This is a genomic window from Salinigranum marinum (assembly GCF_024228675.1).
Classification (GTDB): Archaea; Halobacteriota; Halobacteria; order Halobacteriales; family Haloferacaceae; genus Salinigranum; species Salinigranum marinum.
The window spans coordinates 682334-735736 of sequence record NZ_CP100461.1 but is presented as its reverse complement, the minus strand read 5'-3'; the positions used below and the strand labels follow the sequence as shown (position 1 = coordinate 735736).

61 protein-coding genes and 1 tRNA gene (2 of these 62 only partly in view) are annotated in these 53403 nt (G+C 68.8%); 32 read left to right on the top strand and 30 right to left on the bottom strand.

Features of this window, described 5'->3' with window-relative positions:
- Both NKJ07_RS03535 and NKJ07_RS03530 read right to left on the bottom strand, forming a co-directional pair.
- Positions 1 to 1838, bottom strand: the 5' portion of a protein-coding gene (locus tag NKJ07_RS03535; RefSeq protein ID WP_318569216.1) for an ATP-dependent helicase. It extends 913 nt beyond the left edge of the window; only the first 1838 of its 2751 coding nucleotides appear in the window; its start codon is at positions 1836 to 1838; the stop codon falls past the left edge of the window.
- A 54-nt stretch (positions 1839 to 1892) separates the two neighbouring features.
- The gene (locus NKJ07_RS03530; RefSeq protein ID WP_318569215.1) at positions 1893 to 2774 is read right to left on the bottom strand and encodes a hypothetical protein; all 882 of its coding nucleotides are present in this window, start codon (positions 2772 to 2774) and stop codon (positions 1893 to 1895) included.
- A 108-nt stretch (positions 2775 to 2882) separates the two neighbouring features.
- Here NKJ07_RS03530 and NKJ07_RS03525 point away from each other — a divergent pair, with 108 nt between their 5' ends.
- Positions 2883 to 3659, top strand: a complete 777-nt coding sequence (locus NKJ07_RS03525) for an MBL fold metallo-hydrolase (protein ID WP_318569214.1) — start codon at positions 2883 to 2885, stop codon at positions 3657 to 3659.
- Positions 3660 to 3870: 211 nt separating this feature from the next.
- Here the strand turns inward: NKJ07_RS03525 and NKJ07_RS03520 are convergent, their stop codons facing one another.
- The 4 genes from NKJ07_RS03520 to NKJ07_RS03505 form a co-directional block, all read right to left on the bottom strand.
- Positions 3871 to 4617, bottom strand: coding sequence for an isopentenyl phosphate kinase (locus NKJ07_RS03520; protein WP_318569213.1), 747 nt, complete (start codon positions 4615 to 4617; stop codon positions 3871 to 3873).
- Positions 4614 to 5669: a mevalonate kinase gene (gene mvk / locus NKJ07_RS03515; RefSeq protein ID WP_318569212.1), complete on the bottom strand. Its 1056-nt coding sequence runs from the start codon at positions 5667 to 5669 to the stop codon at positions 4614 to 4616. Before mvk ends, NKJ07_RS03520 begins: the two co-directional genes overlap by 4 nt.
- Before the next feature lie 98 nt (positions 5670 to 5767).
- A complete protein-coding gene (locus tag NKJ07_RS03510) occupies positions 5768 to 6490 on the bottom strand; it encodes an acetoacetate decarboxylase family protein (RefSeq protein ID WP_318569211.1) in 723 nt (240 codons plus the stop codon).
- Positions 6491 to 6835: a hypothetical protein gene (locus tag NKJ07_RS03505; protein WP_318569210.1), complete on the bottom strand. Its 345-nt coding sequence runs from the start codon at positions 6833 to 6835 to the stop codon at positions 6491 to 6493. It abuts the gene before it with no gap.
- A 104-nt stretch (positions 6836 to 6939) separates the two neighbouring features.
- Between NKJ07_RS03505 and NKJ07_RS03500 the strand changes: the two genes are divergently transcribed.
- The 3 genes from NKJ07_RS03500 (at position 6940) to NKJ07_RS03490 (ending at position 9181) form a co-directional block, all read left to right on the top strand.
- Positions 6940 to 8004 carry a M20/M25/M40 family metallo-hydrolase gene (locus NKJ07_RS03500; RefSeq protein ID WP_318569209.1) on the top strand — a complete coding sequence of 355 codons (1065 nt, stop codon included), beginning with the start codon at positions 6940 to 6942 and terminating at the stop codon, positions 8002 to 8004.
- A 294-nt stretch (positions 8005 to 8298) separates the two neighbouring features.
- Positions 8299 to 8604: a PadR family transcriptional regulator gene (locus tag NKJ07_RS03495; protein WP_318569208.1), complete on the top strand. Its 306-nt coding sequence runs from the start codon at positions 8299 to 8301 to the stop codon at positions 8602 to 8604.
- 88 nt (positions 8605 to 8692) lie between these two features.
- Positions 8693 to 9181, top strand: a complete 489-nt coding sequence (locus tag NKJ07_RS03490) for a 50S ribosomal protein L11 (RefSeq protein ID WP_318569207.1) — start codon at positions 8693 to 8695, stop codon at positions 9179 to 9181.
- A 69-nt stretch (positions 9182 to 9250) separates the two neighbouring features.
- Here NKJ07_RS03490 and NKJ07_RS03485 read toward each other — a convergent pair whose 3' ends face one another.
- Positions 9251 to 10039: an inositol monophosphatase family protein gene (locus NKJ07_RS03485; RefSeq protein WP_318569206.1), complete on the bottom strand. Its 789-nt coding sequence runs from the start codon at positions 10037 to 10039 to the stop codon at positions 9251 to 9253.
- A 58-nt stretch (positions 10040 to 10097) separates the two neighbouring features.
- Positions 10098 to 10403, bottom strand: a complete 306-nt coding sequence (locus NKJ07_RS03480) for a MazG-like family protein (protein ID WP_318569205.1) — start codon at positions 10401 to 10403, stop codon at positions 10098 to 10100.
- A gap of 237 nt (positions 10404 to 10640) precedes the next feature.
- Here NKJ07_RS03480 and NKJ07_RS03475 point away from each other — a divergent pair, with 237 nt between their 5' ends.
- The 6 genes from NKJ07_RS03475 to NKJ07_RS03450 all read left to right on the top strand — a co-directional run bounded on the left by NKJ07_RS03475 (position 10641) and on the right by NKJ07_RS03450 (position 14581).
- A complete protein-coding gene (locus NKJ07_RS03475; protein WP_318569204.1) occupies positions 10641 to 11279 on the top strand; it encodes a 50S ribosomal protein L1 in 639 nt (212 codons plus the stop codon).
- Position 11280: 1 nt separating this feature from the next.
- Entirely contained in the window at positions 11281 to 12324 is a 1044-nt protein-coding gene (locus tag NKJ07_RS03470) for a 50S ribosomal protein L10 (protein WP_318569203.1), read from the top strand.
- Between the two features lie 18 nt (positions 12325 to 12342).
- The gene (gene rpl12p, locus NKJ07_RS03465; protein WP_318569202.1) at positions 12343 to 12678 is read left to right on the top strand and encodes a 50S ribosomal protein P1; all 336 of its coding nucleotides are present in this window, start codon (positions 12343 to 12345) and stop codon (positions 12676 to 12678) included.
- Positions 12679 to 12842: 164 nt separating this feature from the next.
- Entirely contained in the window at positions 12843 to 14063 is a 1221-nt protein-coding gene (locus tag NKJ07_RS03460; RefSeq protein WP_318569201.1) for a tripartite tricarboxylate transporter permease, read from the top strand.
- A 58-nt stretch (positions 14064 to 14121) separates the two neighbouring features.
- Complete coding sequence (locus NKJ07_RS03455) at positions 14122 to 14307, top strand: HVO_2753 family zinc finger protein (RefSeq protein WP_318569200.1); 186 nt, start codon at positions 14122 to 14124, stop codon at positions 14305 to 14307.
- A 7-nt stretch (positions 14308 to 14314) separates the two neighbouring features.
- A complete protein-coding gene (locus NKJ07_RS03450; protein WP_318569199.1) occupies positions 14315 to 14581 on the top strand; it encodes an elongation factor 1-beta in 267 nt (88 codons plus the stop codon).
- Between the two features lie 82 nt (positions 14582 to 14663).
- On the opposite strand, the gene NKJ07_RS03445 is transcribed toward NKJ07_RS03450, so the two are convergent.
- Positions 14664 to 14954, bottom strand: a complete 291-nt coding sequence (locus NKJ07_RS03445; protein ID WP_318569198.1) for a hypothetical protein — start codon at positions 14952 to 14954, stop codon at positions 14664 to 14666.
- Between the two features lie 205 nt (positions 14955 to 15159).
- Here NKJ07_RS03445 and NKJ07_RS03440 point away from each other — a divergent pair, with 205 nt between their 5' ends.
- The 10 genes from NKJ07_RS03440 to NKJ07_RS03395 all read left to right on the top strand — a co-directional run bounded on the left by NKJ07_RS03440 (position 15160) and on the right by NKJ07_RS03395 (position 22223).
- On the top strand, positions 15160 to 15450 hold the full coding sequence (locus tag NKJ07_RS03440) for a 50S ribosomal protein L21e (protein WP_318569197.1): 291 nt from the start codon (positions 15160 to 15162) through the stop codon (positions 15448 to 15450).
- A complete protein-coding gene (locus NKJ07_RS03435; RefSeq protein ID WP_318569196.1) occupies positions 15451 to 15807 on the top strand; it encodes an RNA polymerase Rpb4 family protein in 357 nt (118 codons plus the stop codon).
- A gap of 169 nt (positions 15808 to 15976) precedes the next feature.
- Positions 15977 to 16585: a DUF655 domain-containing protein gene (locus NKJ07_RS03430; protein ID WP_318569195.1), complete on the top strand. Its 609-nt coding sequence runs from the start codon at positions 15977 to 15979 to the stop codon at positions 16583 to 16585.
- Between the two features lie 49 nt (positions 16586 to 16634).
- A complete protein-coding gene (locus NKJ07_RS03425; RefSeq protein ID WP_318569194.1) occupies positions 16635 to 17477 on the top strand; it encodes a 16S ribosomal RNA methyltransferase A in 843 nt (280 codons plus the stop codon).
- Positions 17477 to 18646 (top strand): mechanosensitive ion channel family protein, encoded by a 1170-nt coding sequence (locus NKJ07_RS03420; RefSeq protein WP_318569193.1) that lies wholly within the window; start codon positions 17477 to 17479, stop codon positions 18644 to 18646. Before NKJ07_RS03425 ends, NKJ07_RS03420 begins: the two co-directional genes overlap by 1 nt.
- On the top strand, positions 18643 to 19263 hold the full coding sequence (locus tag NKJ07_RS03415; RefSeq protein WP_318569192.1) for a HemK2/MTQ2 family protein methyltransferase: 621 nt from the start codon (positions 18643 to 18645) through the stop codon (positions 19261 to 19263). The genes NKJ07_RS03420 and NKJ07_RS03415 overlap by 4 nt, the downstream gene beginning before the upstream one ends.
- 61 nt (positions 19264 to 19324) lie before the next feature.
- Positions 19325 to 20326: a 5-methyltetrahydropteroyltriglutamate--homocysteine methyltransferase gene (locus tag NKJ07_RS03410; protein ID WP_318569191.1), complete on the top strand. Its 1002-nt coding sequence runs from the start codon at positions 19325 to 19327 to the stop codon at positions 20324 to 20326.
- Complete coding sequence (locus NKJ07_RS03405) at positions 20323 to 21405, top strand: methionine synthase (protein WP_318569190.1); 1083 nt, start codon at positions 20323 to 20325, stop codon at positions 21403 to 21405. Before NKJ07_RS03410 ends, NKJ07_RS03405 begins: the two co-directional genes overlap by 4 nt.
- Positions 21406 to 21412: 7 nt before the next feature.
- Positions 21413 to 21751, top strand: a complete 339-nt coding sequence (locus tag NKJ07_RS03400; protein WP_318569189.1) for a hypothetical protein — start codon at positions 21413 to 21415, stop codon at positions 21749 to 21751.
- Positions 21752 to 21797: 46 nt separating this feature from the next.
- Positions 21798 to 22223 carry a dCTP deaminase/dUTPase family protein gene (locus NKJ07_RS03395; protein WP_318569188.1) on the top strand — a complete coding sequence of 142 codons (426 nt, stop codon included), beginning with the start codon at positions 21798 to 21800 and terminating at the stop codon, positions 22221 to 22223.
- Positions 22224 to 22246: 23 nt separating this feature from the next.
- Here NKJ07_RS03395 and NKJ07_RS03390 read toward each other — a convergent pair whose 3' ends face one another.
- Positions 22247 to 23281: a CapA family protein gene (locus NKJ07_RS03390; RefSeq protein ID WP_318569187.1), complete on the bottom strand. Its 1035-nt coding sequence runs from the start codon at positions 23279 to 23281 to the stop codon at positions 22247 to 22249.
- A complete protein-coding gene (gene tuf, locus NKJ07_RS03385; RefSeq protein WP_318569186.1) occupies positions 23278 to 24543 on the bottom strand; it encodes a translation elongation factor EF-1 subunit alpha in 1266 nt (421 codons plus the stop codon). Before tuf ends, NKJ07_RS03390 begins: the two co-directional genes overlap by 4 nt.
- 140 nt (positions 24544 to 24683) lie before the next feature.
- Here tuf and NKJ07_RS03380 point away from each other — a divergent pair, with 140 nt between their 5' ends.
- Positions 24684 to 25187: an ester cyclase gene (locus tag NKJ07_RS03380; protein WP_318569185.1), complete on the top strand. Its 504-nt coding sequence runs from the start codon at positions 24684 to 24686 to the stop codon at positions 25185 to 25187.
- Positions 25188 to 25193: 6 nt separating this feature from the next.
- Here the strand turns inward: NKJ07_RS03380 and NKJ07_RS03375 are convergent, their stop codons facing one another.
- The 6 genes from NKJ07_RS03375 to rpl7ae all read right to left on the bottom strand — a co-directional run bounded on the left by NKJ07_RS03375 (position 25194) and on the right by rpl7ae (position 28701).
- Positions 25194 to 25535 carry a 2Fe-2S iron-sulfur cluster-binding protein gene (locus NKJ07_RS03375; protein WP_318569184.1) on the bottom strand — a complete coding sequence of 114 codons (342 nt, stop codon included), beginning with the start codon at positions 25533 to 25535 and terminating at the stop codon, positions 25194 to 25196.
- On the bottom strand, positions 25536 to 26948 hold the full coding sequence (locus NKJ07_RS03370) for a selenium-binding protein SBP56-related protein (RefSeq protein ID WP_318569183.1): 1413 nt from the start codon (positions 26946 to 26948) through the stop codon (positions 25536 to 25538).
- Positions 26949 to 27184: 236 nt separating this feature from the next.
- Complete coding sequence (ndk, locus tag NKJ07_RS03365) at positions 27185 to 27664, bottom strand: nucleoside-diphosphate kinase (protein WP_318569182.1); 480 nt, start codon at positions 27662 to 27664, stop codon at positions 27185 to 27187.
- A gap of 3 nt (positions 27665 to 27667) precedes the next feature.
- Complete coding sequence (locus NKJ07_RS24375) at positions 27668 to 28108, bottom strand: 50S ribosomal protein L24e (RefSeq protein ID WP_425504716.1); 441 nt, start codon at positions 28106 to 28108, stop codon at positions 27668 to 27670.
- Positions 28108 to 28332 carry a 30S ribosomal protein S28e gene (locus NKJ07_RS03355; protein ID WP_318569181.1) on the bottom strand — a complete coding sequence of 75 codons (225 nt, stop codon included), beginning with the start codon at positions 28330 to 28332 and terminating at the stop codon, positions 28108 to 28110. Before NKJ07_RS03355 ends, NKJ07_RS24375 begins: the two co-directional genes overlap by 1 nt.
- Positions 28333 to 28338: 6 nt before the next feature.
- Positions 28339 to 28701: a 50S ribosomal protein L7Ae gene (rpl7ae, locus tag NKJ07_RS03350; protein WP_318569180.1), complete on the bottom strand. Its 363-nt coding sequence runs from the start codon at positions 28699 to 28701 to the stop codon at positions 28339 to 28341.
- 270 nt (positions 28702 to 28971) lie between these two features.
- On the opposite strand from rpl7ae, the gene NKJ07_RS03345 reads away from it, so the two are divergent.
- The 3 genes from NKJ07_RS03345 (at position 28972) to NKJ07_RS03335 (ending at position 33932) form a co-directional block, all read left to right on the top strand.
- Positions 28972 to 31284 carry a PAS domain-containing protein gene (locus tag NKJ07_RS03345; RefSeq protein WP_318569179.1) on the top strand — a complete coding sequence of 771 codons (2313 nt, stop codon included), beginning with the start codon at positions 28972 to 28974 and terminating at the stop codon, positions 31282 to 31284.
- Between the two features lie 39 nt (positions 31285 to 31323).
- Positions 31324 to 33684 carry a tRNA(Met) cytidine acetyltransferase TmcA gene (gene tmcA, locus NKJ07_RS03340; RefSeq protein ID WP_318569178.1) on the top strand — a complete coding sequence of 787 codons (2361 nt, stop codon included), beginning with the start codon at positions 31324 to 31326 and terminating at the stop codon, positions 33682 to 33684.
- Positions 33685 to 33767: 83 nt separating this feature from the next.
- A complete protein-coding gene (locus NKJ07_RS03335; protein ID WP_318569177.1) occupies positions 33768 to 33932 on the top strand; it encodes a DUF8014 family protein in 165 nt (54 codons plus the stop codon).
- On the opposite strand, the gene NKJ07_RS03330 is transcribed toward NKJ07_RS03335, so the two are convergent.
- The 6 genes from NKJ07_RS03330 to NKJ07_RS03305 all read right to left on the bottom strand — a co-directional run bounded on the left by NKJ07_RS03330 (position 33929) and on the right by NKJ07_RS03305 (position 40038).
- Positions 33929 to 34672 (bottom strand): GNAT family N-acetyltransferase, encoded by a 744-nt coding sequence (locus NKJ07_RS03330; protein ID WP_318569176.1) that lies wholly within the window; start codon positions 34670 to 34672, stop codon positions 33929 to 33931. The genes NKJ07_RS03335 and NKJ07_RS03330 overlap by 4 nt on opposite strands.
- 181 nt (positions 34673 to 34853) lie before the next feature.
- Positions 34854 to 35255 (bottom strand): DUF8055 family protein, encoded by a 402-nt coding sequence (locus NKJ07_RS03325; protein WP_318569175.1) that lies wholly within the window; start codon positions 35253 to 35255, stop codon positions 34854 to 34856.
- Between the two features lie 5 nt (positions 35256 to 35260).
- Positions 35261 to 36964 carry an FAD-dependent monooxygenase gene (locus NKJ07_RS03320; RefSeq protein ID WP_318569174.1) on the bottom strand — a complete coding sequence of 568 codons (1704 nt, stop codon included), beginning with the start codon at positions 36962 to 36964 and terminating at the stop codon, positions 35261 to 35263.
- On the bottom strand, positions 36957 to 38666 hold the full coding sequence (locus NKJ07_RS03315) for an electron transfer flavoprotein subunit alpha/FixB family protein (protein ID WP_318569173.1): 1710 nt from the start codon (positions 38664 to 38666) through the stop codon (positions 36957 to 36959). The genes NKJ07_RS03320 and NKJ07_RS03315 overlap by 8 nt, the downstream gene beginning before the upstream one ends.
- Positions 38667 to 38668: 2 nt before the next feature.
- Complete coding sequence (locus tag NKJ07_RS03310; protein ID WP_318569172.1) at positions 38669 to 39553, bottom strand: electron transfer flavoprotein subunit beta/FixA family protein; 885 nt, start codon at positions 39551 to 39553, stop codon at positions 38669 to 38671.
- Between the two features lie 140 nt (positions 39554 to 39693).
- Positions 39694 to 40038: a 4Fe-4S dicluster domain-containing protein gene (locus NKJ07_RS03305; protein ID WP_318569171.1), complete on the bottom strand. Its 345-nt coding sequence runs from the start codon at positions 40036 to 40038 to the stop codon at positions 39694 to 39696.
- A 135-nt stretch (positions 40039 to 40173) separates the two neighbouring features.
- On the opposite strand from NKJ07_RS03305, the gene NKJ07_RS03300 reads away from it, so the two are divergent.
- Positions 40174 to 40656, top strand: coding sequence for a DUF456 domain-containing protein (locus tag NKJ07_RS03300; RefSeq protein WP_318569170.1), 483 nt, complete (start codon positions 40174 to 40176; stop codon positions 40654 to 40656).
- A 77-nt stretch (positions 40657 to 40733) separates the two neighbouring features.
- On the opposite strand, the gene NKJ07_RS03295 is transcribed toward NKJ07_RS03300, so the two are convergent.
- The 5 genes from NKJ07_RS03295 to NKJ07_RS03275 form a co-directional block, all read right to left on the bottom strand.
- On the bottom strand, positions 40734 to 41375 hold the full coding sequence (locus NKJ07_RS03295) for a cyclase family protein (RefSeq protein WP_318569169.1): 642 nt from the start codon (positions 41373 to 41375) through the stop codon (positions 40734 to 40736).
- A gap of 72 nt (positions 41376 to 41447) precedes the next feature.
- Complete coding sequence (locus NKJ07_RS03290) at positions 41448 to 42446, bottom strand: NrpR regulatory domain-containing protein (protein ID WP_318569168.1); 999 nt, start codon at positions 42444 to 42446, stop codon at positions 41448 to 41450.
- Positions 42447 to 42686: 240 nt separating this feature from the next.
- A complete protein-coding gene (locus NKJ07_RS03285) occupies positions 42687 to 44420 on the bottom strand; it encodes a glutamate--tRNA ligase (protein ID WP_318569167.1) in 1734 nt (577 codons plus the stop codon).
- A 470-nt stretch (positions 44421 to 44890) separates the two neighbouring features.
- Positions 44891 to 45943, bottom strand: a complete 1053-nt coding sequence (idsA3, locus tag NKJ07_RS03280) for a geranylfarnesyl diphosphate synthase (protein WP_318569166.1) — start codon at positions 45941 to 45943, stop codon at positions 44891 to 44893.
- Positions 45943 to 47289, bottom strand: coding sequence for an RNase J family beta-CASP ribonuclease (locus NKJ07_RS03275; protein ID WP_318569165.1), 1347 nt, complete (start codon positions 47287 to 47289; stop codon positions 45943 to 45945). Before NKJ07_RS03275 ends, idsA3 begins: the two co-directional genes overlap by 1 nt.
- Positions 47290 to 47582: 293 nt before the next feature.
- Between NKJ07_RS03275 and NKJ07_RS03270 the strand changes: the two genes are divergently transcribed.
- The 4 genes from NKJ07_RS03270 (at position 47583) to NKJ07_RS03255 (ending at position 50787) form a co-directional block, all read left to right on the top strand.
- The gene (locus NKJ07_RS03270) at positions 47583 to 47810 is read left to right on the top strand and encodes an LSM domain-containing protein (RefSeq protein WP_318569164.1); all 228 of its coding nucleotides are present in this window, start codon (positions 47583 to 47585) and stop codon (positions 47808 to 47810) included.
- Entirely contained in the window at positions 47807 to 47983 is a 177-nt protein-coding gene (locus NKJ07_RS03265; RefSeq protein WP_152041963.1) for a 50S ribosomal protein L37e, read from the top strand. The genes NKJ07_RS03270 and NKJ07_RS03265 overlap by 4 nt, the downstream gene beginning before the upstream one ends.
- A 200-nt stretch (positions 47984 to 48183) precedes the next feature.
- A complete protein-coding gene (gene purF / locus NKJ07_RS03260) occupies positions 48184 to 49656 on the top strand; it encodes an amidophosphoribosyltransferase (protein WP_318569163.1) in 1473 nt (490 codons plus the stop codon).
- A 165-nt stretch (positions 49657 to 49821) separates the two neighbouring features.
- On the top strand, positions 49822 to 50787 hold the full coding sequence (locus tag NKJ07_RS03255) for a cupredoxin domain-containing protein (RefSeq protein WP_318569162.1): 966 nt from the start codon (positions 49822 to 49824) through the stop codon (positions 50785 to 50787).
- A gap of 26 nt (positions 50788 to 50813) precedes the next feature.
- Here the strand turns inward: NKJ07_RS03255 and NKJ07_RS03250 are convergent, their stop codons facing one another.
- Both NKJ07_RS03250 and NKJ07_RS03245 read right to left on the bottom strand, forming a co-directional pair.
- Entirely contained in the window at positions 50814 to 51209 is a 396-nt protein-coding gene (locus NKJ07_RS03250; RefSeq protein ID WP_318569161.1) for a DUF7522 family protein, read from the bottom strand.
- Positions 51210 to 51271: 62 nt separating this feature from the next.
- Positions 51272 to 51838, bottom strand: coding sequence for a DUF420 domain-containing protein (locus NKJ07_RS03245; protein ID WP_318569160.1), 567 nt, complete (start codon positions 51836 to 51838; stop codon positions 51272 to 51274).
- Positions 51839 to 52030: 192 nt separating this feature from the next.
- Between NKJ07_RS03245 and NKJ07_RS03240 the strand changes: the two genes are divergently transcribed.
- The 3 genes from NKJ07_RS03240 to NKJ07_RS03230 all read left to right on the top strand — a co-directional run.
- Positions 52031 to 52115, top strand: a tRNA-Leu gene (locus tag NKJ07_RS03240).
- 257 nt (positions 52116 to 52372) lie between these two features.
- Positions 52373 to 52894, top strand: coding sequence for a multiprotein-bridging factor 1 family protein (locus NKJ07_RS03235; RefSeq protein ID WP_318569159.1), 522 nt, complete (start codon positions 52373 to 52375; stop codon positions 52892 to 52894).
- Positions 52895 to 53047: 153 nt separating this feature from the next.
- Positions 53048 to 53403 carry the 5' end (the start) of an alanyl-tRNA editing protein gene (locus NKJ07_RS03230; protein ID WP_318569158.1) on the top strand. Its footprint extends 859 nt past the window's final position, so the window shows 356 of its 1215 coding nt (coding positions 1–356); the start codon lies at positions 53048 to 53050; its stop codon lies beyond the right edge, outside the window.

The window sequence follows — 53403 nt, the reverse complement described above, 5'->3', positions numbered from 1 at the left end:
GGCCGCTTCGACGTCGGATCGACGTACACCTTCGAGCCGCGGCGGTAGCGGTACTCGAAGTTGTCGCCGCCGAGGACGAACACGTCTCCCTTCTCGAGGGTGTCGAGGTAGTTCTCGTCGAGGTTTCCGACCCAGTCGTTCCCGCCGCGCGTGACGACGTCGCAGGTGAACGAGTCGGGGATCGTCCCCAGGTTCGTCATGTAGATGACGCGGGCCATCCGGCCGCGCTTGCCGAGCAGGGGCTCGCCGACGTCGAACGCCTCGTAGTGGTGCTCGCCCGAGGGCGGGTCGTTCGTGTCGCGCCACACTTTCGCGTAGACGTTCTTCTCCTCAAGGCCGTCGTACGCCGCGGTGAGATACCGCATGAGCCGCTCCCACTCCGCGTCCGAGAAGTCCCGGTAAGGGTACGCCCGGCGGAGCGTCTCCTTCACGCTCACTTCCCGTTTGACGCCGTTGATCGCCATGCCGTACACCTGCTGTGCGGCGACGTCCTGGGCGTTCTCGGGGACGAACACGCGGTCGACGAACCCCTCGGTGGCCTTCCGTAACATCACGGCGCACTCGACGAGTTCGTCGCGGTCGAGCGCGAGCACACGACCCTCGACCGTCTGGCCGAGCCGGTGGCCTGCCCGGCCGACGCGCTGGAGCAGGCTCGCGACGGACTTCGGCGAGCCCACCTGCACGACGAGGTCGATGTGGGGCATGTCGATGCCGAGTTCCAGCGAGGTGGAGGTGGTGACGACGTCCAACTCCCCGCGCTTGAGCCGCTCTTCGATCGTCTGGCGTCGCTCTTTCGAGAGCGAGCCGTGGTGACAGCCCGAGTTCTCCTCGTCGTAGCCGGTAAAGCGCTCACGGAGGGTATGTAACACCCGCTCGGCCCCCGACCGGGTGTTGGTGAACACCAGCGTGTTCGTGTGCGACGAGACGAGTTCGTGCAGGCGATCGTAGAAGCGCTCGTGGACGACGCCGGCGGGCGTGTCGATGAGGTCGTCCGTCGGACACTCCAGCCGGATGTCGAACTCCCGGACGAACCGGGTGTCGACGAGCTCGTACTCGCGCGGCTCGCCCCCCTCGCGGCCGACGAGGAACTCCGCCATCGTCGTGAGCGGTTCGACGGTGGCCGAACAGCCGATGCGGGTCGGCGACTCCTCGACGAGCCCCTCCAGCCGTTCGAGCGACACCGACAGGTGCGTCCCGCGTTTGTTCTCCGCGAGCGAGTGGATCTCGTCGACGACGACGTACTCGACCGTTCGCAGTTTCTCCTTGAACTTCGGGGAGTTCAAGAGGATCGCCAGCGTCTCCGGCGTGGTGTTGAGGACGTGCGGCGTCACCTCCAGCATCTTTTGACGCTCGGCGGAGGGGGTGTCGCCGTGGCGGATCGCGTGACGGATCTCACACTCGTCCGTCTCCATCCGCTCCGAGATCCCCGAAAGCGGCTCGGTGAGGTTGCGGTGGATGTCGTTCGCGAGCGACTTCAGCGGCGAGACGTAGAGGCAGTACACCGAGTTGTCGAGACCGTCGGCGGACTCGCGCTCCCGCCGGAACAGTTCGTTGATGATCGCGGTGAACGACGCGAGTGTCTTTCCCGACCCCGTCGGGGCGCAGATGAGCGCGTTCTCGCCGGCGTGAATGAGGGGGATCGCCTCGCGCTGTGGCGGCGTGAAGAAGCCGCCGTTCTGCGGAACGAACGCCCCGAACTGGTCGACCCACCACTCGCGGACCGCGGGGTCGAGCAGCGAGAGCACGTCTTCGTCGGCGATGTCCACGGCATCGGGGTCGAAGTCCGTGTCGCTGTCGCGGAGCAGTGCCCGGCCGTGACTCTCGCCGCCCTCGCTCATTGTGAGTGCGTGGGACCGGGTGTGTAAGTGGGTTGCGGGCGGCGCACCCCCCGATCAGAACTGGACGATGTCGAACGAGAGCCGGACGTACGTCCCCCGGTCGTCCATGTCGATGCGGAACCACGACTCCCCCGTGTCCCGAGAGTAGTCCGCCCGCGTGGGCTCTTGATCGAGGAACCACCGCGTGTTCGCCCCCCAGTTCTCCAGCGTATCGTCGCCGTTGGCCCCCTTGTCGGCCTCGAAGAACTTCGGCGTGATCTCGATGTACGCCGCCCCGCGGTCGACGCTCGCGGGGAACTCGAAGACGGGATCGAACACCGTCGTGAGCGCCGTACCGCTTCCTTCCGCGAGTTCGATCGCATCGGCGCGGTCGCGCTCCCACACCTCTTCGAGCCCCGCCGTCGTCGCGACGTCGGCGTCGCCGTCGTTGCCTCGCACCGTGATCGAGCCGTACAGTTCCTCCGTGTCCGGCGAGTTGAGCAGCGCGTCGTCGGCGTCGACGACGTACAGGTAGAAGTTCTCCAGCCGATACCGGAGCGGCCCCGGCGTCGGCGTCACCGTCTCGAACACGACGAACCGCGGTTCGGGCTGTGCGGTCAGTACGACGTACTCCGGTTCGGGCGTCGCCGTCGCGGTCGGCGTGGGTGTGGGCGTCTCCGTCGGCGTGGCTGTCGGCGTTGCCGTCGGGGTCGGTGTCGTCGTCGGCGTCCGCGTCGCCGTCGACGGGGCCGCTGTCGGCGAGGACGAGTCCCCTCCACCGACGTTGACGTTGAACGTACAGCCCGACAGCGCGGTGAGCGCCGCGCCAGCGCCCGCGAGAAACGCCCGCCTGCCCCGGCGTCGCGCCGGCGGCCCGTCTGCCGTCCGTTTCGACACCGCCGGCCCCCCACGTGACTCACGCGACCCACTCGACTCCCCGCTCGTTTCAGAACGCATGAAAGTCGTCTGTGACGACTGGTAATCAACGTTGCTCCCGCGTTCTCGGAATCGAGAGTCCCCCCGCCATCCAGAACGACTTTCGGCCCCGCCGACGGAGCAGTCCGCATGCGCGTCACCTTTCTCGGCACCGGGAGCGCCATGCCGACGCCGGACCGTGTCCAGACCGGTATCCTCGTCGAACCGGCCGCGGCCGCGACCGACGATGACGGCGACGGGGGCGGTGACGGACGGGCGCGGCGACTCCTCATCGACTGCGGGAGCGGCGTGCTCGGCCGACTGTCGGCGACCGACGCCGGCTACGAAGCGGTGTCGACCGTTCTCCTGACGCACCACCACCTCGACCACGTCTCCGACCTGATGGCGCTTTTGAAGGCGCGGTGGCTCGCGGGCGAAGAACACCTCGAAGTCGTCGGCCCCGCCGGGACCAAGGCGCTCGTCGACGGTCTCCTCGAGGTCCACGACTACCTGCAGGGGCGGATGGACCTCCGTGTTCGTGAGGTCGGCGCGGAGTCGTTCGAAGTGGCGGGCTTCGCGGTCGAGGGGTTCGAGACGCGGCACTCGATGCCGTGTCTCGCCTACCGCTTCGGCGACGAGTTCGTCTTCAGCGGGGACAGCGAGGCGTTCCGCGGGCTGGCGAACTTCGCGTCCGGTGTGAGCGTCCTCGCCCACGACTGTTCGTTCCCCGACGAGGTCGACGTCTCGAACCACCCCACGCCGACGCAGCTCGGCGAGGCGCTATCGGGGACGGACGTCGACCGCGTCTACCTCACCCACCTGTACCCGCACACGCGCGGCAAACACTCGGAGATGATCCGCTCGGTGGAGCGGTCGTTCGACGGCGACGTGCGGATGGCGAAAGACGGCCTGCGGCTCGAGATCTAAACGGCGCGTGACGTCGCACGCTTCGTGAGCGGGTCTCCGAGCGAACGAACCGCTCGGGGCGACCGCGGCGCGCCAGTGGCACCGCACCCGCCCGGGCGACTGCTCGGTCCTCTGGGTCGAAGTCCGGATGGCACGATCTCACGCGGAGGAGGGCAACGCCGAGTGGCCCGCCGACGGCGGCGGCCATCCCTCGACCCGATACGCTCGCCCGTCACGACCGGTCGCCCTCGATCCGCGTCCCGGCGTCCGCCCCGGCCAGGAACGCGTCCAACTCGGCGGGGCCGAAGACGAACGCCGGCGCGCCGAGGGCGAGCAGGGCGCGGACCTTCGCCGCCATCCCGCCGGTGACGTCCGTCGAATCGGAGCCGCCGAGCGCGTCGGCGATGTCGTCGAACGCTTCGATTTGTGGAACGACGCTCCCGTCCGAATCGAGCACCCCCGGAACGGTCGAACACATCCCGACGCGGTCGGCGTTCAGACCCGACGCCAGCGCCGTCACGAGTTCGTCGCCCGAGACGACCGTCGTGCCCGCCCCCGCGTGAGCGACGAGGTCGCCGTGGAGGACGGGGATGAACCCCTCGTGTAAGAGGGTCTCGACCGACGTGTGCGGGAGCGAGAGCGCCCCCTCCTCGTCGCGCGCACAGAGCGAGAGCGGGTGGACGGGCACCACGGGGACGTCCCGCGCGAGCAGCGCGTCGACGACGCGGCGGTTGAGCCGCTTCATCGCCCCGTGGATGTCGGCGATGGCCGTCGCGTCGTGGGTTCCGTCGGTCGTGGAGACGCCGTGGGTCGCGGCGTGGTGATGGCCGAACGACCCGCCGCCGTGGACGACGACGAGGTCACCGACGTCGGCGTCGACGACCGCGTCGGCCGTGCGCGCCAGCGCCGCCTCGTCCACGCTCTCGGGTTCGTCCTTCTCGGTGACGACGCTCCCGCCGAGTTTGAGCACCGTCGTCATCGCGCCGCACCCGCGGGGCCGTCGCCCTTCGCGTCCCCGGCGTCTCCGACCCGCACGCCCTCGGTCGCGAGTTCGGCCTGGAAGGCGTCCTCGCAGCCCGGGGTGAACCGCAACGCGGTGCGGGACCCGGGCGTCGAGTCGAGCGCGACGATACAGCCGCCGCCGCCCGCGCCGGTCAGCTTCGCGCCGTGCGCGCCGGCGTCGCGGGCGGCCCAGACCATCGCGTCCAGCGAGCGCGAGGAGACGCCGAGCGCTTCGAGGAGGCCGTGGTCGAAGTCCATGAGCCGGCCGAGTTCCACGAGGAGCTCCTCGGTCGGGGGCGCGTCAGGGTCGGCGGCGCGGAGCAGTTCCTCGCCGCGCCGGACGATGTCGCCGATGCTCTCGACCGTGTCGGCGGCGAACTCGTACTCCTCGCGGAGGCGGCGGACGCCCGCGACGAGTTCGCCGGTGTCGCCCGCACCCCCGTCGAAGCCGACGACGAAGGGAAGCGAGGGCGTCTCGATCGCCCGGCAGTCGTCGCCTTCGACCCGGACGGCACCGCCCATCGCCGAGCAGAACGTGTCCGCCCGGGAGGCCTGGCCGTCTTGGACCTCGTACTCCGCGCGAAAGGCGCGGTCGGCCAGTTCCTCGGGCGCGAGTTCGTGGCCGAGTTCGCGCGTCGCGGCGTCGATCCCGGCGACGACGACCGCCGCCGACGACCCCAGCCCCGCACCCAGCGGGATGTCGCTCTCGACGACGATGTCGAAGCCGGCGTCGGGCGCGTCGGCGGCGTCGCGCGCCTGGTCGACGGCGGCGTCGACGTACCCCATCGCGGCGTCCACCAGCGGCCGGGGGACGTCGACGTCCGGACGGCCGTCGGTCGATCCGGTGTACTCGACGGTGAACCCGTCGAGGCTCAGATCCGCCGCCCGGACGCGTACGTGGTCGTCCGCCCGTGCCTCGACGTCGACCCGCGCCCGGCGCTCGATCGCACAGGGGACGGCCGGTTCGCCGTAGACGACGGCATGCTCCCCGAAGAGATACACCTTCCCGGGGGCGCTCGAAACGGTCATGGCCGGTGATGGACAGCGGTGGACAAAAAGGGTGGCCGATTCCGGGTCGGCGATAGCGCGGTCGATGCCGGTCTCGTCGCTGACTCCGAACGCGCCGGTCAGCCGGCGTCCCGGGGCGGATGGATCTCGGCGGTTGCGTGCGAGGCGACGAACCGGGCGTACACCCGCGGGTCGACACCGAGGTCGCGCAACACCGCGGCGTAGCGGCCGCGCCCGCGCCCGAGCCGGACCCCGCTGCCGCCCCGGGCGTAGCGGACCTCGGCGTCGAGGTCGATCGGGATGCGGACGAGGCGGCCGTCGAGATGCGCGTAGGCCGTGAGTCGCCGACGAAACCGGCGGGCAGGGGCGTCCCCCACGTCGACCGATAGTTCGACGTCCGGCCGGCCGTCGTCCGCGACCGCCACGTCGACGGTCCGCGGCGTGGCCTCGACGTCGACGTCGGTCACCGACTTGGGGAAGCCCCACACGTCGCCGAGCGCGCGGGCGGGTTCTGTCGTCACCGGAAGGTCGACGACGTAGCCGCCGACGCCCGAGAGCGTGGCCGGGACGCCCGCGACGCCGCTGTCGGCGACGGGAACGACGACGGCGAACTCACGGTACGGGTCGAGCGAACCGACCGCGTGGTAGTCGATGCCGACGACCGCGACGGCACCGCGGCGCGGGCCGAGCCGGATCGGCGTCAGGTCGTCGGGCAACGCCGCGCGGAGCGGCGACCAGTCGGCCGCGAAGACACTCCCCCCGAGCCGGGCGCGACAGGACAGCGGCAGCGTGACGTCGTGTCCGGTCGAGAGGCGACGTGCGGCGGGTTCGCCTGTGCCCATTCAGTGTTCGGGCTCGGCTTCCTCTTCGTCCAACCCCTCGGTGGCCTCCGTGAGGTCGTCGAGTTCGGCGACCTCGAGGTCGGTGTCGTCGCCCCGGAACTTCCGGATCGCGAAGGCGAGCGCGGCGAGGACGACGAGCCCCACGAGCAGGCTGACGGGACCGACGCTCCGACCGGCGTCCTCGTCGGCCGACTCGGCGTCGCCCTCCTCGACCGACGCCTCGAGTTCCTCGTACTCCTCCTCGGCCACCTCGTCGTCGGCACCACCGATGGCGGGTGCGGTGTTGGTCGCGCTGAACTCCATGCCGTCGTGAACGTGTAGTTCGAACAGTGTGAACTTGTCCATGCGAACGTAGACGACGAGGACAGGTATCAACGTTGTGACGGCTCTCTCCACGGGTCGCACACCGAGGGCAACGCTTATTCGGGGGCCGTCCACCGGTAGCGTCCATGGACGCCACGCCACGGGGGTTCCTCGACGAACTCCTGACTACCCACAGCCCGTCGGGGTTCGAGAGCCGGGGCCAGCGGGTCTGGCTCGACTACGTCTCGGGGATCGCCGACGACGTGTGGACGGACGCCTACGGCAACGCCGTCGCGGTCGTCGACGGCGACGGCGCCGGTCCCGAGATCGCCTTCAGCGGTCACGTCGACGAGATCGGCTTCATCGTGCGCGACGTTACCGACGACGGCTTCCTCCGGATCGGCCCCATCGGCGGTGCCGACCGGACCGTCTCGAAGGGGCAGCACGTGACGATCCACGCGGACGAGGGCCCGGTTCCGGGCGTCGTCGGGCAGGCGGCGATCCACCTCCGCGAGCGCGACGACGAGACGTACGACGACCTCGAAGCGCAGTTCGTCGACGTGGGCGCGACGGACGCCGAGGAGGCCCGGTCGCTGGTCCGGATCGGCGACCCCGTGACCTTCTCCAGCGGACTGCAGGCCCTCCAGGGCACGCGGCTTTCGGCCCGCGGCATCGACAACCGCGTCGGCGTCTGGGTGGCCGCCGAAGGACTCCGCCTGGCGGCCGATTCGGGCGTCGACGCGACCGTCTACGCCATCTCGACCGTTCAGGAGGAGGTCGGCCTGCAGGGGGCGCGGATGGTCGGCTACGACCTCGACCCCGACGCCGTCGTGGCGCTCGACGTCACCCACGCGACCGACACGCCAGCGGTGTCGGGCGACCGAAGCGGGCCGGTGGAGCTCGGCTGCGGGCCGGTCGTCTCCCGAGGGAGCACTAACCATCCGGTGCTCGTCGACCTGTTGTGCGACGCCGCCGACGCGGCCGGCGTCGACGCCCAGTTGCAGGCGACCGGCGTCCGGACCGGGACAGACGCCGACGCCTTCTACACCTCGCGGTCGGGGATCCCGGCCGTGAACGTGGGGATCCCGAACCGCTACATGCACACGCCCGTCGAGGTGGTCGACACCGACGACCTCGACGCGACGGTCGCGCTGTTGGCCGAGGTGGCCGACGCCGCCGGCGAGTACGACGACTTCTCCGTGAGGATCTGACCGCGCCGCCGCGGCGTGGGCTGTTCGGCACAGACGGCGACCGGTTCCGGGGTGGAGAAGGCGGCGAGACGATCGTCAGGGCGGTGAAGCTACGTCCCCGGAGCGGCGGAGCCGCTTCGAGCCGACGGCTGGCGAGGGGGAGGCCGCTCACCGCGCCCGTGTGCCGTACTCCGTTCCCAGCGTGAGGTGCAAACGAGGCAGAGCCCGCTCACCGACCGGCAGGCCTCGGCGGCTCAGTTCGCCCGACGAACGCGGACAGCCACACCTTTGACTCACGGTGCGGAACCCCCCGGCATGCGGTGGCTCCAGAGCGGACTCCGGCGCGACATCTGCGTCATCGTTGCCGGACTCGACGACCCGACCGGCCAACAGGCGAAGGCGGCGCTCGAACGACACTACGACGACCGAATCAAGCCGAAGACGTTCCACGGTGCGCTGGCGGCACTCGTCGACGGTGGCTTCCTCTCTCGCGCGCAGGACGGCCTCGCGGACCGGTACGCGCTCACCGAGGCGGGACGACGGCGGTTGCTCGATCACCACGCGTGGGTGGAATCACAGATCGAGGGCAGGGGGACGCCGGACGAAGAGAGCGGGGAGTGACGCACCCGTCGCAATCCCCCTGTTTCGGGCTCACACGGGGGCGACGGGAAAGAAAACCGTTAAAGGTCGCTGGCGGGTCCGAGTAGACATGGCCGGAACTATCGAAGTGCTCGTTCCCGGCGGCGAGGCCAATCCTGGCCCGCCGCTCGGTCCCGAGCTGGGGCCGACGCCCGTCAACGTTCAGGACGTCGTGAGCGAGATCAACGACCAGACCGCCGCCTTCGACGGGATGGAGGTCCCCGTCACCGTCGAGTACGACGACGACGGCTCTTTCACCATCGAAGTCGGCGTGCCGCCGACGGCAGCGCTGATCAAGGACGAGGCCGGCTTCGACACGGGCTCCGGCGAGCCCCAGAAGGAGTTCGTCGCCGACCTCTCCGTCGATCAGGTGAAGAAGATCGCGAAGCAGAAGCAGTCTGACCTGCTCTCGTACGACCTCAAGAACGCCGCGAAGGAGGTCGTTGGAACCTGTACCTCCCTCGGCGTCACGATCGAGGGCAACAACCCCCGCGAGTTCAAGGAACGGCTCGACGGCGGCGAGTACGACGAGATGTTCGTCGCCGAAGCAGAAGCGTAGGCGACGAACGCTCGAGCGCGAGCGGAGCGAGTTTTCGGTGTGTTCGCCGCGGAAGCGACGGCTGTCTGACTACCGCGCGGGATCGACCGCGTCCCACAGCGCCGCCAGCGTCTCCTCGTCGCTCGCGGCGACGGAGCGCGGGCCGTCGCGCCGGACGACCGCTCCCGCCTCCCGCGCGAGCAGTTCTGTGACGGCCTGCTCCTCCTCGTCGGGGTGGAACTGGACGACCCCCTGGAGCCGACCCCGGGCGAACAGCCCCGAGTGAACGGTCGGTGCCCAGCTACTGATGACGCGTTTGACGAGGTCATCCACCGCTCCCCGGATGTCGTCGGCCTCCCGAGCGAGGTCGGGATCACGGGGCACGTCGCGGCCGACGATGGTCGCCACCGTCGCGGTCTCGACGTCCCGGTCGGTGTCGGCACTCACGCGTCGACCCTGGTAGCGAACGCCCGAGCCGCGGCGAGCGAGGTAGGTCTCGTCCGTCGCGGGCTGGTGGACGACCGCCAGTGCCGGCGTGCCCTCCCGGAGCACGGCCACCGAGGCGGCGAACGTTGGGAGTCCGGTGGCGAAGTCGTTCGTCCCGTCGAGGGGATCGATGATCCAGCGGTAGGGTCCGGTGCCGGCGAACTCGCCGGCTTCCTCGGCGAACACGGCGTGGTCGGGGAACGCACGTCGGATGACAGGGAGCATCCGCGCCTCGGCAGCCTCGTCGGCGGCGGCTTTCACGTCGTAGGAGCCGTACTCCCCATCTTCGTCGCCGGCACGGAACCGTCGACGGAGCTCCGCACCGCCCGCCAGGACGGCCGCCCGGGCGACGGTCTCGATCTCCCCGATATCGTCGCTGTCGGTCGTGGCCATGGCCAGTCGTTTCCGCGGCCGTGAAAAGAAGGTACGGTCGCTCGCTTCGCTCGCGTCGTCACTCCCCGGAGGCGGGGGTCTCCTTTTCGGACAGCCGGGCGTCGTACTTCGAGAGCGCCTCGTCGAGCGCCTCGCCCGCGTCGACGTCGACCGACTCGGCGAGTGCGAGCAGCGCGAAGAGTGCGTCGCCGACCTCGTCGGATTCGAGCGTCAGTCCGCCGGGATCGTCGCCGTAGCCGGTCGACTCGGTCGCGTTCTTCGCCAGTTCCCCGAGTTCGGACGTGAGATCCAGCAGTCTGAACTCGGGTGGTGTCTCCAGTCCGTGTCGGTCGACGAACGCGGCCACCCGTCGTTGTTCGTCCATGGCTCGGGATCGCCGGACGGATGAAAAAGCGTGGCGGACTTGGACTCACACGCGACCGAAGCGGAGCCACGCTGCCCCTGTGGATCGGTATCACGCCTCGAACCGTCCGAATTCGGCTTTTTCGCACGCTCTCGCTTCGACGGGTTTAAGTCCGGCATCGTCCACTTTCCGATGAGACAGGCATCGCCTGTGTCACTGACCCGTAGGAGCAGATCCTGCGTACTACGGAGGTGAATAATGGCAGATACGATAGTCGAAGCAGTCTCACGCGCACTCGACGAGGCTCCGCCTCGCAACTTCCGCGAGACGGTTGACCTCGCCATCAACCTGCGCGATCTTGACTTAAACGATCCAGCGAACCGCGTCGACGAGAGCGTCGTCCTCCCTGCCGGGACCGGACAGGACACCAAAATTGTGGTGTTCGCGTCCGGCGAGACGGCGCTGCGCGCTGAAGACGTCGCCGACGAGGTGCTCTCGGGGGACGACCTCGAAGACCTCGGTGACGACACTGACGCCGCGAAGGACCTCGCCAACGAAACGGACTTCTTCGTTGCCGAGGCGTCGATGATGCAAGATATCGGGCGCTATCTCGGGACCGTCCTCGGGCCGCGCGGCAAGATGCCGACGCCGCTGCAGCCCGACGACGACGTCGTCGAGACCGTCAACCGGATGAAGAACACGGTCCAACTGCGATCTCGTGACCGCCGGACGTTCCACACCCGCGTGGGTGCACAGGACATGTCCGCCGACGAGATCGCGGAGAACATCGACGTCATCATCCGGCGGCTCGAAGCGAACCTCGAGAAAGGCCCCCTCAACATCGACGGCATCTACGTCAAGACGACGATGGGGCCGTCCGTGGAGGTGCGCGCCTGAGATGAGTTCCGACGCACGAAAGACCGAGACCATCCCGCAGTGGAAGCGCGCGGAGGTCGACGAACTGGTCGACTTCGTCGACACCTACCAGTCGGTGGGTGTCGTCCGCGTGACGGGGATCCCCTCGCGACAGCTCCAGAACATGCGCCGCGACCTGCACGGCAAGGCGGCCGTGCGGATGAGCCGGAACACGCTGATGGAGCGTGCGCTCGACGAAGTCGACGACGGCTTCGAGGAACTCGGCGAGTACGTCGCTGGCGAGGTCGCGCTCATCGGGACGGACGACAACCCGTTCGGGCTGTTCAAGGAGCTGGAGGCGTCGAAGACGCCCGCACCGATCAACGCCGGTGAAGTCGCCCCGAACGACGTCGTCATCCCCGAGGGTGACACGGGCGTCGATCCGGGGCCGTTCGTCGGCGAACTCCAGCAGGTGGGCGCCTCGGCGCGCATCATGGACGGCTCGATCAAGGTGACCGAGGACTCGACCGTCTTGGAGGAAGGAGAGGTCGTCTCCGCGGAGCTGGCGAACGTGCTCTCGGAGCTCGGCATCGAGCCCAAGGAGGTCGGCCTGGACCTGCGCGCCGTCTTCTCGGAGGGCGTGCTGTTCGAGCCAGACGAGCTCGCCATCGACGTCGACGAGTACCGCGCGGACATCGAGTCCGCCGCCGCCGCCGGCCGCAACCTCTCGGTCAACGCCGCGTACCCGACCGCTCGGACGGCAGGGACGCTCTTGGCGAAGGCCGCCGGCGAGGCCAAGTCCGTCGGCCTCCAGGCCGCCATCGAGGACGAGGAACTCATGCCGGACCTGATCCGTCGGGCCGACGCCCAGCTGCGGTCGCTCGCGGCGCTGGTCGACGACGAGGAGGCGCTCCCGGAGGAACTGCGCGGTGTGGCCGACGCCGCACCCGCGTCCACCGACGAATCGACTGAGGAAGAAGCCACGGAAGACACCGACAGCGAGGCAGACGCCGACGCCGACACCGACGTCGACGAGGAAGACGACGACGATGACGGCGCGGACGGCCTCGGTGCGATGTTCGGATAACACAACTGGAGACAACCAATGGAATACGTTTACGCAGCACTCATCCTGAACGAGTCGGGCGAAGAGATCAACGAAGACAACATCACGGCCGTGCTCGAAGCCGCGGGCGTCGACGTCGAGCAGTCCCGCGTCAAGGCGCTCGTCGCCGCGCTGGAGGACGTCGACATCGAGGACGCCATCGAGACGGCCGCCGCCGCGCCCGCCGCGGCCGGTGGTGCCGCCGGCGGTGCCGGTGGCGACGACGACGACGACGACGAGGAAGAGGAGGCCGAAGAGGCCGAGGCCGCCGAGGAAGAAGAAGAGGACGAGGACGACGACGCCGGCGGCGAGGGCCTCGGCGAACTCTTCGGCTGAATCGGACGACGCGTTCCAGCGTCGCCCGCGACCACCTGCGACTTTCTTTCGGGACAACTCCGGAGCGGCGCGTGTCCCGTCGCTCGACCGCGCCAGCGAGGCGACGGACCGGCGAGTCGGCCCGGCTGTGAATTTATATTCGATACCGCGGCCACCTCGGGGGGATGGACCCGACGCTCGTCGCCCCGCACACGCTGACGCTCGTCGCGTTCACCGTCGCCGGCGTGGGACTGGGCACGCTCTCGGGGCTCGTGCCGGGGCTCCACGCGAACAACTTCGCGCTTGTGCTCGTCGCGGTCGCCGCCGGCGTCCCCGGGCCGCCGGTCGCGGTCGCCGTCGCGGTGCTCGCCGCGGGGATCACGCACACGTTCCTCGACGTCGTCCCCGCGCTCGCGCTGGGGGTCCCGGACGCAGCGATGGCCGCGGGGTCGCTTCCGGGGCACCGACTCGTCCTCGGCGGGCGCGGCCGGGAGGCGCTCAGGCTGTCGGCGCTGGGGAGCGGCGGCGCGCTCCTCGTCGCCGTCCCAGTGGCGGTCCCGCTGACGGCGCTCGTCCGTCGCGGCCAGTCCGACCTCTACGCCGCGCTCCCGCTCGTGCTCGTGGTCGTCTTCGCGACGCTCGTCGTCGCCGAGCGGCGACCCGGACGGATCGCCGCGGCCGCCTTTCTCGTCTGTCTCTCGGGGCTCCTCGGCGTCGTCACGCTCGACCGCCCGTTCGGTGGCGTGGTGGCCGTCGGCGGGGTGCTCACCCCGCTGTTCGCCGGGCTGTTCGGGATCCCGGTGCTCGTCGACGCCGCCCGTGGCGGCGGCGTCCCGTCACAGGGCGACACGACGATCGCCACGCCGCCGCGGGACATCGCCCGCGCCGCGCTCGCCGGGGTCGCCGGCGGCGGGATGGTCGGCTACGTGCCGGGCGTCTCCGCCGGCGTCGCCGCGACGCTCTCGCTCCCGATCGCGGGCGGAGGAGACCCCGATCGCGCGTATCTCGTGGCGACGAGCGGGGCCAACACCGCGACGGCGGTGTTTGCGCTGTTCTCGCTGGTCGCGCTCGACGCTCCGCGGACCGGCGTGACGGTCGCGCTCGGCGAGATCGGGACCCCACCGCTCCCGACGTTGCTGGCGGTCACCGTGACCGCCGGGGTCGGGGCCGGGGTGCTCGTCCCGACTCTCGGCGACCGGTACCTCCGGGCGGTGGGACGGCTCGACCCACGGGCGACGAGTCTGGTCGCCTGCGGCCTGCTCGGCCTCCTGTCGGCGTTCTTCGCGGGCCTTGCCGGCGTCGCCGTCCTCGTCGTCGCGGGGCTGGTCGGCCTCCTCCCCGTCAGGCTGGGCGTGCGACGGGTGCATCTCATGGGCGTGCTCGCGGTCCCGCTCGTCGTCGGGTGATCCCCGAGCCATGCGCCGAAAGACAACCGTTAAACGTCACGCCCGGGTTCGTGGAAGTATGAGCGAGAGCGAGACAGACCGGCGACACGTGCGACAGTGCGTGTCCTGTGGCATCAACATCGCCGGCATGAGTGCCGCGACGTTCGACTGCCCGGACTGTGGCCACGAGATCTCCCGCTGTGCGAAGTGCCGCAAGCAGAGCAACCTCTACGAGTGCCCCGACTGCGGGTTCACCGGTCCCTGACACTACCATGGGAAAAGTCGCCGCCAAGATCAAGGTCATGCCGAACAGCCCAGAGATCGACCTCGACGCGCTCCAAGAGCGCCTCGAGGAGTCCCTGCCCGAGGGGGCGCGGATCAACGGCTTCGAGCGCGACGACGTCGCGTTCGGCCTCGTCGCGCTCCTCCCGACGGTCATCGTCCCCGACGACGCCGGCGGGACCGAGGTCGTCGAGGAGTCGTTCAGCGGCGTCGAGGGCGTCGAGAGCGTCTCCGTCGAGAACGTCGGCCGGATCTGACTGTCCGTCCGCTCACCCTTTTGATCGACCGCGAGCGCTCACGAGCGCCCGCGCCGTCCGCCGCTTTTGCCGTCCGTGCCCGTCACGCTCGCGCCGCGAAGACGACGCCGACGAGGCTGCCGAGGATGAACCCGGCGAACATCGCCAGGGCGAGGGAGTTGAGCGCCACCCCGACGAGTCCACCGAGAAGCATCCCGGCCGCGAAGCCGCTCCCGAACCGGACCGCGAAGCCGCCCTCGCTCGCGCCGGGGCCTGCGTCGACGCCCTCCACGGGCGTGTCGGGGGCGAGCGCCTCCGACTCCGCCGCCTCCATTCGTGTCTCCGGCTCCGCCGAACGCGAGACGTCCGTCGCCGCGGTGACCTCCTGGCTCATACGAACGCATTCGCCTTCGCAGGCTGATATGCTTTGCCACGATCCGCACCGAGCGGGAACGACCGCAGTGTTCGGCTCCGAGGGCGATCACCGACGGAGGGGACGGCCCGAGAGCCGTCCACGTCACAGACTATGTGTCGGCGTGACGCGCGCGGACGGGAACGTGCGTTTTATAACCGCGTCCCAAGTACTGAGTCGCACGACTATGCCGAGTTCCAACGGTCCAATGAAGGGGACGCGGAACAAGCTGAAGAACAAACCCCGAGAGCGTGGGACGTCGCCGCCGCAGCGCGCCATTCAGGAGTACGACGTCGGACAGAAGGTCCACCTGAAGATCGACCCCAGCGTGCGGAAGGGCCGTTTCCACCCGCGGTTCAACGGGCACACGGGTGAGGTCGTCGGGAAACAGGGCCGCTCGTTCAAGGTGACGATCACGGACGGCGGGAAAGAGAAGACCCTCATCACCCGCCCTGCACACCTTCGCGCCCAGCAGTAGATGACGATCTTCAAGGAAAAACTCGGGGAGGAGTACCTGACGACCTCGGAGGTGAAGGCGCTCCTCGAGGAGGTCGAGGCCGAACGCGCGGCCGACGAGGAGCGAGAGGTCCGGTACGAACTGGCCCGCGCGATCGAACACGTCAACCGCTTTGCCTTCCTCGACCCCGAGGAGTCGCGCGCGCTCGCCGAGGAACTCGTCGAACTGGAGACGGTCGACGAGAAGACCGCGTTCAAGATCGCCGACCTGCTCCCGCAGTCGCGGGACGAACTCCGGGCGGTGTACGCCCAGCAGCGGTACGCCCTCTCCGGCGACGAACTCGACGAGATCCTCAACGTCGTCGCCAAGTACGCCTGAGCGTGCCGCCGTACCTCCGCACCTCCGCACCGTCGGGTCGGCGTCCCGTCTCACCATCCCCCGTTCCCATCTGAGCCGCCCCCTTCCGTCGCCGAGTCCGCGCCGCCGCGGGGTTCGGCTCCCGGATCGGTGCCTACCTTTTAAATCATCTGTCAGCGTATAACCCAGTATGACCACGAGCGAGAGCGGCGACGCTAGCGGCACCAGCGAGACGGAGGAGACAACCCCGAGCTTCGCCGTCGTTCTCGACGTTCTCCCGCACGGCCGTGCCGATGACGACCGCCCCCGGTACAAGAAGTCACCCCTGGCGTACGGCCTCGGCGAGCAGGACTTCCGGCTGGTCGAACTCCGGCTCGGCGACGACAGCGACGTGAGCATCGGCGACCGCGTCGTCGTCGAGCCGTCCGCTGAGCGCGAGAGCGTCGAAGAGGTCCGTGACATCGACTACGACGCCCTCTCGAACACCGCGCTGTCGGAGCTCGAGTACGTCGTCGACGAGATCCTCACCGAACACGAGTCACGCTTCGTCGACTTCTACAACGACGCCCAGCCGATCACCATCCGCCTCCACCAGCTGAACCTCCTGCCGGGGATCGGCAAGAAGCTCCGGAACAACATCCTCGACCAGCGAAAGCGTGGCCCGTTCGAGAGCTTCGCGGACCTCGAAGACAGGATCTCGGGGCTTCACAACCCGAAGGACATCCTCGCCGAACGGATCATGTCCGAACTCCGCGACGACGACCTCAAGTACAAGGCGTTCGTCCGGCGCGAGGAGTGAGCGGGGTGAACGACAGGGTTTTAGCTCGCTCGGCCGCAAACCGGGGGTAATGGATACGGACGCGACCGGTCACCGCGACCCCGACCGCCTCATGCGTCGGGCGGGCGTCAGCGGCAACCCCGACCGCGACCAGCACTTCCTCGTCGACGACCGGGTGCTCGATCGGATCCCCGGCTACCTGCCCGACTCCGCGGACCGGAGCCACCTGCTGGAGATCGGCGGCGGAACCGGCGCGCTCACCGACCGACTGCTCGCCGTGGCCGAGCGGGTGACGGTCGTCGAACGGGACGCCGGGCTCGCCGCGTTCCTCCGCGAGGAGTTCTCGGCCGACGTCGAGGACGGCCGGCTATCGGTCGTCGAGGGCGACGCGCTCGCGGTCGATCTCCCCGACTTCTCGGCGTGCGTCTCGAACTTACCCTACGGAATCTCCTCGGAGGTCACCTTTCGGCTCCTCCCGACCGAGCGGCCGCTCGTCTTGACCTTCCAGTTGGAGTTCGCCGAACGGATGGCCGCCGAGGCGGGGACGAGCGAGTACGGTCGACTCTCGGTCGGCGCACAGCACTACGCCGACGTCGAGGTCGTCGAACGAGTACCGAAAGAGGCGTTCGACCCCGCACCCGCGGTCGAGAGCGCCGTGGTCCGGACCACCCCCCGAGCGCCGGACTACGCCGTCGACGACGAGGCCTTCTTCCTCGACTTCGTGAAGGCGTTGTTCACCCAGCGACGGAAGACCGTCCGCAACGCGATCCGGAACACGACACACATCTCGGGCGTCGCAGACGGGTCGGCAGTCGTCGAGCGCGCCCCCGAGGAGCTGTTAGCGAAACGCCCCGGCGACCTCCGTCCCGGCGAGTTCGCCGAACTGACCGCGCTCGCCGCCGACCACCGCTGATGCTCCAGCTCGGCGGGCTCGACGCGCTCGTCCCCTCGCTCACTGGGAAGGCGCTCGTGACGCTCGTGACGCTCGCGGTCGTGCTGGCGACGTGGCGCGCGGTCGAGCGGCTCCACGACCACGACACCGACACGGTGCCGCGGACGCTCCGGCACTTCGGGCTCTCGGCGGCGAGCGTCCTCGTGACCGCAGCCGGCGGGCTGGTCGTCATCGCCGTGTGGGGGCTCACGGGCCCGCTCGTCGACGTCATCGAGTCGTACAGTCTCGGCCCGGAGACCGTCGTCAACGGCGTCCTCGCGATGATCATCCTCGCGACCGCGTACGGGACGACCGACCTCGTGGGCCGGGTGACCCGCGAGCTCACGGACAGTCGCCACGCCATCAGCGAACACCAGCGCGAGATCCTCTACCGCCTCTCGCAGGTGTCGATCTACGTCGTCGCCCTCTCGATCATCCTCGGGCTGTGGGGCGTCAACCTCGGCGGCCTGCTCGTCGGCGCGGGCTTTCTCGGGATCGTCGTCGGGCTCGCGGCCCGGCAGACGCTCGGCGCGCTCCTGGCCGGCTTCGTCCTCATGTTCTCCCGCCCGTTCGAAATCGGCGACTGGGTCGAGATCGGCGATCACGAGGGGATCGTCACCGAAATCACCATCGTCACCACCCGGATGCAGACGTTCGACGGCGAGTACGTCATGGTGCCGAACGACGTCGTCTCCGCCGAGAGCGTCGTCAACCGCTCGCGGAAAGGGCGGTTGCGGATCGAGGTGGACGTCGGCATCGACTACGACGCCGATCCCAGGCACGCGGCGGAACTCGCCCGCGACGCCGTGCGGGGACTCGACGCCGTCTTGCGGGTGCCGACGCCGCAGGTCGTCGTCAAGGAGTTCGCCGACTCCGCGATCATGCTCGGGGTCCGCGTGTGGATCGACAACCCCAGCGCCCGGCGGAAGTGGCGCACGCGGACGGCCGTCGTGGGCGCGGTCAAGGAGGCGTTCGAGCGCGAGGGCGTGAAGATCCCCTTCCCCCAGCGCGAGGTCATGGGCCGCGAGGAGACCGGCGGCCTCCTGCTCTCGGAGGGACAGCGGCTCACGGGTGACCCCGAGTCCGCGACGGCCGAACCTGACGGCGGTCGGAGTCGACCCGACGAGGACGGCGGGGGTGACGGCTCGTGAGCCGCGACGACCTCGCGGCGCGCCGCGGCGTCGAGACGTCGGTGTACCAACCCGCCGAGGACTCGGCGTTGCTCGCGCGGGCCGCGGTCGACGCCGTTTCGGCCACGGATCGGACGCTGGAGGTCGGCACTGGCTCGGGGTGGGTCGCCGAACGGATCGCGGCGGAGACGACCGCCGAGGTGGTCGCCGCGGACCTGAACCCCCACGCCTGCCGGCAGGCGCGCTCGCGTGCCCGGGCGCTTGAATCCGAGGGAGAAGGCGGGTTCGACGTCGTCGCGGCCGACCTCGTCTCGCCGTTCGCCGACGCCACGTTCGACGTCGTCCTGTTCAACCCGCCGTACCTCCCGACCGACCCCGACAACGAGTGGGACGACTGGATGGAGCGGGCGCTGTCGGGTGGAGAGTCGGGCCGAGCGGTCATCGATCCGTTTCTCGACACCGTCGGACGCGTCCTGTCGCCCGACGGCTTCGTGTTGTTGCTCGTCAGTAGCCTCGCGGGCTACGAGGCTGTGCTCGACCGCGCCCGCGCCCGCGGCTTCTCGGCGGAGAAAGCGGTCGAGGAGTCGTACCCGTTCGAGACGCTCACCGTCGTCCGGCTCCGCTCCGACCGCGACTAATCACCTCTGGTAATATTTTGGTTTAGCAAATATTAAGCGTCGGCATTTCAAAGGATCGGTGATGACTGAACTCGTAGCGACGACACCAGGGCTGTTCCCACTGCCCGACTGGGCGAAGGAGGGACTGTCCGACCTGAAGGGGCACCAGAAAGGTGACCTCATCGGCGGCGACGAAGGGGAGGAGATCGTAGCGGCGTACGACCGCGCCCGGAGCGAGGCCATCGAGCACCAGCACGAGGCGGGGTTGGACCGCGTCGTCGAGGGACAGCTGCGCTGGGACGACATGCTCGCGCACCCGCTGACCGTCCACGACAGCGTCGAGACGGGCGGGATCGTGCGGTACTACGACAACAACAACTTCTACCGCGACCCCCAGATCAGGGGTGACCTCGACTTCTCCGGTGACGTCGCGGCGGAGCTCGAAGCGGCCGCCGACCTGACCGACGAGCCGCTCCAGGCCGTCCTGCCGGGACCGTACTCGCTGGCCGATCTCGCGACCGACGAGCACTACGGGAGCGACGAAGAGCTCCTCGCCGGCGTCACGGACTTTCTCGCGGGCGAGGTCGAGGCGTTCCCCGACCACGAGACCCTGTTCCTGCTCGAACCCTCGCTCGTCGAGTCGCCGCCCGGTGCGGACCTCGACGAACGCGTGCCGGAGGCCATCTCGCAGGTCGCCGCCGAGACCGACGCCGACGTGGTTGTCCACACCTACTGGGGTGCCGTCGACGAGAAGACGTACGCCCACCTGATGGATTCGAGCGTGGAAGCGCTCGGCTTCGACCTCGTCGCGGGCGACCGCGAGGAGACGATCTACAACGTGACCGAGTACGGCACGACGTCGGACGTGGCGCTCGGGCTGGTCGACGGGCAGAACACGCGGGTCGAATCGCCCGAGACCGTCCGCGAGCGCGTCGACTGGTTCACCGAGCAGGTTCCCGCCCAGGAGTTCGACACGGTGTATCTGACGTCGAACGCCGAGCTGTTCTACCTGCCCGTCTCGAAGTACCGCGAGAAGCTGGGGACGCTGGCCGCGGCGGCCGCCGCCGAGGAGGTCGAAGCATGACCGGACACCGGACGGCCGGCGTCGACACCCGCGAGCAGTTCCGCCCCGAGGGTCACGGGTCCGACCACTTCATTCTCACGTCCGTCGTGGGGTCGTACCCGAAGCCGAAATGGCTCAACCGTGCCGCCGACCTCGCCGAGGACCCCGAATCGAAGTTCACCGACGAACACCTCCACGAGGCCCACGACGACGCCTGCCGCGTCATCGTCGACGAACACGAACGCGCCGGCCTCGACACCGTCGTCGACGGCGAGATGCGCCGCAACGAGATGGTGGAGTTCTTCGCCCACCGCATCGACGGCTACGAGTTCCACGGGCCGGTGAAGGTGTGGGGTCACAACTACTTCGACAAGCCCTCGGTCGTCGAGGAGGTCGAGTACGACGAGCCGTGGCTGGTCGACGAGTTCGAGTTCACACATGACGCCGCCTCCAGGCCGGTGAAGATGCCCATCACGGGGCCGTACACCCTGGCGAGCTGGTCTTTCAACGAGGCGTACCCCTCGGAAGCAGAACTCGCGTACGACCTCGCCGACCTCGTCAACCGCGAGGTCGAGAAACTGGTCGACGCCGGGGCTCGGTACATCCAGATCGACGAGCCCGCGCTGGCGACGACGCCCGACGACCACGCCATCGTCGGCGAGTGCCTGGATCGGATCGTCGCGGATATCGACGAGGAGGTCCGCATCGGCCTCCACGTCTGTTACGGCGACTACTCGCGCATCTACCCCGAGGTCAACGACTTCCCCATCGACGAGTTCGACGTCGAACTCTGCAACGGCGGGTTCGAGCAGATCGACGTGTTCACCGACCCCGCGTTCGAGCCCGACCTCGCGCTCGGCGTCGTCGACGCCCATACCGCCGAGGTCGAACCGGTCGAGGAGATCAAGCGGAACATTCGGCAGGGCCTGAAAGTCGTCCCGCCGGAGAAGCTCACCGTCTCGCCCGACTGCGGGCTGAAGCTCCTCCCGCGTGACGTCGCCTACGGCAAGATGCGGAACATGGTGACCGCGACCCGCGAGATCGAGGCCGAACTCGACGCCGGCGAGATCGACCTCGCGAACCCGCTGCCGACGGCGTAGAGCGGAGATGGACGACGGGCGCTCCCTCGACGACGCCGTCCGGGCGGCGAGCGACGTGACGCTCGCCCCGTCGCTCGAGCGGCTCGCCGACGCGGTCGGTGACGACCGCCTCCGGACGTGGCTCCGCGCCGTCCAGGCCGACCCCACCGTCTGCCTCCGGTGTGCGACCCGTGGGAGCACGGTGTTCGTCCGCTGGGACGAGCGACTCATCGAGATCGAGCGCCGCGGCGAGACGTACACGTCCCGCGAGCGCGTGGTCGACGAGGCGCGCGCGCAGGCGATCGTCCGGAGCGCTCCGGCGGTCGGGCTCGTCTTCGTCACGGAGAGCCCGTTCGGTCGCGTGTAGCCCGCCCCGTCGTGCCCTTTTTGAACTCGCAGTGACACGTCCGCGTATGTCTCCCGACGACCTCGCGGAGCGAATCGAGCACCTCGTCCACCGCGGGACCCAGCTTCACGACGCGGGCGTCGACCTCACGGTCGCGTCCGTCCACGCCGTCGCGGGCCCCGCCCAGGTCGACTTCGGCGGCGGCGAACTCACCGACGCGACGACGAGCGCGCTCGAACCCACGAAGCGCGACCCGGACGACGACTACGGCTGGTGGCGACTCGGCGGCGGGACGTACCTCCTCGGGTACAACGAGTCGCTGTCGGGGAACGCGCTCGCACAGCTCCAGCCGCGGGTCGAACTCGTCGAGCGCGGCGTCTCGCATCCGACGCTCCGCGTCGCCGACCTCCCACGGGTGCCCCTTACCGTGCCGGCTGCGGGCGTCCACCTCAAGGAGAACGCGCGGGTGTCGACGCTCGTCTCCCTGGACTGACCCGGCGTCGACGCCGGCCCGCCTCACCCGTCGAGCGCGAGGACGAGCGCCTCACCCGCGCGCCGAAACGTCGTTCCGTACCGCTCGGACCGCTCGCGCATCGTCCGCCGGCACCACCGCGCGTCCCTCCCCATCGCCTCGTGGACCGCACAGTCGCTGATCCGGACCGGGACCAGGCGGAGTTCGCGCGGGACGCCGGCGTCGACGGTCACCACGAAGAGGAACGAACGGTCGTTCCGGAGCGTCGCGTCGACGGCGTAGTCGTCGACGAAGTCGCCCGTGTCGTACAACAGGACGCTCCCGTCTCGCACCGCGACGCCGTTGAACACGTGGGCGCTGTGGCCGTGGACGACGTCGACGCCCCCGTCGACGAGCCACCGGGCGAACCGCTCTTCGGCCCGCGAGGGCCGCTCGACCATGTTCGGCCCGAGGTGGAGTGACGCGACGAGCAGGTCGGGCTCCGTGGCCCGCGCGGCCGCGAGCACCCGCTCTACGGTCGGCCGGCTCCCGGCGGCGACGCCGGGCACGCCCCCCGTCTCGGTCTCGGTTTCGGGGTCGGCGTCGAGTTCGACGTACGCCGTCCCCGCATTCTCGGTGGTCGCGGCGTACTCGGGCGTGTTGTCGGTGAGCGAGACGACGGTCACGTCGAGCCCGCCCACCTCGAACGTCGCCGGTCGTGCGGCCGCGTCGACGTCGCGGCCGGCCCCCGCGTGTGCGAAGCCGCCGGCGTCGAGCGCGTCGAGCGTGTCGTCGAGGGCGACGTCGCCGTAGTCGAGGACGTGGTTGTTGGCGAGCGTACAGCAGTCGACGCCGGCGCGGTCGAGCGCGGGCACGGCCCAGTCGGGATCGGCACGGAAGTGAAACGGGCGGGATGTCTCGGTCCACTCGCTCCCGCGCGTCGACAGGGCGCACTCGAGGTTGATCACCAGTCCGTCGAGCCGTCGGAGCCGACCGAGCAGATCACCCCACACCGCGTCGACGGGCCGACGGCGCTGGCGGCGGTCCACGTTGCGCCCGAACATCACGTCGCCCGTGAAGCCGACCCTGACGCGCGTCACCGTTCCGTGATCTCGAGGACCCGCCCCGCGGCGACCGTCTGGCCCATGTCACGGACGGCGAAGCTCCCGAGCTCGGGGATCTCCGAGGAGCGCTCGATCGCGAGCGGCTTCTGCGGGCGGATGGTGACGACCGCGGCGTCGCCCGCCTCCAGGTACTCGGGCTCGTCCTGCTGAACCTCGCCGCTCGCTGGGTCGATCTTCCGGTCGAGCGACTCGAAGGTGCCGGCGACCTGCGCGGTGTGGGCGTGGAACACCGGCGTGTAGCCCGCGGTTATCACGGAGGGGTGTTGCATCACGACGATCTGTGCGGTGAACGTCTCGGCGACCGTCGGTGGATCGGCGGCGGGGCCGCAGACGTCGCCGCGGCGGACGTCGTCGCTGCCGACGCCGCGGACGTTGAAGCCGACATTGTCGCCCGGCTTCGCTTCCGGAACCTCCTCGTGGTGCATCTCGATTGTCTTCACCTCACCGCCCACGTCCGAGGGCTGAAAAGAGACGTCGTCACCGGGGCGCATCCGGCCGGTCTCGACCCGGCCGACGGGGACGGTGCCGATGCCGGAGATGGAGTAGACGTCCTGGATCGGGAGTCGGAGCGGCGCGTCCGTCGGCGGCTCCGGCTCCGGCAGTTCGTTCAGCGCTTCGAGGAGCGTCCGACCCTCCCACCAGGGCATCGCGTCGGAGGGCTCGGCGACGTTGTCGCCCTCGAACGCCGAGATTGGGACGAAGCTCGCGTCCTCGGTCGCAAAGCGGACCTGTCCCAGGAGCTTCTTCACCTCGTCGACGACCGCGCGGTAGCGCGACTCGTCGTACGCCACCTTGTCCATCTTGTTGACGCCGATGATGAGCTCGTTGATCCCCAGCGTGCGTGCGAGGAAGACGTGCTCGCGGGTCTGCGGCGCGACGCCGTCGTCGGCGGCGACGACGAGCACGGCGTTGTCGGCCTGCGAGGCACCCGTGATCATGTTCTTCACGAAGTCACGGTGGCCCGGACAGTCGACGATGGTGAAGTAGTACGCGTCGGTGTCGAACTCCTGGTGGGCGATGTCGATCGTCAGCCCCCGCTCGCGCTCCTCGGCGAGGTTGTCCATCACGTAGGCGAACTCGAATCCGCCCTTGCCCTTCTCCTCGGCTTCGTTCCTGTGCTGTTCGATGACGTGGTCCGGCACCGAGCCAGTCTCGAACAGGAGCCGGCCGACGAGCGTGCTCTTCCCGTGGTCGACGTGGCCGATGATGGCCAGGTTCTGGTGCGGTTTGTCGCTCATGTCGTTCCTCTCCCCTATTGTAGTGTTCTTTCGTGATTATCAAATATCTGTCGAGAGTGCCTCGATCGGGCCGAACGTCACGTCCGTTCGACCGTCCGTCCAGGTCAGGCGTTATCACCCTGCGTCGCGTACCGCCCGGTATGGCGGCCGAACCGCATCCCACGGAGTCCGAGAACGCGCGGATCGTCCGGCGATACGTCGAGGAGTTCCTCAGCGGCGGTGACGTGGCGGTCGCCACCGAACTCACCCACGACGACCTCCGGGTCCACCAGTTGGGCGCGGACATCGAACGGAGCGGGCGGACGCTGACCGTCAAGGAGCTGTCCCGGCTCCGCGAGGCAGTTCCGGACTACACGCTCACGATCGAGGAACTGTTCGAGGGCGACGAGGTCGTGACCGTGCACGCGACCGCGAGCGGGACGCCGACGCGGCGTCGAAGGAGCCTCGTCCCGACCGGGCGCTCGTTCTCCATCCCCGCGGTCTACGTGTTCCGGCTCGCCGACGGGCGGATCGCCGAACAGTGGGTGCTCACGGACCGGCTGGGCGTCGGCGAACAACTCGGGCTCGTGCCACCGACGCTGCGGGGGCTCTGGGGCCTGCTTCGGAGCCGGTTCCGGGCGTGGGTCGGCGGGCGGCGGCGCTGAGACGGCTCACTTCCACGGGTTCGGGACGAGGTCGGCCTGGACGCGTGCGCCCACCTCGATCCGGCAGGCCGAACGCGGCTCGGCGAGACAGAGGAGCACGTAGCCGACGTCGCGGTGACGGGGTTTCAGCGCGCGCGGCTCGGCCGCGTGTTCGACGTCGCCACTGAGCAGTTTTCCGGTACAGGTGCCGCACGCCCCGTACAGACAGCCGTAGGGGAGGCCGACCCCGGCGGCTCCCGCGGCGTCGACAACGGTCTCGTCCGGGCCGACCGAGAGGCTCTCCTCGCGGCCGTCGCGCCAGCGGAGCGAGACCGCGTGCGTCTCCCCGCCTCCGTCCTGGCCCAGCATTCACTGCCAGACGTCGCTCGTACAGTCGCCGCCGGGCCACCGGATCTCGTGGGCGCGGGCGGGGCCGCCGGGCGCGTCGCCGAAGTCGACGACGAACTCCTCGTCGAGCTCCATGCGCCCCTCGTCGGGGTAGACGTCGGCCTTCAGCATCAGCGATCCGTGCTCGCCGATCTCGGGGTAGAACTGGTTGTCCCACGACGAGAACAGCGACGTGGTCCAGTAGAGTCGCTTCCCGTCGCGAGAGAGCTGGAGCATCTGCGGGGCCCCGTGGATCTCGTGGCCGGCGACCTCCTGGCGGTCCCCGAAGTTGCCGCCGGCCCACACGCGGTCCACGAGGCGCGGGTTGGCGCTGTCGGAGACGTCGTACATCCGCACGTCGCCGTGGAGCCAGTTGGCGAAAAAGAGGTACTGGTCGTCCAGCGAGACGAGCAGATCGGTGATGAGCGGCGGCACGGGCATGTCCCAGTCGGGGTGGTCCCGACTGTCGAGGTCGATGACGACCTCCCAGTCCCACCCGCCCTCCTCTTCGAAGAAGCGGATGACGTTCGAGGAGAGCGCGGCTCCGACGTACCCCTGGGTCTCCTCTGGGTTGTGGCTCATCCGGACCTCCAGCGGGATGAGTCCCTCCTCGCCGAACGTCAGCGTCGCCTCGTGTTCGCGCGTCTCCCAGTTCCAGATGTGGATGCTGTCGCCGTACTTGCCCGCCTCGACGTCGTCGAGGTCGAACCCGGGGTAGTACGTCTTCGGCGCGGCCCACTCCGAGGAGATCATGACGTTGTGCCGCGGCTGGTACCAGTAGTCGTAGTTCATCTCCATCTCCCCCAGGTCGGTCTCCCAGTGGCCGTCGATCGAGAAGTCCTCCTGGTCGAGTTGGAGGAACCCGCCCGGGAGTTCGCCGTCGCTGTTCCCGAGCATCGAGATGACGATTTTCCCACCGGGGACGCAGTGGACGGTGTGCGGTGCCGAGAGGTCGTGCTCGAAGACCTCCTCGGGCTCGATCACCTTCTCGATCGACAGCTCCCGGGGATCGGACGCGTCGAGGATGTGGATGCGCGAGGATCGTTGTCCCGGAACGATGAGGTGGTCTCGAGCCATCCCCTCCGCGTGACAGGACGACGAACAGGCGTTCCAGCCGAAGTGGTGGAGTTCGTCGCCCTTGTTCGGCATCTCGACCGTGTCGATCAGTTCGGCGTACGTCGGCGAGTCGGGGTCGACGTCGACGACACCCACGAAGTCCGGCCCGTCGACGTCCATCCCGACCCTGAGTCCCATCACGAACGCCGTCTGCTCCCGCCCCGACTCGGTCCGCATCGCCGCCGGCGTCGTGTAGCCGGGACCAGAGACGCCGTGTTCGTGATCGGCGTGGTCGGCGTGGCTGTGCGTGTCGCTGTCGGGTGTCTCAGCGTCACTCATACCAATGTATCTGCGAGAGAGTAGCAAACATGTTTCGGTGATTATACATAATTTACGACCATGTAAATTAGTCGCGTGCAACGACGGCCGAGGGCTTAGAGAGGAAAGGGCAGGCTGAGGTCGCGGGCGCGCGGGACGGACGCAGAGATGCCGACGGTGGGTGACGGAGCAGTCGCTCACCGGCGTGAGAACGATGGAAAACCGCGAGGCAGTAGCCCCGATCGGTCAGCGTCGAGTCAGTGGTCTTCGTCTTCGTAGATCCACGTGGCCGCGTCGAGCCCCCAGTCGACGAGTTCCTCGCTGTCGAAGAACAGGTCGATCTCGCGCTCGTTCGCGCCCTCGTCGTCGTGGGCTGAGGCGTGGATGACGTTGTGACCGAGGTCCAGACCGAAGTCGCCGCGGATCGTCCCGGGCGGCGACTCGGCGGGGTCGGTCTCGCCGACCATGTTGCGGACCTGGTGGGTCGCGTCCGCACCCTCCCAGACCATCGCGAACACCGGTCCGGAGGTGATAAACTCGACCAACCCCTCGAAGAAGGGCTTGCCCTCGTGTTCGCCGTAGTGCTCGTGGGCGAGTTCCTCGTCGATCTGCATGAACTTCGCGCCGACGAGTTTGAGACCGCGCTGTTCGAAGCGCGAGACGATCTCTCCGATGAGGCCACGCTGAACCCCGTCGGGCTTTACCATCACGAACGTTCGCTCGTCGTGGTGACTCATTGGTTACTCCTCGTCGTCCTCGTTTTCGTCGGCCGCGGCCGCCTCGGCTTCGTCGGCGGCATCCCCCGACGCGTCCGGTTCGGCGTCCGTTTCCGTCTCCGCCGCCTCGTCGGCGTCGGTCGCTTCTTCGGCTTCTTCGGCTTCTTCGGCTTCTTCGGCTTCTTCGGCCGCTTCCGTCTCCGCCGCCTCTTCGGCGTCGGTCTCGTCGGCGGCTTCGGCGGCCGCGGCGGCCGACTGGGCGTCGCGGGCAGCCTGCGCGCGCGCCTGCTGGTTGCGGCCTTCGGTGGTCCACTCGAGGTCGCGCGCCTCCCGTCCCAGGAGGTAGTTCTTCTCGGCTTTCGAGTCCTTGAAGTGGAGTACGGTCCCGTCGGTCTTGACGAACATCGTGCCCGTTCCGGGCTCGATGTCGTCGCCCGTGTAGTCGCAGGTTCGTTTCTCGACCATCACTGCCCTCCGATGGAGTCGGCGTCGCGCTGGGTCTCCCGGAGCTGGAGGATATCCCCCTCGCGGACGGGTCCCAGCACGTTTCGCGTGATGATGCGACCCTGATTCGAGCCCTCGCGGATTCGGCACTTGACCTGCATGGCCTCACCGTGCATGCCGGTCTTGCCGACGATCTCGATGACCTCCGCCGAGGTGGAGTCCGTGGCGCTCTCTTCTGCGCTCATCGTCGGTTACCTGAGTTCCTCGACCTTCGAGGTGATATCCTCGACGCTCTCCTCGGCCTCGCCGGCGTCGACGATGGCCGCGGCGGCGCTGCCGACCTCGAGGCCGGCGGCGTGACCGATGTCGTCCTGAGTCTCGACGAAGATGTACGGGATGCCTTTCTCCTCGGCGAGTTCGGGGAGATGCATCACGATCTCTTCGGGAGAGACGTCCTCGGCGACGAGGACGAGCGCGGCGTTCCCACGCTCGATCGCCTTCGTGGTCTCGTTCGTGCCTTTCTTTACCGATCCTGTGTCTCGTGCGACCTCGAGCGCCTCGACGGCGCTTTCGGCGAGGTCTGCGGGTACATCGTAGTCGACGTAAACTGGCATTGTGTTCCTCCTCCCTCCGGGGCTCGACTGCCTCGCCAAACCGGTCTTCCGGCGTCCGCCGCCGCGACGGAGATCCCTGACGGCGAGGAGTAGTCATCGACCCACGGACAGGGGTGTACGCAGTCGTAACACATCACTCCATAAAAGCGCTTTCAAAGCCGTCACGGCGTGTGAGGCGGGCGCACGACGCGACGGCTATCAGCTGTGAGAACCCCACCGGAGGGCATATATCCCCGAGCGGAATACGGTCGGCAACCGGACGAAGACTCAGTGAGCACTATCGCGAAACACGACGACATCGACGTGCTTCACGTCGACGACGACCCCGCCTTCGGCGACCTCGTCGCGACGTTTCTGGAGCGTCACGACGACATCGTCGTCCACGGCGAGACCGATCCCGAGGTAGCCCTAGAGCGACTCGACGCCGTCGACTGCGTCGTCTCTGATTTCGACATGCCCGAGACCGATGGGCTCACCCTCCTCCGCCGGGTCCGCGACCGACATCCGGAGCTCCCGTTCGTCCTCTTCACTGGCAAAGGCAACGAGGAGATCGCGAGCGAAGCCATCGCCGCGGGCGTCAGCGGCTACCTGCAGAAGGGCGGAGGGTCGGAGCGCTACGAGTTGCTCGTCAACCGCATCCGGACCGTGGTCTCGGAAGCGCGGGCGAACGAGCGGGCACGGGAGGCGACCGAACGCCTCCAAGAGGTGTACGAGCGGACGACCGACGGCGTGATCGCGGTCGATCGCGAGTGGCGGTACACGTACGCGAACGCACGCGCAGAGGAGATCCTCGGCGCGGCGTCGGCCGAGCTGCTCGGAACGGAGGTGTGGTCGGCGTTCCCCGGTCTCGTCGGCACCCGGTTCGAGACGGAGCTCCGACGAGCGATGGAGACCGGAGAGGAGGTCTCGTTCGACGCGTACTTCGATCCGCTCGGGACTCACTTCGCCGTCCGGGCGTTCCCGGGCGACGACGGACTGTCGATCTACGTCCGTGACGTCACGGACGAAGAGCGCACCCGGGAGAAACTCGCGGCGGAACGCCGCCTGCTCGACGCGGCGCTCGACGCCATCGACGACGTCTTCTACGTCCTCAACGGGAGCGGCGAACGACTCGTCCGGTGGAACGACCGGCTGGCGGCGCTCACTGGACGCACCGACGTGGAGCTCGCGTCGACGCCCGTCACCGAACTGTTCGTGCCCGCCGACCGGACGGACGTCACTCGGACGATCGAACGCGTCCTCGACGGCGAGGATGTCTCCGGAGTCGCGCGGTTCGACACGCCGGACGACCCCCGGCTCTACGAGTTCCGGACGGTCCCCCTCCACGACGAGAGCGGGGAACTCGTCGGGGTCTGTGGCATCGGTCGGGACGTCACAACCCAGCGCGAGCGCGAGGCGCACCTCGAACGGGTCGAGACCATCGTCGAGGCGCTCGGCGACCCCGTCTACACGACCGACGCGGTCGGGAAGCTCACCTACGTCAACGACGCCTTCGTCGAGGCGACGGGCTACGACTTCGAGACGGCGCTCGGTGCCGACGCCGCGGCGCTGTTGAAGACCGAGGAGGGCCGCGAGGCGGCGTTTTCGGCGATCCGGCGGGCGAGAGAGACGGACAGCCCCGAGCGGTTCGAGTTCGACCTCCAGACCGCTGACGGCGACGCGATCCCCTGTGAGGACCACCTCTCGCTGCTGCCGACCGACGCCGACTTCCGCGGGACCGCGGGCGTCATCCGCGACATCAGTCGCCGAAAGGACAGGGAGGCGACGCTCCGCCGCCAGCGCGACCAGCTCGACAAGTTCGCCGCGGTCGTCTCACACGACCTGCGAAACCCGCTGTCGGTCGCGCTGGGTCACGTCCAACTCGCGCTGGAGACGGAGTCGAGCGAGCGTCTCGACACCGCCGAGGACGCGCTCGAACGGATGGACCGCATGGTGGACGAACTGCTCTTGCTCGCCCGAACGGGCGCGGTCGTCAACGACCCCGAGCCGGTCACGATCGACGCCGTGGCCCGGGACGCCTGGGCCGTGACCGACACCGGTGACGCCACCCTCAGCCTCGACGACGGGTTGCCGGCGGTGTCGGCCGACCCATCGCGGCTCGCAGGGCTGTTCGAGAACCTCTTTCGGAACAGTGTGGAGCACGGTTCCACAGGCAACAGGACTGCCGCGCAGTCCGGTGAGGCCATTGAGCGTAGCTCAACGAGCAGTCGGCCGGAGACCGACGACGCCGTCGAGCACGGCTCGACGAACGGTCGATCGCAGATCGACAGCGCAACCGACCACCCCCCCGCCAGCAGTCAGACCGCCCCACGGTCCGCCGACCGCGTCGAGGTTCGGGTCGGCGTGCTCGAAAACGGAGCGGGCCGGGGGTTCTTCGTTGAGGACGACGGCCCCGGCTTCGGGAGTTCCGTCGACGACCCCGACGGGCTGTTCGACCCCGGCGTCTCCACGGCGACCGACGGCACCGGCTACGGGCTCACCATCGTCCGCGACGTCGCGGAAGCCCACGGCTGGACCGTCACGGCGACCGCCGGGGACGACGGGGGCGCGCGGTTCGAGTTCCGGGTTCGGACCGACAGCTGAACCCGAACCGCCTTAGCCTCGCCCGCCCAACCCCGGGCGATGCCGGGACCGTCCTCCGCTCCGTCCGCCTCGTCCCCCGTCCGGGCCCTGGCCGCCTCCCTCTCGGCGGCGGCGACGGCGACCGATCAACGCCGGCTCCTCGTGCTGAGCGGCGACCGCGACGCCGGGCTCGACGCCGCCTTCGAAGCCGCCGATGGCGCGGGAGTCGACGACAGCGACGTGACGGTCGTCACGACCCGCGAGGGCTTCCGATTCGAGCGTGTCTCGCCGGCTCAGGCCGACTCGCTCCTCGGGACCACCCGCGGACTGGTCGTCTGTGACGCGCACGAGGGGTTCTCGCCGAACCTCCTTGGCCGGCTCACGGGCGTGGCCGACGGCGGCGGGCTCTTCGTCCTCCTGACGCCCCCGCTCTGTGAGTGGCCCGACCGCCGAACCGACTTCGACGACCGCCTCGCCGTCCCGCCGTTCACCGCAGAGGACGTGACCGGGCGGTTCCGGCGGCGGCTCGTCGACGTGCTCCGCACCCACCCCGGCGTGGCCGTGGTCGACGTCGACGCGGGCGTGGTTCGACGCGACGGCGCGACCGACGGGGACGACCGCACGACGGATCGAACCGGGGAGACGGCCCCGTCGGTGCCCCCGACGGCCGCGTTTCCGCGCGAGACGTACGAGGCGTGTCGGACGCGGGACCAGGCGCGGGCCGTCGCCGCCCTCGAACGGCTCGGTCGGGGCCCGGAAGCGGTCGTCGTCGAGGCCGATCGCGGTCGGGGGAAGTCCAGCGCCGCCGGCCTCGCCGCGGCGGCGCTCGCGCTCGACGGCCGCGACGTTCTCGTGACCGCGCCGCGGTACCGCAACGCCCGTGAGGTGTTCGTCCGGGCGCTGGCTCTGTTCGAGACGCTGGGGGTCACCGTCGATCACGACGAGGAGCGGCACGTGGTCGTCGCCGCGCCCGGAGGCGACGGAAACGCGAGCGGCGGACGGATCCGGTATCTCCGTCCGCCCGAGGCGACCGACCAGATCGACCAGTCGGACGTCGTCCTCGTCGACGAGGCCGCGGCGCTCCCGGTGCGCGTCCTCACCTCGCTTCTCGACGCCGAGCGCGTCGCCTTCTTCACGACCGTTCACGGCTACGAAGGGGCTGGGCGGGGCTTTTCGGTTCGCTTCCGCGACCACCTGCTCGGCGGGTCGCACACGGTCACCGACGTCCGCCTCGACGACCCCATCCGGTACGCCCGCGGCGACCCCGTCGAGTCGTTCGTCTTCCGCGCGCTCCTCCTCGACGCCCGTCCGCCGGTCGCGCCGCTCGTCGACGAGGCCACCCCCGCGGCGGCCGACTACGAGACGTTCTCCCCGGAGGACCTGCTCGCGGACGAACACCGGCTCCGTGAGGCGTTCGGGCTCCTCGTGTTGGCGCACTACCGCACCGAGCCGGACGACCTGGCTCGCCTGCTCGACGCGCCGAACCTCACGCTGCGGGCGCTCACGCACGAGGGCCACGTCGTGTCGGTCGCGCTTCTCGCCCGCGAGGGCGGGCTCGACGCCGAGACTCGAAGGCAGATGTACGATGGCGAGCGCGTTCGCGGCAACATGCTTCCGGACGTGCTCACCTCGCAGTGCCGCGACGAGGACGCCGGCGCCCCGGTCGGCTACCGCGTGATGCGGATCGCCACCCACCACGCCGTCCGCTCGCGCGGGCTCGGGTCGGCGCTCCTCGACAGGGTCCGCGCGGAGTTCCGTGAGACGGACCCGCTCGGCGACCGACTCGTACCCGTCGAGTCCGGTACAGGCGTCGACTGGCTCGGCGCCGGCTACGGGGCGACGCCCGCGCTGGTCTCGTTTTGGCGGGCGAACGGCTTCCGGACGCTCTACCTCTCGACCTCGCGAAACGACACTAGCGGCGAGTACTCGGTGGTGATGCTCGACGCGCTCACGTCGGGGGGAGAGGCGCTCCGTGACCGACACACGCGGTGGTTCTGCGACCGGATCGCCGGGGTGCTCTCGGACCCGCTCCGCGACGCCGACGCCGACGTCGTCCGGGCGTCGCTCCGTGCGGTCGACGAGGCGCCCACGGTCACGCTCACAGACCGCGAGTGGCGGGTCGTCGTCGACGCCTCGTTCGGGCCGGGACTGTACACTGCCGATCCGGGGGCGTTCCGCCGACTCGCGCTCCGCGCGCTCGTCGGCCCCAAACACGAGGGGCTGCTGACGCCGCGGGAGGAGCGACTGCTCGTCCTGAAGACACTGCAGGCGCGCCCGTGGCCGATCGTCGCCGACGAACTCGACTACGTCTCGCCCAGTCGCTGTATGAAAGCGCTCGGGGAGACGTACCAGTCGCTCGTCGAACGTGAGGGCGGCGAGACGGCGGCGGGGTTCAGAAAGCGGTACGAGCCGACCGACTGACGCTCGGCGACGGCCGGGATCTGACAAGCGCCGCCTCGAACCCGGGGTGCACACTCTTGTCGGTCGGGAGAGTTCGTTCGGCTATGGAGACGTGCAGCGAGGACGGCTGTGAGAACCGGGCCGCGGTGCGTGTGTACGTCCCGTGGGCCGACGACCGCGACGTCTGCACGGCGCACGCGCGGGCTATCGTCCAGTCCGAGGGCGTGGTGGCCGAACCCCTCGACGACGCGGCGGACAACTGGCGCTAGTCGAGGAGGTCGACCGCCATCATCACCTCGCCGACGTACTCGCCGTCGATCCGGTAGTGGTCCGTCCGGACGGCCTCGGTCTCCCACCCGTGGTCTTCGAGGAACGAGATCGCGCGCTCGTTCGTCTCGGGGACGGAGTTGTACAGTTTCTCGAAGCCGTGTTCGCGTGCCCACTCGACGCCGCGGTCGAGGAGCGCCGATCCGATGCCGTGGCCGCGGTACTCGCTCCTGAGACCGACGGTGAGAACGGCCGTGTGTGAGAGGAACTCCGTCTCGGGGAGGTCGAGGTGGACCCAGCCGGCGACCTCGTCGTCCTCACCGACGCAGGCGACGAAAAAGAGCCGCGAGTGGACCTCGTTGTGCCGGATGAGTGCCTCCTCGTGGTCGAGCACCTCAGCGACCGTCTCGGCCTCGAAGTAGTCGCCCTCCTTTGCGACCTCGCGGATCGTCTCGGTGAGGTCGTCCTGATCGTCCTCGCGTGCCGTGCGGATGACGAAGTCGACGCCTTCGCGTACGTACTCCCGAGGTTCGTCCTCCTGGTAAGCGATCTGGAGCCGGTCGCCGACCTCGCGGATGTACCCCTCCTGCCGCAGGATCGTCATGTGGGCCCCGAACGCGCCGGGGTCCATGTTCAGTGCGCGTCGGGCCTCGTCCTTGCGAACCGTTCCGTGGCTCTCGACGTAGTCGTAGAGGTCCTTGCGGTCCTTGTGCGAGAAGGTGAGCTTGTCAGTAATGTCCATGCTCGTCAGTACCACACTCCAGTACTTAATTGTTGTTCGTGAATGTAACAGATCGGATAGCTGTCGACCGTGACTCCGAGCGAGACCCGCGTCAGGGCCGGGAGGACACCGCTGGCCGCCGTCGGAGAACGTCGGCCTCCCGACAGCTGTCCCGGCTCCCGACGATCGGTGTTGCCGGCGCTCAGTCGCCGTCCCGACCCGGGACCTTCGTCACCAGCTGTGCGGTGTCGACGATGTTGTGCGTCTTCAACAGGATCTCCGCGGCTTCGCGCACGGTCACGTCCGTGTCGAACGCGACCCCGTGGCAGCGGGTGTACAGCGAGAGGTAGTCGTTCGTCGCGCGGTGGAGCAACTCGAGTTCGCGGCCGGAGAACTCGACGTCCCACTCGGCCGTGCGGGCCTCGATGTACAGCGCGACGACGTCGCCGAGGCCGTCACGGGCGTACCGCAACGCACGGTCCTCGTCGACCCCGTCGGGCGGGTCGAACGTCTCCCGCTCGTGGCGGGCCTCCTCGGCGAGGTCGGCGATGCGGGCGTAGTACCCCGAGTGTCGCTCGTGTCCGTCGACGGAGTCCCGGTCCACGCGGGTCACCCCTGTTTGAACTCCACGCCCTTGCCGCCGCGCGGGTGCACCCAGGTCGTGTCGGCGACGACGGCACAGGTCCCACACTCGACGCAGGGCTGGGTGTCGAGCGAGACGACCTGCTCCTCGCTCCCGTTGGTCCTGATTGTCTCCTCGCGGTAACAGCCGCCGCCGAAGTCGCGCGCGGAGACGGGGCAGGCGTAGACGGCCGCGCCCGAGGCCTCGATCGAGTTGTCCTGGACGACGATGTGGGGGTTGCCGATGTCGGTGTTGTACGCCAGGTTTCCGATGCGCTCCTCCAGCGAGGGTGGCTCGACGTCGCTCGTCTCTCGGACGGGCGTCCCGAGTTCCTCGGCGATCACGGTCGGGAGCGTGACGTACGGCGTCCGCGTGTCGGGGATCATCGACACCATGAGGGGCGAGTTGTACAGCCTCTCCAGCTGTGACCCGAGGAGGCGGACGCCGAACCGACCAAGCGGGGAGTCGACCACGTCGTCGACGACCCCCGCGACGGGTTCGCGCTCGCCGAGGGAGCCGAGGAGGTCGTACTGCGTGGGTCGGAGCTTCTTCATCACGCCCTCCTCGCGGAGCTTCTCCGCGTAGCGCGTCCCCGCGCTGCCGGGCGACCCGCGCGCCCGCGACTCCGCGAACGCCTCGGCGGCGAGCGCCCCCGCGGTGACGGCGTGGTTCATCCCCTTGATGATCGGTCCCTGCGCCTGCATCTGCCCGGCGGCGTCGCCGACGAGCACGAGGTTATCGCGGTACGGTTCGCGCAGGGCGACCTTCTTCGAGTCGGGCACCAACTTCGCGGAGTACTCGCGTTCGTGGTACTCGTCGCCGAGCCACTGCGCCAAGAGTGGGTGGGTGAGCAGCGCGTCAAGTAGTTGGTGCGACTCCAGTTCCTCCTCGACGATGCTGTCGAGGTGGAAGACGGTCCCCAACGAGAGCGAGTCGCGGTTGGTGTAGAGGAAGCCGCCGCCGCGGGCCTCGTCGAACAGATCGCCCGAGAAGAGGTGGGCGACCCCTTCGTCGTCGTCGATGTCGAACCGGTCGTTCACCTCTCCAGCAGGCATGTCGACGACCGCCTTCACGCCCTGGAACCACTCCTCGGGGCGCTCCCAGTCCATCAGTCCCGCCTGCCGGGCGAGTTCAGAGTTGACGCCGTCGGCGGCGACGACCAGGTCGGCACGGATCGGGTCGAGTTCGTCGCAGGTGACGCCGACGATCTCGCCGTTCTCCTCTAAGAGGCCGTTCACGTGGACCTCGGTCAGGAGGCCGCCGCCGGTCTCGTGGGTCCGCTCGTGGACCCGTTCGGCGAGCCACGAGTCCATCTTCCGCCGGAGGACGGCGTCGGACCACGCCGTGTCCGCCTCGTGCAGGCCGGTGAGGTCGAACGACTTCACGCTCGTGCCGGCGACGTTGTGGATGTAGTACTTCGTGATCGGTCGCTCGCTCGCCTCCTCGCGGAAGCCGTCGAAGATCCCGTCGATCGTGTACGGCGCGGATTCCTCGGCGTAGATTAATCCCCCAGAAACGTTCTTCGAACCGGCGTCGACGCCCCGTTCGAGGACCAGCGTCTCGACGCCGTACGACGCCAGCGTGGCGGCCGCGGCGGCCCCGCCCGGCCCCGCGCCGACGACGACCGCCTCGTAGTGTTCGTACTCGGTGCCCGGCTCGACTTCCGTCGTCTCCGTGGTTGCGCTACTCATCGGCATCACCGTTGTCCCCGGTCGTCTCCGCTCGCCCGCCGTCGGTTCTCGGTCGCGTTCCCCCGTCGGCGACCGCCTCGACGTCCAGTTCGCCCGTCTTCACCGCCTCGGTCAATCGGGGGAGCACCTCGAAGAGATCGCCCTCGATGAAGTAGTCCGACCAGTCCTTGATGCGGGCGTCGGCGTCGGTGTTGATGGCGACGATCGTCTCCGACTCGTCGCAGCCGACCTTGTGCTGGACCGCCCCCGACACCCCGGCGGCGACGTACAGCGTCGGCTGGATGACCTGCCCGGTCTCGCCGATCTGTCGCTCCTCGTGGGTGTACTGCTCGACGTGGCCGTCGAACTGGAACGAGCCCGTGACGATGCCGCGGGTGACGCCCACGTCGGCGTTCTCGAACGTCTCGGCGAGTTCGAGCGCGAGTTCGACGCCCTTCGTCGGATCGGCGCTGATCCCGCGGCCGACGCAGACGACCACGTCGTTACCGGTGAGGTCGACACCCGAATCGAGCTGGTCGTACTCCGTGACCGAGACCCGGAACCAGTCGTCGTCCAGCGGGAGGTCGTGTCGGACGACCTCACCCTCCCTGGACGGGTCGGGGCCGGGGATCTCGAAGCTCCCCGGGATGACCGAGCCACCCTGTGGGTGGAACTCGCGGTGGGGGTTGTCGAGACAGAGGATCGTGGAGTACTCGAAGCCCGAGAAGTCCGGGCGCTTCATGTGGAGGACGCGCTCGAACGTCTTCTTCGTGCCGGGCTCGCCCGTCTTGACGGGGTTCGAGATGACGGTGTCCTCGATGTACAGCCCCGAACAGTCCGAGGCCAGCCCCGAGTCGAGTTCGGCCTGGACCTGCGCGGAGAGGTCGCGGCCGTTGTTGGTCGCGGGGAACAGCACGTAGCGCGGCTCGTCGTAGTCGCGCCACTCCTCCGCTTCTTTCTCCCGCCCGAACGGGTGGTCCGCGCTCCGGGCCATGTCGCAGAAGACCTCCGTGTAGGGCTTGTGTCGGAAGCGTTCCAGGCGCGGGTCCTCCTGGTAGACGACGACGTCCGCACCGAGGGCGATGCACTCGTCGGCGTGTCTCTCGACGTCGTCACCGACGAGGACCGCGACGACCCGCTCGTCCTCGTCGTACTCCGCGTTGTACGTGTCCATCAGCTCGCGGGCCTTGCCGAGCATCTCCTTCGAGACGTCGATCAGCTCCCCGGCCTGCGTCTCGCAGTACACCCACATGTCGCGGTAGGCGCCGTCCTCGAGGGCGTGGACGTACTGCTTGTCCTCGGTGGGGTGGTCGAGGTCCGGATGTCGTTCCTCGGGCGAGCGCCGTTCGGTGGCCGTCTCGTCGGCCTCGCCGTCGTCGCCTTCGAGCGACTCCAGCCGGTTTTCGAACTGCTGTTTGATCGTGTCGCGGTCCTCGCCTGCCTCCTCTTCTGCGAGCAGGTCGCGGAGGCGGTCGGGATCGTCGATGGACCGGATGGCGTTGGCCAGGTCGGCCATCCCCATCTCTTCGAGGTCGATCTCGCCGTCACCGCCGTCGTCAGCGAGTTTATCGATGCGCGACTGGATGAGCGTCTTCACGGCTGGGCGATCCTCGCCCGCCTCCTCCGCGGCGAGCATCGCCTCCAACTCCTCGCGGTCGTCGACGTCTTTGATCTTCGGGCCGAGTTCGGCGATCTCGTACTCGTTCGGGTCGATCTCGACCACGCTCAGTCACCCCCGGCTTCCGCGGCCCCCGGCGATCCGGCAAAGGGCGTGAGTTCCTCGACCACCTGCTGCATCGCCGCCGCGTCCGACGGATCGACCATCGTCGCCTCGCGCTCGGCCGGTGACTTCGGGATTGGATCCACCGATGAGACGATCGTCGGGGAGCCGTCGAGCCCGATGTAGTCGGGGTCGAGGTTCAGGTCAGCGTGGTCCCACACGGTCAGGTGCTCCTCGAAGTCCGCGGCGCGCTCGCGCGTCCGGTGGCGGAGTTGCTTCAGTTCGAGACGGTCGCCGGCGGTGCGGTACACCGGCTCGAAATCCGGATCCGAGACGATGAACGCCGGCAGCGGTGCCTCGACCGTCTCGATCTCCTCAATGTCGCCCTCGACGAGGCGTTTGGCGCGGACGGTCCGTTCGTCGGTGTCGATGTCGAGCGCGACGACGTGCGTGATGACCGGCATGTCGAGACACCAGCACGTCTGCGGGCCGGTGTGACCCGTCTCGCCGTCGGCCGTCTTGAACCCGGCGAACACCAGGTCGGGCAGCCCGCGTTTGCGGATCGCCGAACCCAGGGTGATGGCGGTCGCCCACGTGTCGGCGGCGGCCATCTCCCGGTCGGAGACGAGCGTGAGGTCGTCGGCGTACACCGTCTCCATCGCCTCGCGGAGCACGTCTTTGTACCCCGGCGGACCCATCGACATCACGGAGACGGTGCCTCCGTGTCTAACCCGGGTCTGCAGCGCCGCCCGCAGCGCGTGTTTGTCGTTCGGGTTCATCACCGTCGGCGTCTTCCCCCGTTCGAGGTGGCCGTCGTCGTCGAACGATACCTGGCCCTCGCGAAAGTCCGGTACACCCTTGGTCAGTACGACCGTGTCGAGTTCTCCCATGTCTCGCAGTCATCTCAGCACGTTTTCGTAATAATCTTTTGCCCTTGTTCTCGTTTGACAGGAACGACGACGCCGCTGTGGGCACTGAGACGCGCACGAACTGAAGAAGTCGAGAGACCGAGTTCAGAGAGAGACCGTCGTCAGATCCGGCCGGCGCGTCCGGGGTCGACGTCGATGGCGTCGACCGGGCAGACGTCGACGCAGAGCATGCAGTCGATGCACTGATCCTCGTGGGTTGGTTCGGCCTTGATCTCCGACTCGGGGTGGCCTGGCGTGTCGACCCAGGTGAACACGTCGACCGGACAGTCCTCGAGACAGGCGCCGTCGGCGATACAGATGTCGAAGTCGACCGCCACGTGGGTGCCGTGAATCCCCTGGGTCTCCGGTGGTTCGTACGGTCCCCACACGGCGACGTCGTCCGCGAAGGCGTCGTCGTCGACCTCGACTCGGTCCCGGTTCGTCTCGAAGTTCGCGTCGATGGCCATTGGTATCTATGGGTACATAACCAGGCGGCTACTTAACTCTTGCACGGAACACGTTCGGGGCTCGCCGACGCTCACGTGAGGGACGACAGCCGCCGAGCGGTGACTGTTTTCACCGTTCCCGCCGTGGGGTCGGTCATGGTCTCCGCGCTCGCGTGGGTCGCGATCGGGCTCGCCGTCGGCGGCGTCGTCGGCAGTCTCCTCCCGGCGGTGCCAGGGGCGGCGCTCTCGTTCGCGGGCATCCTCGTCTACTGGTGGTCGACGGGCTACACGGACCCGTCGCCTGTCGTCCTCGTGGGGTTCGCGCTCGTCGCCGGCGTCGCGGCCGTCGTCGACCTCGCCGGGAGCGCCGTCGCCGTCCGGGCGGGCGGTGCCTCGCCGCTCACCGCCGGCGTCGCGCTCGTCGCCGGCCTCGTCCTCGGTCTCGTCACCGGACCTCTCGGGTTCGTGCTCGGCATCGCCGGTGCGGCGTTCGCCGTCGAGTACTACCGGACCGGCGAGCGCGAGGCGAGCGGACGCGCGGCGCTGTACGCGACGGTCGGCGTGCTCGGGTCGGCCGTCGTCCAGGTGTTGCTCACGCTGTCGCTCCTCGTCGGGATCGTCGTCGTCGTCGTCCGCTGACCGATCCGTCGACCGTCCGCGGGGAGAGCCTCTTCCGACGTCGTCGTGGCTCCGCCGGTTTCCGGATCCTTCCGGTCTCACTCCCCGGTGATCGCGACCGCCCGGACGGGGGAGCCGTCGGCGTCGACCGCGAGGGGGTACGCGTGGAGCCGGAAGCGGGACGGCAGTCGGTCGAGTCCGCGGAGATTCTCGTAGACGAGTCGCCCGGCGCCGAGGAGCGCGTGGTGCGCCTCGAACCCCGTCGGCTCGTCCGCTCCCGCGTTCGGGCCCGGCGTGGGGTCGACGCTCAGCGCGTCCGTGGCGACGTGGTAGCCGTGGTCGACGCACCACGCGGCCGCCTCCCGGGTGAGAAACGGGTGGTCGCGGGAGCGGTCGGTTCCCCAGTGGTCGTCCCACCCCGTGTGGAGGACGAGGAGGTCGGCGTCGGTCGGGTCGGGCAGGGCCGCGACCGAGATGGGCGCGCGGGCACCGAGCCTGACGTCGGCCAGTTGGGCGTCGAACCGGAACGTATCGAGCGGGAACACCCCGAGCGTCGCTCCGTCTTCCTCCGTGTGACTGGGCGCGTCGACGTGGGTCCCCGTGTGGGTTCCCATCGCGAGCGCCGTCACCCGGTAGCCGTCCGCGTCGAAGTCGGCGTGTGGCTCGACTCGCACCGGCGGATCGCCAGGGTAGGTCTGCATGCCCGACTCGACGGACCGAGAGAGATCGAACGTGGCCATACCTTCGGCTCTCCCACCGGGGAGTTACCTCTTACCGTCGGAGCACGCACTGCGAGAGTTGTCGTTCGGTGGCTACCGCTCGGTCCCCACGTCTGCCTCGGCGAGCGCGGTCCGGATGACCGACACGGGCGCGAACTCCTCCCGGGCCACTGGCCCGCCGAGCGTCTCCCACGAGTCGACGAGCGACCGCTCCATCAAGAGCGCGAGCGCCAACTCGCCGGCACCGCCGTAGGTGAGCGACGCGAACTCCCAGCTCGGCTCGCCGCGGGGAAACGGCCCGTCCTCGCGGGGTCGGCGGATGTCGAGGACTCCGCCGAGGTTCGCGGCCGTCGCCGTCGCGAGGTCGTCGCCCTCGGTGAACCGGGTGAGCGGGAACTCGCGGTTGTCGACGACGAGCACGCCCGTCTCGCCCGCGAGGGTGGCGTCGACATCGGTCCGCCCCGCCTCGATCAGGAGGCGCACCACGTCGATCGTCGACCCCTCGCCGCTCAGGGTGTCGATATACCTGACGACGCGCTCGTCCGAGGGGCGGTACTCGACCAGCCCGGCGGTGACGAGAGTCGCGTCGATCCCGTGAGAGAGGAACACCCCGTCGAGGGTGATGCTCGACGGGAACCGGAGGACGACCCCGCGGTCGGTCACGTCGGCCGCGGCCACCACGGGACCGAGCGACGACGCCCCCAGCGACTCGAGCGCGTCGAACGCCGCCGGCACGTCGTCGGAAGCGATGGCGGCGGTGCAAGCTAACAGTTCGCCCGCCTCCACCGTCGGGTCGTACGTCACCTGGCTGGTGCGCGTCGCGATGCGCTCGCGGACCTGTCGCAGCCGGCCCTCCACGTCGCCGCGGTCGAGTTCCGCGTGCCCCGCCGAGGTGAGTCGGCGTCCCTTGCCGGGCACCTTCTGCGTGAACCCCGCCTCGTCGAGGTCGGAGAGCATCAGTCGGACCGTCCGACCCTTGATGTCGTACCCACGCTGCTGGAGCAGGTCGACGAGCCGGATGCTCCCGATCGGTTCGTGCGTCCGAACGAGCCGCATGAGGTCGTACGTTCGGCGGTCAAGATCCGCGGGCATCGTCGCTCGACAAAAGCGTGGCCGCCTACAAAGGCGTGCTGTTCGGCGTGACATGTCACCGAGTGAGACACACTCTCCGCCGCTCGCGGTCCGGAACTCGCCTGCCACGACGCACGGTCGCTCACCGCTGGAGACGTCGCCCTCGGTGCGCTGGACGCGCCGCGGACGACGGCGAGTCGAGCGTTCCAGACAGGCGGGCCGTCTCGGCCGAGCCAGGTCCGATCGGTGTGCGGCGCGAGGTCAGGGATGGGCGAAGTAGACGACCGACTCGTCGCCCGAGACCGCGCCGTCCTCGGCCACCTCGTCCACGCGGACGAAGCCGACCCGCTCGAACTGGAGCACGTCGTCGACGTCTCGGTCGGCGAAGCCGGGTTCGGCGAGCCCCGTGACGTCGCCGTCCATCGTGCGCATCCGCACCAGGACGGAGCCGTCGGCGGGCACCCAGTGGATCACGTCCACGTCGCCGTCGCGGACGACGTCGATGTCGTCGCCGGTGAATTCGAACGCGTCGCGGGTGTGGCGGACGCAGCCGTACCCCTTCAGCCAGACGCGCTGGCCGTTGGGCGGCACGTCATCCGGTTCGACGAGCACCGCACCCGCGACGGGGATGTGGCGTCGGCCACGGTCCTCGTGGTCGGGGTGAACGGGTGGTTCGCCCGCTGTCGGCCCGGCGATGACTGGCTTCTCGACGCCGTCGCGGACGAAGAAACAGCGATCCGACTCGTCGTCGACGAGGTCGCGGTTTTTGGCGTAGACCGACGACATCGACAGGTCGACGTTCGACGTCGACGTTCCGAGTTCGATCATCGCGCCGACGACCGCCTCGCCGCGGATGCCGCGTCGACGGAGGCTCGCCAGGGTCGGCGCGCGCGGGTCGTCCCAGCCGTCGAGGTCGCCGGCGTCGATCTTCGCTTTCAGCGTCGACGTGGAGAGCGTCACGTCGTAGGCGTCGACGTTGACGTGCCCCCAGTGGATCACTTCGGGGTACTCCCAGTCGAAGTAGTCGTAGACGAACCGCTGTCGTTTCGCCGAGTCTTGGAGGTCGATCCCACGGATGATGTGGGTGATCCCGAGCAGGTGATCGTCGACGCCCGACTGGAAGTCGAGCATCGGCCAGCAGCGGTAGTCGGCCGCGGCCGCGCGGGGGTGGGGCGTGTCGATGATGCGGAAGGCGACCCAGTCGCGGAGGGCCGGATTCTTGTGTTCGATATCCGTCCGCACGCGGAGCACCATCTCGCCCGACGAGTAGTCGCCCGCGACCATCGCATCGAACTCCTCGTGGGTCTCCTCGGTCGATTTGTCGCGGTGTGGGCAGGCCTCGCCCGCGTTCTTCAGGTCTGAGAACGCGGCCTGTGGGCACGAACAGGTGTACGCCCCGCCGGCGTCGATGAGGTCGCGGGCGTGATCGTAGTAGGTCTCGACGCGGTCCGACGCCGTCACCACCGCGTCCGGCTCGAAGCCGAGGTAGTCGATGTCGTCGAGGATGGCGTCGTAGGCGTCGAGGTCGGGCCGCTTCGTCTCGGGGTCCGTGTCGTCGAAGCGGACGACGAACTCGCCGTCGTATCGCTGTTTGTACGTCCCGATGACTGCGGGCATGCGCGCGTGACCGATATGCCACGGGCCGTTCGGGTTCGGTGCGGCGCGCATCCGGATCGTCTCGTGGGCGTCGGCGTTCGACAGGTCGGGCAGGGTGTGCTCCTCGCCGTCGTCGTCGGCGTCGAGTTCGTCGACGCGGTCGGGGGCGAGTTCCGTCAGACGGGTGCGCTTCTCGTCGGTGTCCATCTCGTTCACCCGCCCCACGACCGGCGCGACGACACCCGGAATCGCGTCGCCGTGAGGTCTGAAATCCGGGTTCTCGCCCATCAACGGTCCCATCACGGCGCCGACGTCGGCGTCACCGTCGTGCTTCAGCGCGTTGAAGAGGGCGTGTGTTTCCGCCGCCCGTTCGACGCGCTCGCGGAGTTCTGCGTCCATTGTCTCCGGATGCGTGTGGGGTCGGCAAAAGAAACCCGGATTCGTGGCCCGGCGATCGTCGGCACACGCGGGTAAGGGTACGTCAAACTGTAACACACCGAGGCGTATGAGCGTTTCGTCGCCTCGGTAGCAGATGAGTCCTCGATCCACCATGTCGTCTCTCGTGATGGGTTCAGCGTCGGAATCGCCGGACTTCGATGGACCGGCCTGTCAGGAGTGATCAGGAGGGCGGTGGGGCCACGTCCTCCCCAACCGATTCGGACGCTCGCCCACCGCGTTCGCTCGCGTCCGCATCCCTCGCGCGTGGGGCGCCTGGCGGATTTGCGGTCTCACTGGCTCTCGTTCCTCTTCTCACGGGAACGCCGATGGACCGGCGCGACGCCACGCGCCACCGCCGACGATCCGACTCACCGTCGGCTCGTGGACGACGAAGTCGTGGGGTCTCGGTACGCCGACGGAAGCGGCGTCCGTCAGTAGCCGCGCGTGATGAGGTAGTCGGCGATGTCCGCGAGCAGGCTCCGCGGCTCGTTGTCGGGGAGCACCTCCAGCCGGGACTTCGACTTCGCGACGAGGTCCTGGGCGTTCTCCCGTGCGTAGTCGATGCTGCCGGACTCCTCCAAGGTCGACACGGCCGCATCGACCTCCTCCTCGGACAGCTCCTCCGGGCTATCGGCGTCGACGAGCGCGTCGACGTCGACCCCCTGCTGGCGGGCGTGGAGCGTGATGAGGGTCTCTTTGTCCTCGACGAGATCCGACCCCCGCTGCTTGCCGAGGTGGTCGGAGGGAACGGTGAGGTCGAGCACGTCGTCCTGGATCTGGAAGGCGCTGCCGGCCTCGATGGCGTACTGGTGAAGCGCGTCGACGACCTCGTCGTCGGCGTCCAGGAGGATCGGCGGGATGGCCGCGGCGGCCCCGTACAGGACGGCGGTTTTCGACTCGACCATCGACAGATACTCCTCGGGGCGGACCTCCGTGCGGCCCTCGAAGTCGACGTCGAGCGCCTGGCCCTCGCAGATGTGGGTGCAGGTCGTCGCCAGCTTCCGGGTCGCACGGAGGCCGTTCTCGGGTCGCGCACCCGTGTGCGTGAGTATCTCGAACGCCTTGGAGTAGAGCGTGTCTCCGGCCAGGATGGCCGTGTCGATGTCGTACTCCTTGTGGACCGCGGGAACGCCACGCCGGAGGTCGTCGTCGTCCATGATGTCGTCGTGGATGAGGGTGAACGACTGGATGACCTCGATGCTCATCGCCGCCGCGAGGACGTCGATATGCCCCGCAGAGAGCGTCGGAAAGTCGGTGTACGGCTCCGACATCGGGTCGACGTCGAGCAGTGCTTCGGCGACGAGCAGCGAGACGGTCGGGCGGAGTCGCTTGCCGCCGGCGAGCAGCAGGTAACGCGACGCCTCGTAGAGGCGCTCGGGCTCCGCCATCGGGAGGTAATCGTCGATGGCGTCGTTGACGACGCGGCGACGCTCCTCGACAGCGGCGAGCACCCGCTCCTCGGTGGCGTTCGCGTCGGGTTCCATCAGTCCACCAGCTGGATCATGTTGCCGTTCCGGGTGATGTGGAGGTCGCGCCCGAGGGCGTATCCCTGACTCTCGGCGAGGTCGACGTACGGCGAGAAGCCCTTGAGGTTCTGGTGAGCCGGAACGACGTGCTGGGGCTGCAGCGCCTGCAGCATGGTGTAGTGGCCCTCCTCGCGAAGGTGACCGGAGACGTGGATATCGTCGTAGATGCGCGCGCCCTGCATTTTCAGGAGCTTCTCGGACTGGTAGCGCTGCCCCTCGTTCGTGGGCTCGGGGATGACCCGCGCCGAGAAGAGCACCTTGTCGCCGTCGTCGAGCTCGAACGGCGTCTCGCCGCGGCCCATCCGGGTGAGCATCGCACGGGGCTCGCCCTGGTGGCCGGTCACGATCGGGAGGTAGTTCTCCTTGCCCTCGTTCATGATGCGCTTGAACGTTCTGTCCACGGACTTGCGGTGACCGTACATCCCGACGTCGTCGGGGAAGTCGACGAAGCCGAGCCGTTCGGCGGTGCCGGAGTACTTCTCCATCGACCGGCCCAAGAGGACGGGCTGGCGGCCGATGTCCTTCGCGAACTCGACGAGGGAGGTGACACGGGCGATGTGCGAACTGAACGTCGTGGCGACGATGCCACCGTCGTAATCCTCGATGGAGGTCATCACGTCGCGGAGGTGACGACGGGCGACGGCCTCGGAGGGGGTCCGGCCCTTGCGACCCGCGTTGGTGCAGTCCTCGATGTAGCAGAGGACGCCCTCGCCCTCGCGGCCGATCTCGCGGAAGCGCTTCATGTCGATGGGGTCGCCGATGACCGGCGTGTGGTCCATCCGCTTGTCGAGCCCGTAGACGATGGCACCCTCGGGCGTGTGGATGACGGGGTTGATGGCGTCGATGATGGAGTGGGTGACGTTGACGAACTCCAGTTCGACGCGGTCGCCGATCGACATCGTCTCGCCCGCCGACATCTTCACCAGGTCGTTGTTGACGTTGAACTTGTTCTCGCCCTCGATCTGCTGGCGGACGAGTTCGATGGTGAACGGCGTCGCGACGATCGGCGCGTTGTAGCGGTGGGCGAGTTTGGAGATCGCGCCGATGTGGTCGAGGTGACCGTGAGTGGGGACGATCGCCTTGACGTCGCCTTCGAGGTCGCTCATGACCCGATCGTCGGGGATCGCGCCCATGTCGATCAGGTCGAGGCTGTGCATCTGTTCGGTTTCGACGTTGTCGTGGATGAGAACCTGCGAGAGGTTCAGACCCATGTCGAAGACGACGACGTCGTCGCCGGCTCGGACTGCTGTCATCTGGCGGCCGACTTCCTCGTAGCCGCCGATTGTTGCGATTTCTATTTCCATGGTAGCACTGAAACGCGGGAGTCGTCTCGCGTATGTGAAATCCTGCGGATGTGGCGGAAGCCACGGGCCCCGGCGTCTTACAGCCTGTCGGTCGGTGGTTCCCGCAGTACGGGTGAGGACGACCCCACCCGCACTTACCCGCGGGAGTGTGGTACTGTGCGCTACACGCCGGGGTACTAAAAGCCCACGGGTTGCGTCGCGCGGGCGCCCCCCGAGAGCGGCGCGCGGTTTCCCGGCCGCCCGCCGTGGTCGACAGACGGTACGTTTATTAGGGCGACGGAGGGTGTTGAGGCATGAGCGGACGACCGCTGGACGTACTCGAAGCGTCGCTCGACGCGCTCGTCACGGTCCATCTCAAGGACGGGACGATCTATCACGGCGTGCTCGCCGGGTACGACCAACACATGAACCTGGTACTCGAAAGCGACGGCACCGCCGACGTCCACGGTGATCTCGACGCCACGGCAGTCCAAGACACAACGATTATACGCGGCGACAACGTCGTGACGATAACAACATGACTGGCGCAGGAACGCCGAGCCAAGGAAAAAAGAACAAGACGACACACGTGAAGTGCCGCCGCTGTGGCGAAAAATCCTACCACGTGAAGAAGAAGGCGTGTGCCTCCTGCGGCTTCGGCAAGTCCGCCAAGCGCCGCGACTACGCCTGGCAGTCGAAAGCCGGCGACAACTGACGCCGCCCGCGAGACGCACTGGTTATCCGTTCGACGACGTCCGACCGCGAGCGACCGGACCGTCGGTCCTGACGTCCACCGCCGACCGTTCACCTCCCACCCCGCAGAGATATACACGAACGAGTATATTTCTCCCCATTCCGATGGGAGGATCGGCACAACCACGGGTCTTTTTACCCCGTCGAACGCATCCTCCTCGTATGGCACACGGGCGGGACCCACTCCCGGACGGGCCGACAGAGAAGTGTGGCGTCGTCGGACTCTCGCTGGCCGACAGAGCCGCCGCGCGTCCGCTGTACTACTCGCTGTACGCCCTCCAGCACCGCGGGCAGGAGTCGGCGGGCATCGTCACCCACGACGGCTTCCAACAGCACAGCCACGTCGACATGGGACTCGTCGGCGACGCCTTCTCGGAGTCGGATCTCGCGGGGCTGAACGGCACCACGGGGATCGGCCACGTCCGCTACCCCACCGCGGGGAGCGTCGACAAGTCCTGCGCACAGCCGTTTACCGTCTCGTTCAAGTCGGGGTCGCTCGCCCTGTCGCACAACGGCAACCTCGTCAACGCCGGCGAGATCCGCGACGGCTTGGCAGAGAGGGGTCACGCCTTCACCTCCGACGGCGACACCGAGGTCATCGCCCACGACCTCGCCCGAAACCTCCTCGAGGCCGACCTCGTGCGCGCGGTGAAGCGAACGATGGACCGGATCCACGGCTCGTACTCGCTCACGATCATGCACGACGACACGGTCTTGGGGGTCAGAGACCCCGAGGGGAACCGGCCGCTCTGTATCGGCGAACTCGAAGACGGCTACGTCCTCGCCAGCGAGAGCGCGGCGATCGACACCCTGGGTGGCGACCTCGTCCGTGACGTCCGGCCCGGCGAACTCGTCGTCCTCGAACGCGACGGGTCGGGCTTCGACTCGTACCAGCTGGTCACACGGGAGAACACCGCCCGCTGTTTCTTCGAGCACGTCTACTTCGCCCGTCCCGACTCGCGCATCGACGGCACGCTCGTCTACCAGGCCCGGCGCGCCCTGGGGAGAAAGCTCTGGGACGAAAGCGGCGTCGACTCGGACGTCGTGATGCCCGTCCCCGACTCCGGGCGGGCGTTCGCCTCCGGCTACGCCGAGGCCGCGGCGGACGACGGCGCCGATGTCGAATTCGCCGAGGGGCTGATGAAGAACCGCTACGTCGGGCGGACGTTCATCATGCCCACGCAGGACGAACGCGAGCGCGCCGTCCGCCTGAAACTGAACCCCATCCGGAGCACCATCGAGGGACGCTCGGTCACGATCATCGACGACAGCATCGTCCGCGGCACGACCTCGCGCCAACTGGTGAGCCTCCTCCGCGACGCCGGTGCCGAGGAGGTCCACGTCCGGATCGGTGCGCCGCCAATCGTCGCCCCCTGTTACATGGGGATCGACATGGCCACCCGCGAGGAACTCATCGCCGCCCATCAGTCGGTCGAGGAGATCCGCGACGAGATCGGCGCGGACTCGCTGTCGTACCTCTCGATCGACGCCGTCGCCGAGGCCCTCTCGTCGTCCCGGGCGGATCTGTGTCTCGGCTGTGTCACCGGCGAGTACCCGTACGACATCGACGGCGAGGAGACCGATCGGGACGTCGAACGTCCCGGCGTCACCGACACCGCACCGGCCGACGACTGACAACCCCGTGCTTTGGGTCCCCCCGTGGAGGGACCCGACAGACCGTTCTCCGGGGGCTGCGCGTGCGGTCCGGACCGCCCCGCCCGCGTGTTCCGGAGTGATGACTACTGAACGACATTTATTTGCGGGAGGGGGACGAACCAGTCTACGGGGGTATATTAGATAATGACTAGCAATGGCGGGGGAGAACAGGATCCGCTCGGACCGAACGACCTCGCACGACGGACAGTACTGAAGGCGACCGGGGGAGCCGCGGCGCTGTCGGTCGGGACGGGGTCGGTCGCGGGTGCGGTCGACGGCGAGTCGGCGGTCGAACAGGTCGGGACCGCCGGGGTGAAGAACGTCGTCGATCCGGTGTTCGGCTTCGCCGCGATGGGCCCGAACCCCTGTGCCGGCACCGACGGGACCGACTGTCTCGGGGCGTTCCCGGAGCCGATCAGGCCGGCGGCGAGGGTCGACATGCACATCGAGATTCCGGAGGTGTTGTTCGCCGTCGCGGAGGCGGGCGGCCTCTCGAACGAGACCACGGCCGCGATCAACGAAGCGGTCGCCGACGGATCGCTAACGGGGGACGACCTGCCCGACGGCGGCACGCAGATCGACGGGGAACAGCTGTCTGTCACCGCCGTCGCCGAGGCGCTCGTCGACACCGCCGGCTTCCACTTCGACCCGGCCGGACTGCGCGTCCAGCCCGGCGACGTCGTGCTGTTCAACGCGGAGTCACCGGACCACGGCGTCGCGGCCTTCCACCAGCGACACGGTCGGCAGAACCGGGTTCCCGCCGGTGTGGGGCCGCTCTCTGCACCGCTGGTGCCGGTGGGGGGCTTCTGGCTTGCGCAGTTCGACACCGAGGGCGTGTACGACCTCTACTGTCCGCCCCACGGCGTCTTCGGAATGGTGATGCGGGTGGTCGTCTGGGACGGCGACGGGTCGGTGCCCCAACTCGACATCGGGCCCCCGGGTCGGCCCCCGGAGGAGGAGAACGCGCTCCCCTCGATCGTCGCCGGGCTCAACCCGAACGTCCCGAGTTCGGCGGCAGCGCTGGAGAGCCAGGCGCTCACTCCGGAGAACGTCGTCGATCAGGGGACGGTCGGCTGGCAGGAGGTCGTCACGGAGTACCGCACGACGTAACGGCGCACGCGGGAGCAAAAGACGGTTCAGTGCAGGCGCGGTTCGACCTCCGAGGAGAGGTACTGGATGCAGGTGTCGACGTCGTCCATCGAGGCGTCGTTGCCGCGCTCGATCGAGACGACGACGCCCGACCGCTCGGCGTACGAGTGCGGCCAGGCGACGACCCACGCCTCTTCGAACACGCGAACGATGGCTTCGAGCGCTCCGGAGTCGTGTCGGTCCTCCGAGCCGGGAAGCCGAAGCTGCCAGCCGACGATGTCGTCGACGACCGCCTGATCGTCCAGCGAGGAGTACCGCCACCGGACGTCGTCGCGCATCTTCGTCTCGAACGCCCGGCCGTCGTGCCACGTCACCACCCGAAGATCCGACCCCACCACGTCCGAGAGGGCCGCCCAGGGCTCTTCGACCAGCTCACGGCTCATACACGGTCCAAGGGAAGCGTCGACAAAAGCCGTTCGTCTCCGTCGGCAGACCCACGGACGGCTCAGTAGACGACGTACAGGAACGCGTACACGACGTTCCCGAGGACGAACGAGACAAGCCACAGCGCGGCGGCGACCCGACCGACCCGCGCGTGACGCGTCCCGGTGAGCTCCGCGACGGGGTGGGTGAGCGCGAGGAGGGCGACGTAGTACAGGAGCGGGAGACAGACGATCGCGAGGAGGATGTGGATCGCCAGGGTCGGGAGGTAGACGAACCGATAGACTGCGTCGGGGCCGGGGAACGGTGCCGGCCCCTGGATGCTCACCTTGTAGAGGTACAGCGCGAGGAAGCCGACGAACAGGACGAGCGACGCGAGCATGAACGCGCGGTGTCGTCGCCAGTCCCCCCGGCGGATGGCCCGGACGCCGAGGAGGATCGTGCCGATGGCGACCGTGCTGATGACGGCGTTGACGTGGGGGATCAGACCGAGGACGGCATCGGACGCCTGAGGGAGGACGGTTCGCGGGACCGCACCGAGCGCTGCGCCGAAGACCAAGAGCAGAGAGACGACGGTGAGCACGGCGGTCAGACCGGGGATGTGATCGCGTGCGCGGGCACGAAGTTCCATGTCTCCGGGGAGGCAGTTGGCGAACAAAACCGTTCGGACTTCCCCCGCGCCCTGGGACCGTCCGACACCGTACGCGCCATGCGATAGCAGATCGCGTGCGAGCGAGTCAGTGTGGATGACTCGCGTGCTTGCCCCGAAAGGAAAGTCATTTAATCGGGGGCGGGATACGAGATGATGCACACGCAACTGCGAGCGTGGGTAGCCAAGCCAGGCCAACGGCGCAGCGTTGAGGGCGCTGTCCCATAGGGGTCCGCCGGTTCAAATCCGGTCCCACGCATCGCAAGCGCGGTCGCCAAGACCGCGGCACCGAGGCGACGCGGTCGCCGAGGTAGACGATGCAGGTGTCGTCCCTCTGCGGACAACACCCACGCACAATCTCTCCGAACGCTACACGACGAGCGGCGGCTCGTTAGTGTGTTCGCTCGTGCGTCGAGGCCGGACCGGGAGCCGGGGACGAAAGAGCGCTCCCGGACAGATCACGCGGATACGGCGGTGTGTCCGCGAATTTAAACGGTTGGAACGAATACGGAGGATATGGCTAAATACTCGACAGGCTCGGGTGGCGGCGGGGACTCCGGCGACGCCTGCGAGCTCTGTGGGAAGGAGACCGGTGACCTGCGACGAGCGAACGTCGCGGGTGCCGACCTCCTCGTCTGCGGTTCCTGCGCGCCTCACGGCGACCAGCGCGGCGGCGGTCGCTCCGGCGACACCGGAAGCGACGACGGCTCCGCGTTCGAGGGCAACCGCAAGAAGCGCGCCGCCCAGCGCACGGCGAAGCTGTACGACAAGCAGAAGGGCGACTCCAAGCGGTGGGAGCGCGAGGGAACGAACTACGAGAAGGACCGACTCCCGTACCTCGTCTCCGGCTACGGCGAACTGGTCGAGGAGGCGCGGCAGGCCGAGGGATTCCAACTCGCCGAGTTGGCGGCCGAACTCGACGTCGACGAGAGCGACCTGCTGGCCGTCGAACAGGGGCGCGCGTCGCGGGCCGGGGTCGGCGGCTCAGTCGTTCGGGCGCTGGAACAGCGCCTCGACGTCCGACTGGTCGACGAGTAGCTCGGCGCCGGATCCCGCACCGGCGGGGACCGAACGGTACCGCTCCTCTCGGCGTCGTCAGCGCGGTCCGCACACCGCGTCGCCCCGGTTACGCACACAGTGTCGAGTGACGTGGGCGGAAGCTTTTTTCTCCCGAAGTGCGCCACGCCGGACGTGCACTCCCGAGCCCCTGCAGAACCCGAGGTCCGGACGTTCGAAGCCGAGGTAACGGCGGTCGAAGGGTCGACCGTCGAACTGGATCGAAGCTGGTTCTACCCGGAGGGCGGCGGCCAGCCGGCCGACCGCGGCACCGTCGCGGGCCACCCGGTCGTCGACGTGCAGAAACGCGACGGCGCGGTCGAACACACGCTGTCACCCGCCGGCGACGACGCGCTCGACCTCGCGCCGGGCGAGACGGTCGCGTGCGTCGTCGACGACGCCTTTCGGACGTACTGCATGCGCGCGCACACCGCGAGCCACGTGCTCTACGGGGCCGGTCGTCGCCTGCTCGACGACCTCGGCTACGGCGG

What these genes read in the sequence shown, in the direction of transcription:
- NKJ07_RS03235 (WP_318569159.1), top strand. Translation starts at nt 52,373, where the DNA reads ATGGCTAAATACTCGACAGGCTCGGGTGGCGGCGGGGACTCCGGCGAC.
- NKJ07_RS03440 (WP_318569197.1), top strand. Translation starts at nt 15,160, where the DNA reads ATGCCGAGTTCCAACGGTCCAATGAAGGGGACGCGGAACAAGCTGAAG.
- NKJ07_RS03395 (WP_318569188.1), top strand. Translation starts at nt 21,798, where the DNA reads ATGTCTCCCGACGACCTCGCGGAGCGAATCGAGCACCTCGTCCACCGC.
- ndk (WP_318569182.1), bottom strand. Translation starts at nt 27,664, where the DNA reads ATGAGTCACCACGACGAGCGAACGTTCGTGATGGTAAAGCCCGACGGG.
- NKJ07_RS03505 (WP_318569210.1), bottom strand. Translation starts at nt 6,835, where the DNA reads ATGGACAAGTTCACACTGTTCGAACTACACGTTCACGACGGCATGGAG.
- NKJ07_RS03290 (WP_318569168.1), bottom strand. Translation starts at nt 42,446, where the DNA reads ATGCCCGCGGATCTTGACCGCCGAACGTACGACCTCATGCGGCTCGTT.
- NKJ07_RS03245 (WP_318569160.1), bottom strand. Translation starts at nt 51,838, where the DNA reads ATGGAACTTCGTGCCCGCGCACGCGATCACATCCCCGGTCTGACCGCC.
- NKJ07_RS03400 (WP_318569189.1), top strand. Translation starts at nt 21,413, where the DNA reads ATGGACGACGGGCGCTCCCTCGACGACGCCGTCCGGGCGGCGAGCGAC.
- NKJ07_RS03420 (WP_318569193.1), top strand. Translation starts at nt 17,477, where the DNA reads ATGCTCCAGCTCGGCGGGCTCGACGCGCTCGTCCCCTCGCTCACTGGG.
- NKJ07_RS03470 (WP_318569203.1), top strand. Translation starts at nt 11,281, where the DNA reads ATGAGTTCCGACGCACGAAAGACCGAGACCATCCCGCAGTGGAAGCGC.
- NKJ07_RS03355 (WP_318569181.1), bottom strand. Translation starts at nt 28,332, where the DNA reads ATGAGCGCAGAAGAGAGCGCCACGGACTCCACCTCGGCGGAGGTCATC.
- rpl7ae (WP_318569180.1), bottom strand. Translation starts at nt 28,701, where the DNA reads ATGCCAGTTTACGTCGACTACGATGTACCCGCAGACCTCGCCGAAAGC.
- NKJ07_RS03490 (WP_318569207.1), top strand. Translation starts at nt 8,693, where the DNA reads ATGGCCGGAACTATCGAAGTGCTCGTTCCCGGCGGCGAGGCCAATCCT.
- NKJ07_RS03445 (WP_318569198.1), bottom strand. Translation starts at nt 14,954, where the DNA reads ATGAGCCAGGAGGTCACCGCGGCGACGGACGTCTCGCGTTCGGCGGAG.
- NKJ07_RS03510 (WP_318569211.1), bottom strand. Translation starts at nt 6,490, where the DNA reads ATGGGCACAGGCGAACCCGCCGCACGTCGCCTCTCGACCGGACACGAC.
- NKJ07_RS03530 (WP_318569215.1), bottom strand. Translation starts at nt 2,774, where the DNA reads ATGCGTTCTGAAACGAGCGGGGAGTCGAGTGGGTCGCGTGAGTCACGT.
- NKJ07_RS03335 (WP_318569177.1), top strand. Translation starts at nt 33,768, where the DNA reads ATGGAGACGTGCAGCGAGGACGGCTGTGAGAACCGGGCCGCGGTGCGT.
- NKJ07_RS03265 (WP_152041963.1), top strand. Translation starts at nt 47,807, where the DNA reads ATGACTGGCGCAGGAACGCCGAGCCAAGGAAAAAAGAACAAGACGACA.
- NKJ07_RS03430 (WP_318569195.1), top strand. Translation starts at nt 15,977, where the DNA reads ATGACCACGAGCGAGAGCGGCGACGCTAGCGGCACCAGCGAGACGGAG.
- NKJ07_RS03450 (WP_318569199.1), top strand. Translation starts at nt 14,315, where the DNA reads ATGGGAAAAGTCGCCGCCAAGATCAAGGTCATGCCGAACAGCCCAGAG.
- NKJ07_RS03495 (WP_318569208.1), top strand. Translation starts at nt 8,299, where the DNA reads ATGCGGTGGCTCCAGAGCGGACTCCGGCGCGACATCTGCGTCATCGTT.
- tmcA (WP_318569178.1), top strand. Translation starts at nt 31,324, where the DNA reads ATGCCGGGACCGTCCTCCGCTCCGTCCGCCTCGTCCCCCGTCCGGGCC.
- NKJ07_RS03485 (WP_318569206.1), bottom strand. Translation starts at nt 10,039, where the DNA reads ATGGCCACGACCGACAGCGACGATATCGGGGAGATCGAGACCGTCGCC.
- NKJ07_RS03250 (WP_318569161.1), bottom strand. Translation starts at nt 51,209, where the DNA reads ATGAGCCGTGAGCTGGTCGAAGAGCCCTGGGCGGCCCTCTCGGACGTG.
- NKJ07_RS03480 (WP_318569205.1), bottom strand. Translation starts at nt 10,403, where the DNA reads ATGGACGAACAACGACGGGTGGCCGCGTTCGTCGACCGACACGGACTG.
- NKJ07_RS03475 (WP_318569204.1), top strand. Translation starts at nt 10,641, where the DNA reads ATGGCAGATACGATAGTCGAAGCAGTCTCACGCGCACTCGACGAGGCT.
- NKJ07_RS03405 (WP_318569190.1), top strand. Translation starts at nt 20,323, where the DNA reads ATGACCGGACACCGGACGGCCGGCGTCGACACCCGCGAGCAGTTCCGC.
- NKJ07_RS03455 (WP_318569200.1), top strand. Translation starts at nt 14,122, where the DNA reads ATGAGCGAGAGCGAGACAGACCGGCGACACGTGCGACAGTGCGTGTCC.
- rpl12p (WP_318569202.1), top strand. Translation starts at nt 12,343, where the DNA reads ATGGAATACGTTTACGCAGCACTCATCCTGAACGAGTCGGGCGAAGAG.
- NKJ07_RS03375 (WP_318569184.1), bottom strand. Translation starts at nt 25,535, where the DNA reads ATGCTGGGCCAGGACGGAGGCGGGGAGACGCACGCGGTCTCGCTCCGC.
- tuf (WP_318569186.1), bottom strand. Translation starts at nt 24,543, where the DNA reads ATGAGCGACAAACCGCACCAGAACCTGGCCATCATCGGCCACGTCGAC.
- NKJ07_RS03270 (WP_318569164.1), top strand. Translation starts at nt 47,583, where the DNA reads ATGAGCGGACGACCGCTGGACGTACTCGAAGCGTCGCTCGACGCGCTC.
- NKJ07_RS03275 (WP_318569165.1), bottom strand. Translation starts at nt 47,289, where the DNA reads ATGGAAATAGAAATCGCAACAATCGGCGGCTACGAGGAAGTCGGCCGC.
- NKJ07_RS03300 (WP_318569170.1), top strand. Translation starts at nt 40,174, where the DNA reads ATGGTCTCCGCGCTCGCGTGGGTCGCGATCGGGCTCGCCGTCGGCGGC.
- NKJ07_RS03435 (WP_318569196.1), top strand. Translation starts at nt 15,451, where the DNA reads ATGACGATCTTCAAGGAAAAACTCGGGGAGGAGTACCTGACGACCTCG.
- NKJ07_RS03295 (WP_318569169.1), bottom strand. Translation starts at nt 41,375, where the DNA reads ATGGCCACGTTCGATCTCTCTCGGTCCGTCGAGTCGGGCATGCAGACC.
- NKJ07_RS03320 (WP_318569174.1), bottom strand. Translation starts at nt 36,964, where the DNA reads ATGAGTAGCGCAACCACGGAGACGACGGAAGTCGAGCCGGGCACCGAG.
- NKJ07_RS03520 (WP_318569213.1), bottom strand. Translation starts at nt 4,617, where the DNA reads ATGACGACGGTGCTCAAACTCGGCGGGAGCGTCGTCACCGAGAAGGAC.
- NKJ07_RS03425 (WP_318569194.1), top strand. Translation starts at nt 16,635, where the DNA reads ATGGATACGGACGCGACCGGTCACCGCGACCCCGACCGCCTCATGCGT.
- NKJ07_RS03305 (WP_318569171.1), bottom strand. Translation starts at nt 40,038, where the DNA reads ATGGCCATCGACGCGAACTTCGAGACGAACCGGGACCGAGTCGAGGTC.
- NKJ07_RS03525 (WP_318569214.1), top strand. Translation starts at nt 2,883, where the DNA reads ATGCGCGTCACCTTTCTCGGCACCGGGAGCGCCATGCCGACGCCGGAC.
- idsA3 (WP_318569166.1), bottom strand. Translation starts at nt 45,943, where the DNA reads ATGGAACCCGACGCGAACGCCACCGAGGAGCGGGTGCTCGCCGCTGTC.
- NKJ07_RS24375 (WP_425504716.1), bottom strand. Translation starts at nt 28,108, where the DNA reads ATGGTCGAGAAACGAACCTGCGACTACACGGGCGACGACATCGAGCCC.
- NKJ07_RS03330 (WP_318569176.1), bottom strand. Translation starts at nt 34,672, where the DNA reads ATGGACATTACTGACAAGCTCACCTTCTCGCACAAGGACCGCAAGGAC.
- NKJ07_RS03370 (WP_318569183.1), bottom strand. Translation starts at nt 26,948, where the DNA reads ATGAGTGACGCTGAGACACCCGACAGCGACACGCACAGCCACGCCGAC.
- NKJ07_RS03380 (WP_318569185.1), top strand. Translation starts at nt 24,684, where the DNA reads ATGGCGGCCGAACCGCATCCCACGGAGTCCGAGAACGCGCGGATCGTC.
- NKJ07_RS03460 (WP_318569201.1), top strand. Translation starts at nt 12,843, where the DNA reads ATGGACCCGACGCTCGTCGCCCCGCACACGCTGACGCTCGTCGCGTTC.
- NKJ07_RS03255 (WP_318569162.1), top strand. Translation starts at nt 49,822, where the DNA reads ATGACTAGCAATGGCGGGGGAGAACAGGATCCGCTCGGACCGAACGAC.
- NKJ07_RS03285 (WP_318569167.1), bottom strand. Translation starts at nt 44,420, where the DNA reads ATGGACGCAGAACTCCGCGAGCGCGTCGAACGGGCGGCGGAAACACAC.
- mvk (WP_318569212.1), bottom strand. Translation starts at nt 5,669, where the DNA reads ATGACCGTTTCGAGCGCCCCCGGGAAGGTGTATCTCTTCGGGGAGCAT.
- NKJ07_RS03500 (WP_318569209.1), top strand. Translation starts at nt 6,940, where the DNA reads ATGGACGCCACGCCACGGGGGTTCCTCGACGAACTCCTGACTACCCAC.
- purF (WP_318569163.1), top strand. Translation starts at nt 48,184, where the DNA reads ATGGCACACGGGCGGGACCCACTCCCGGACGGGCCGACAGAGAAGTGT.
- NKJ07_RS03410 (WP_318569191.1), top strand. Translation starts at nt 19,325, where the DNA reads ATGACTGAACTCGTAGCGACGACACCAGGGCTGTTCCCACTGCCCGAC.
- NKJ07_RS03310 (WP_318569172.1), bottom strand. Translation starts at nt 39,553, where the DNA reads ATGGGAGAACTCGACACGGTCGTACTGACCAAGGGTGTACCGGACTTT.